Raw genomic sequence first — 55,693 nt, 5'->3', positions numbered from 1 at the left:
GGCGTGGGCATGTACCGCATCGACCTGCACCCCTCGACCGGCGGCGACAACTACATCGACGTCGCCTGCTCCCCGTTCGAGATCCCTCTCGGAGCGCTGGTCCCGCAGCGGATGACCAACCTGCTGCCCGCCTCCAAGAACATCGGCACCACCCACATCACCAACGGCGCCTACCGTCTGCATCCGGTGGAGTGGAACGTCGGCGAGGCGGCCGGCGCGCTCGCCGCCTTCTGCCTGGACCAGGCCACCACGCCGCACGCCGTGCGCGCGGACGGGCGGCTCCTGGCCGACTACCAGCACCGGCTCGCCGGCGACGGCGTGGAGCTGCGCTGGCCCGACGTCACCGGTTACTGACGTACAAGGAGAATCCCCCATGAAAGCACCCGGGAAGCTGGCGGCCCTCACGCTGACCGCCCTCCTCACCCTCACCGCCTGCGGCGGCGGTGACGCCGCGCCGGCCGCGAAGGGCCCGCAGCCGCTGCGCATGTCGATCTGGACCTCCAACGAGGCCCACCTGAAGCTGTTCAAGGAGATCGCCGCCGAGTACCGCAAGTCCCACCCGCAGGTCGGCGAGATCACTTTCGACCCGATTCCGTTCGAGAACTACACGACCACGCTGACCACGCAGATCGCCGGCGGCAACGCCCCCGACCTGGCGTGGATCCTGGAGAACTCCGCGCCGGACTTCGTCGGCTCCGGCGCCCTCGTCCCGCTCAAGAGCAAGATCGAGAAGGTGGACGAGCTGGTCCCCGCCGCCACCCGGCTGTGGGAGAACGGCGGCGAGCTGTACGCCTACCCGTTCTCCACCTCGCCGTTCGGCATCTTCGTCAACACCGACCTGGTCAAGTCCGCGGGCCAGAAGTCGCCGCGTGAGCTGATCAAGGCGGGCCAGTGGGACTGGGAGCACGCCAACGAGATCAACAAGGCCGTCGCGGCGAAGGGCAAGAACGGTCTGACCATCCTCAACTTCGACTACAAGGCCTGGGACAACCTCGCCACCATCTGGCAGGGCTGGGGCGCCAAGGCGTGGAGCGACGACGGCGCCACCTGCCAGTTCAACTCGCCCGAGATGGTGGAGGCCATGACGTTCGTCCACAAGGCGATCTTCACCGACAAGTCCATGCCGGGGCCGGGCACCGCCGTCGACTTCTTCTCCGGCGACACCACGATGGCCGTGGCCCAGATCTCCCGCGCCGCCATGCTGAAGGACGCGACGTTCAAGTGGGACCTGGTGCCGCTGCCCGCCGGGCCGAAGGGCAAGTACGCGGTCATGGGCCAGGCCGGGATCGGCGTGCTGAAGAAGTCGCCGAGGGCCGAGCAGGCCGCCGACTTCCTCGCCTACTTCACCAACGCCGCCAACTCCGCCAAGCTCGCCGCGTACTTCCCGCCCGCGCGTAGCTCCCTGCTGACCGCCGACACCATGGCCAAGACCAGTCCCATGCTGAACAGCGACCAGCTCCAGGAAGTGGTGATCGACGGCATCGAGAAGGGCGTGGTCAAGCCCAGCCACAAGGGGCAGGCCGAGCTCGCCCAGACCGCCAGGGCCGCGCTCGACCCGCTGTGGAAGCCGGACGCCGACGTCAAGGCGGTGCTGGACGGCGTGTGCGCGAAGATCCAACCGTTGCTGGGCGGATGACGTGACGGTGACGGATCTGGGCAACCGGGTGGCCGAGCGCGCCGCCACCCGGCGCCGCCCCTTCTGGACGATCCCCCGGCGCGACGCCCTGGTCGGTTACCTGCTGATCTCGCCGCAGCTCGTGGGAAGCGCGCTGTTCGTCCTGCTGCCGCTCGGCCTGGTCGTCTACTACAGCCTCCAGGAGTGGAACGTCCTGGCGGGCACGTTCGAGTTCGTCGGCGGCGACAACTACGCCAAGCTGCTCGCCGACCCGAACATGGGGCAGGTGCTGACCAGCACCGCGCTCTTCTCGGTCGGCCTGGTCGTGCTCAACCTCGCCCTCGCCCTGCTCCTGGCCATCCTGCTCGACCAACGGCTGCGCGGCACCACGTTCTTCCGGACGCTGTTCTTCTCGCCGGTGCTGGTGTCGCTGGTCGCCTGGACCATCGTCTGGCAGTTCCTGCTCCAGCAGGACGGCGGCGTCAACGGCGTGCTCGGTCTGGTGGGCGTGGACGGTCCCAACTGGCTGCGCGGCGAGACCACCTCCCTGCTGTCGGTCATCGTCGTCCAGGTCGTCAAGAACGTGGGCCTCAACATGGTCCTGTTCCTGGCCGCGCTCCAAGGCGTGCCGCGCCAGCTGTACGAGGCGGCACAGCTCGACGGCGCCGGCGCCTGGACCCGGTTCGTGCGCATCACGGTGCCCCTGATCAGCCCGACGATCCTGCTCACCTCGATCGTCACCGTGGTCGGCTCGCTGCAGGTGTTCGCCCAGATCGCCGTGCTCACCCAGGGTGGGCCAGGCATGTCCACCACCGTCCTCGTCTACTACCTGTACCAGCAGGCCTTCCAGTTCCGGCACCTCGGCTACGGAGCCGCCCTGTCGGTCCTGCTGTTCCTGATCGTCGCGGCGCTGACGTTGCTGCAGTGGCGGCTGCGCCGGAGGTGGGTCTTCCATGAGTCGTAGGATCAAGCTCGCGTTGTACGCGCTGCTGTGCGTGCTGTGCGTGCCGTTCGTCTTCCCGACCTGGTGGATGGTCACCTCGTCGGTGAAGCCGATCAGCGACATCTTCGCCTTCCCGCCCGCGCTGGTGCCCTCCAGGTTTGACTTCTCCACCTATGGCCGGGTCTTCGAGCTGCAGCCGTTCGGGCAGCAGTACTTCAACAGCCTCTACATCGCCGCGGTGGTGACCGTCGGCACGATGGCGGTGGCCGCGATGGCCGGCTACGCCTTCGCCCGCGTCCGCTTTCCCGGCCAGAACGTGCTCTTCCTGGTCGTGCTCGTCGGCCTGCTGATCCCCAGCGAGGTGACGATCGTCCCGCTGTTCCAGATGTTCCACACCCTGGGGATGACCGACACGCACTGGCCGCTGATCCTGGTGCCGATCCTGGGCGCGCCCAGCGTGCTGGCGACGTTCATCATGCGGCAGTTCTTCATCACGCTGCCCGGCGAGCTGGAGGAGGCCGCCAGGGTCGACGGGCTCGGCCGCTTCGGCACCTTCTACCGGGTGGCGTTGCCGCTGGCCAGGCCGGCGCTCGGTGCGGTCGCCATCTTCACGTTCCTGCACTCGTGGAACCTCTACCTCGAACCGATCGTGTTCCTGTCGACCCCGTCGAAGTTCACCCTGCCGCAGGCGCTCACCCAGTTCGTCGACGCCTACGGCTCGCCCCTGTGGAACGTACAGCTGTCCGCCGCCACGATGACCGCCCTCCCCATCCTGGTCGTCTTCGTGCTGGCCCAGCGGCAGTTCATCGAAGGGCTCGCGCACACCGGTCTGAAAGGCTGATCATGCTCTCTCGCCGCACCCTCCTCCGCGCCACCGCCTTGCTCCCGGTGGCCGCCACCCCCCTGCTCGTGCCCGGCACCGCGTTCGCGGCGGTCCCCGACCTGCCGCCGCTGTCCACCCTGAATCGCGCGTCGTTCTCCCCCCAGGAGCAGCGCTTCGCGCCGTACCTGGCCACCCTCGCGCCCATGGTCAACGACATGGACGACAGCGGCTTCTTCGCCGGCGGCTGGTGGCGCTCGCCGGCGGCGTCGTACAACGCCCGTGTGCAGGAGCACGTCTTCACGCTGGCTTGGTTCTACGCCAACGCCCGCCCGTGGAACCCGTACGCGGGGAACGCGAACCTGCTGGCCGCGCTCGACGCGGCGCTCGGCCACTACCTGTCACTCCAGCACCCCGACGGCTCCTTCCCCGAGTACAGCCGCAACGAGCACGGCCTGGCCCCCACCGGGTTCGGCATCGGCTACCTGGCCAAGACCCTGCGGATCCTGCGTGCGGCCAAGGTGCTGCCCGCACGGCAGACCCAGCTCACCGCCGCGTTGCACACGGCCATGACCTGGTTCCTGGACCCCGCGAACCACAGCGTCTGGCAGGAACCCCTCAGCTACGCCAACCAGACCACCTCGGGCCTGGCCGGGGCCGCGCTCGCGCTCAAGCTCGACCCCGACCCCGCGCTGTCCAGGAGCCTGACCGAGGCGTTCCCCCGGCTCGCCGCGACCGGCTTGAGCACCGCCGGCTTCTTCCACGAGAAGGGCGGCCACGACATGAACTACAACTTCGAGGTCATGCTCCCCGAGATGGCCGACGCCTACCAGCAGACCTCAGACCTGAACCTGGTGAACATGGCCCGCGCCTTCACCGGCTTCCTGTCCTACAACCTGCTGCGCGAGCCCGACGGCGCCGGGTACATGGTCAACGTCGCCCCCTCCACCCGCACCAGCGCCCGCTGGTACGACGAGGTCCGGCCCGACCCCGACAGGACCGCGCTCAACTGGACGTTCATCCGCCAGGTGCCGCTGCTGTCGGCCTTCCTGACCGCCCGCGAGGACCTCGCCGAGGCCCGCGCCGCCTGGGCCGCCTCCACCGAACCGGTGACGCCGCTCGCCAAGCAGGACACCTCACCGCGCATCCTCACCCACGGCCTCTACGGCGAGGGATTCCCCACCAGACGGCAGCGGGCCGCCGCCATCGCGGACCTGCCCTACCTGCGCTCCGACAACTTCGTGGAACTGCGCAAGGACCGCGGCCAGGACTTCCTGTACGTCCGCAAGCCCGGCCTGTACCTGGGCGGCTACTTCGGCGACCGCGCCTCCCTCGCCCGCACCGGCCTGACCTTCCTGTGGCATCCCGAAGCCGGCACGATCATCTGCGGGCTCAACGACAACAACTACGCCTGCTGGGCCACCGTCTTCCCCGGCCAGGCGCCCGACTCCAACGGCCCGCTGCCCGCCACCTACTTCCACGGCGCCCCCGGTGGCAAGGAGTGGACCGGCGGCCCGCCCCCCGCCGCCCTGGGCATCCGCTACGGCAACGCGAACGTCACCACGGACGTCCTGGTCACCCGCCGGACGATCCGGCGCACGGTCAAGGCGAACGCCGCCGCCACCGAGCAGATCCCCCTCGTCCTCCGTCCCACGGACGTCCTCACCTTCACCAACGGCACACAGGCCGCGTTCGGCGGTTCGACCACGGCCACCGCCGACGGCTTCGACATCCGCCGGGGCCGCACCACGATCCGTTTCCGCTGGGGCACCCCGATGGAGGCGACCGTCGCGGCCGGTTCCGTGCGCTACTTCCGCGACGGCGCCCGCCGCTTCCACGCCCTCCGCATCCCGCACCAGGGCACGTTCGACCTCACGGTCATCGTGGGCTGACGCTGGATAGGTGATTGAATCGGGGGCCGGAGCCGGATGGAGGACATGTGATTCGAGCCGCGACAGCCGAGGACATGCCCGCCGTACGGAAGGTCGCCAAGAGGTTCGGCCTGCTGGCCGGATGGTCTGGGACACCCGATTTCCTCGACGCCGAGCGCTCTTTCGGCACGCTCCTCTTCGCCGCGGACGAGGCCGGTGGAGGGCTCGGCTTCGGTGGCACACTCCGACGTGGCCCCCTCACCCACCTGGGCGATCTGTTCGTACTGCCCGAGCATCAGTCCTCAGGGGTGGGCCGGACCATGCTCACGGAGTTGCTCTCCGAAAACGGGCCGAAAGTGACTTTCGCCTCGTCCGATCCGCGCGCCATGGCCCTGTATATCCGGCACGGACTGCGTCCCTGGGTCCCGCTGCTCTACCTGACCGGGCCGACGGCGGGACTGCCCACGCCACCGGTGCGGCGAACGGATGCGGACGACATCGCGGAGCTGGACGCCCGCGCCTCCGGAGGGCTACGGCGGGCCACCCTTGCCTGGTACGCCGCCCTGCCGGACGTCACTGTGTACGCGACGGACCGAGGTTACGCCGCTGCCCGCCGGACCGGCCACGATGTCGTCATCGGCCCGGGCGGCGGGACCTCCCCACAAGCCTGCGCGGACGCGGTGTTCGGCGCCCTCGCCGCCACCCGGGCGCGCACCGCCCAGATCGCGGTCCCGGGGACGCATCCCCTTGTGCCCACGCTGCTCGGCGCCGGCTGGCGCATCGCGGACATGGACACCTTGATGGCCGACGACGCCGGCCTCGACCTGATCCAACCGGACCGCTACGTCCCCCATCCGGACCTCGGCTGAATCGCAGGTTCAAGGACAGGCCCCGTGCGGGTTGGCGGCCGTACCCTCGGTGCTGAGCAGGACGACCACCGAGGTCGGACCGAGCCCGAGCGTCACACGACGCTCGTCGGCGCCCTCCCCGGCGAGCACCGCGCGGACACCGGCGAGCGCGGCGGCCCCGCACGGGCCCGCTGAAACACCGAGTTCCACCAGGTCACCGGCCGCGCGAGCGGCCGCGGCGTCAGTGATGGCGACCGCGGCGTCCAGCCCGCCGTTCAGGTAGGGCCAGGCGATGCTGGACGGGGTGCCGCAGTTCAGCCCGGCCATGGCGGTTGGGCCGGTGGTGACGCTGACGGCTTCGCCACGGGTGAGGCTCTCGATGACGCAGGCCGCGGCTTCCGGCTCGACCGACAGCAAGGCCGGCGCCGGTACGGGCGGACGGCCGCGGTAGTGGGTGACCACGGCTTGGGCCAGGGAGCCGACGCCCACCGGGACGGCGACGAGCCCGGGCGCCGTGGCTCCCGCGGCGGCGAGCTGCTCGTCGATTTCCACGCAGAGCGTGGAGTAGCCCTCGACGATCCAGCCCGGGATCGTCTCGTAGCCGGGCCAGGCGGTGTCCTGGATCAGGATCGCGTCGGCGGCGGTGGTGGCCGCCTCGGCCGCCTGGTGTACGGCGTCGTCGTACGAGCCCGGAACCCGGGTGATCTCCGCCCCCTCGGCGGCTATGGCCGCCACGGCGTCCGGATGGACACCCCGGGGGACGAAGATGTGCGCGCGCCGGCCGAGCAGCCGCGCCGTCCTGGCCACGGCGCGGCCGTGGTTGCCGTCGGTGGCGCTGACCAGCGTGACGGGCTCCGCGGCGGTACGCTCCGCCAGGGCCCGGTGCACCGCCCAGGAAGCGCCCAGCACCTTGAAGGCCGGCAGCCCGAGGCGGGACGACTCGTCCTTGACGAACACCCGGCCGACCGCCAACTCGGTAGCCAGGGAGGGAAGTTCGGTCAGTGGGGTGGGTGCGTAGCCGGGCAAGGCGGCGTGGAAGTCCCGCACCCCGGCAGGGGCGGGCGCGCAGGTCCAGGACCGGGCGGCGGGCCGGGCGAACCACGGCAGGGTCGTCATGGAAGAAGCGTCATCTAGCACGTCCTCAGCCTGTGGCCCGCGTCAACCATCGGTCCAGCGAATGCGGAAATCGGACCTCTGTCGCAGACTGGAATCGGTCCTGTCCAGCCGTCCAATCTGCCGGGAGCATGGCTCATGTACTCCTTATGACTCCTGAGAGAGGACAGACCATCGTGGACAGCGCTTTGACGAGCCCGGACGCGTGCCACCTCGCTACCGCGTCGGGCGGTGAGCACTGATGCCGACGGCGGTTCTGCTCGCCCTGGCCGCCGCCGCCCTGTACGGCGCCTCGGATTTCCTCGGCGGGCTGCTGTCGCGTCGTACCCACTACGCGCTGGTCGGGCTCGTCGGGCAGTCCGCCGCCGCGATCGGTGGCCTGGCCGCCGCCCTTGCCGTCAGCGCCCAGCTCAGCATGGGCGCGATCGGATGGGGGATCGGCGCCGGGCTCGGTGGGGCGGTCGGGACACTGGCCCTCTACCGTGGCCTTTCCCGGGGACGGATGAACGTGGCCGGGCCGCTGTCGGCCGTCGGCGCGGCCGGTCTGCCCATTCCGGTCGATCTGCTGTCCGGCGGGGAGTTCACGGCGCTCGCGGTCCTCGGCGTCGCCTTGGCCATCCCCGGGATCTGGCTGGTCGCCGCGCAGCCGGGCAAGCGCGGCGGTGACAGCGCAGGTGGTGCTGGGGTGGCCGAAGGGCTGCTGGCCGGGCTCGGTTTCGCCGCCCTGTTCGTCTGCCTTGGCCGGGCCGGGGACGCAGCTGGCCTGTGGCCGGTGGCCGCGAGCCAACTGTCCGCCGTCGTGGTCCTGGCCGTCTACGCGCTGGCCAGCCGTCGAGGCCGGCAGGGGCGGGCGGCCCGCACCACCGGCGCGGCGCGGGTGCCATGGGCGGCGGTTTGGACTGGGGTCCTGGGGGTGGGCGCGACCGTTCTGTACTTCCTGTCCACCCGCGAGGCGACGCTCACCGTCTCCGCCGTCATCACCTCCCTCTACCCTGCTTTCACGGTCGCCCTGGCCGCCCTGGTGCTGCGGGAGCGGACCAGCCTGGCGCACGCCGCGGGGCTGCTGTTGTGCGCGGCCTCCGTCGGCGCCTTCGCCGCCGGTTGAGCCGCCACGTGTGGCGCTGGCGGCTGCCGTGCGTACCCTCCGCGAACGCCCCGCCGCACGTCAAAGGCCACTACCCATGATCGGGTAGTGGCCTTCGCCAGAACGCCTCAGCGACCGAGCATCAGGTCAGTCGCAGTGCTCGAAGCCGCTGGTGTACGTGCTGCTGCCGACCGAGCCGCCCCACTTGACGCACTTTCCGGAAGCGGCAAGCTTGACCGGTCCCGCGTAGTAGTCGAAGCTGCCCGAGTCGGTCTTCCTGCTCGCCCCTTGCGGCTCCAGGAACGCCGACACCGCCGACCCCTTGCCGAGGTTCGTCGTCTTCAGCGTCACGACGCAGTTGCTGCCGTTGCCCGAGTTGTACAGCAGGTACGCGCGGCCACCCGTCAGAGCGGCAGAGTCGATGACCGTGAACCCGGCGCCGCAGACGCTCTCGGGGGTGTTGGGGTTGCCGGGGTTGCCGCCACCGCCGCAACCGTTGGTGCTCTTGATGGCCTTCTTCTGGCCCAAGGACACGGTCACGCCCTCAACGGTCGGGCTGGTGTCCATCGCGCCGCTGGAGGTCCGCTGTTCGTAGTGCAGGTGCGGAGCGTTGGAGCCACCCGTCGAGCCGACGGTCCCGATCGTGGTGCCCTGGCCGACGCTCAGCGAGCCGCCGGCCGCCTTCACCATGGACGAGAGGTGGGCGTACCGGGTTCTGGTGCCGTCGCTGTGACGGATCTCCACCCACTTGCCGTAGCTGGTGTTTCCCTCGTCGTGGAAGGTCGCGGTGCCCGCGGCGGTGGCCCGTACGGTCTCACCGTTGATGGCGTCGCTTCCGTAGTTCTGCCAGTCGATGGAGCCCGACGGGTTGTGCGTGGGGGTCCAGTTGTTGGCGTAGAAGGTCTTCCCACAGTTGAACGGGCTCTTGTGGGACACGGCCAGGGCGCTGGTGCTCTGTGCCGAGGCGGCCTGGGGGATCAGCGCTGCCGCCGCGAAAGTGACTGACACGGCAAGGACGGCAAGTTTCAGCGTCTTCGGCCAGGTCGGCCTGCCGATTGCGAGCATGCTCACTTCTCTCTGAACAGGTGCGTATGGGGGGGATACGGTTAGGCGCCCAGTTGCCTGATGCCAAGAGCCCTGTGGGGACAGCGCTACGTTGGCGGCATGGTGATCCCGTTCTATCGGAAGGGAGGGCCGCCTTTAGGGCGAACCCGAAGCAAGAAGGTAATCGAGGGCCCGCATATCACTCGCATATGCCCCGCATAGCGATTACGAGGTGGGTTGCCGAGCGGCGGTGTCGGGTCGCCGCGCCCGGAACCTGCCCTGGGTGACGGCGAGGACCGCGCCGACGAGGAGCACGGCCGCTCCTGTGGCCTGCACCGTATCGAAGGACTCACCCAGGAACACGGCCGAGCACGCGGTCCCGACGACGGGCACGACGAACATCATGATGGACGCCGACGCGGGACCCACGGCGTGAATGCCCCGGTAGTAGAGCAGGTTCGCCACGGCGGTCGGGCCGAGCGCCACGAAGACGACGTTCAGCCAGACGTAGGCGGGCACATCCTGCCAGGCGACCTCCGTGGCCGCCGGCGCGCTGTAGATCGCCAGCAGCACCGCCCCGCTCAGCGTCGCGTACGTCGTCGCCTTGAGCGGCTCGATGCCGGCCAGAACGCGGCGACCGGACAGCGTGAACGCCGCCCAGCAGCCGGCGCTGAGCAGGAACAGCAGATCACCGATGAGCCGGGCCTGGCCCGCGCCCGCGGCTCCGGCCGAACCCGCGAAGAAGATCAGCGCGCCGACCGCTCCGGTCGCCAACCCGGCCACCCGCGCCACTGACGCGTTCTCCTGCCGGGTGATCAGCAGAAAGGCGGTGGTCAGCACGGGACTCATGACCGGGACGATGCTGCTTCCGTCGATCGACGGCGCGAGTGACAGCCCCCAGAAGAAGAACAGGTTGTAGGCGAAAACCCCGATCACGCCCGCCCCGGCGGCCCGTGCCCAGTCCCGTGGCGACGACCGCCGGCGGGCACCACCGAGTTGCCGGGACAACCGCAGGGCGACCAGGAGTGCCAGAGCTCCACCGCCGAAACGCAACGTCGCGACCACGGAGTGAGGCAGGTGATCCACGATCACCTTGGAGCTGCTGAAGCCGCTTCCCCACAACAGCATCGTCGTGGCCAGCAGTAGGTAGGGCTGGGTTCGGCCCGCGCCACTCGTTTCCGTGTCTGCCATGGGGAACCTCCGCAACGCGTCTTTCCGCGCCCGAGGATCGAGGAGGCGGGCGCGACAGCAGCGACCATCCTGTGCTTCAGGCGATGGGCCGGTCTTGTACGCTCGTGCGCCGCGAGTCGTACGCACATGGAACGAGGTGATGACGAGATGACCGGCAGGGGCCACCCGGCCCGGGAATGGACCAGCTATTGGCGCTCGGCCGAGATGCCGCTGGAGGCCATGTACGCGCGCTTCCTCAGCCACCGCTATCACCGCCACAGCCACGAGACCTACTCCTTCGGTGTCACCGAGCAGGGCGCGCAGACCTTCACCTGCCGCGGCGCCGGGCATACGAGCGCGGCCGGGATGGTCATGGTGTTCAACCCCGACGAGGTCCACGACGGGCATGCGGCCCACGAGCTGGGGTTCACCTATCGGATCGTGCACATCGGCCAGGAGCTGATCACCGGCGTCCTCACCGACGTGACGCAGCGCCCCGCCGGATTGCCGCTGTTCGCCAGCCCGGTCCTCAACTCTCCCGCCCTGGCGACGCGGCTACGCGACCTGCACACCGCGCTGCTGGGCGGCGCCGACCCGCTCGAGCGCGACGAACTGCTCTCCGGCACGATCGCCGCCCTTGTCCGCCTCGCCGCGCGCAGACCCCCCGAACCACCCGCCACCCTCCGCGCGGCCACTGCCGCGTATCTCGCCGCGAAGGCCCGCGAGCTGATCGACGACTGCTACACCGAGCCGATCAACGCCGACGACCTCGCGGCCTGGACCGGCTCCAGCCGGTACGCCGTCTATCGGGCCTTCCGCACGACGTACGGGCTGGCGCCCAGCGACTACCAGCGCCAACTGCGCCTGCGGGCCGCTCGCCGCCTGCTCGCCCGGGGGCGGCGCGCGGCCCGGGTCGCGAGCGAGGTCGGATTCACCGACCAGGCCCATCTGACTCGTTGGTTCACTCGCTCATACGGCGTCACGCCCGCCCAATACCGCCTGGCGAGAGCCTGAGGTTCTGTCGACGCCGAATTGGTGGCTCCGCCTGCGTAGATCTACTTTCCGGTGGCGTTCTGGCTCAGCCAGTCGCGGTAGCGGATTCGGCCGAGGCTGGCGCCGTCGGCGGGGACCAGCGTCCGCTCGCCCGGCTCGGTGCCGAAGTAACGCGCGTGCGGGTCGGTGACCACCGTACGCGGGTCGCCCCAAGCGGCCAGGGCGTCGCGGAAGAACTCATCCATCCGCGACTGCTCCGGCCCGGCGATCTCCATCCGGCGGTTCAGCGGTGAGCCCACCGCGACGCGGCCGATCGCCTCGGCGACGTCTTCGCCCGCCATGGGCTGGAACAGCACGGGCGCGATCCGTACCTGGTCGCCGTCCGTGGCCTCGTCGGCGATGCCGCGGACGAACTCGAAGAACTGCGTCGCGTGCACGATCGAGAACGGAATCCCCGACTTCTCGATCAGCTGCTCCTGGGCGATCTTCGCGGCGAAGTAGCCGTTGTCCGGCATCCGCTCGGTGCCCACGACCGACAGCGCGACGTGGTGGTCGACACCGGCCGCCGCCTCTGCGGCGAGCAGGTTGCGGGTGGAGGTCTCGAAGAACTCCATCACCGCGGCCCGCTCGAACGACGGCGAGTTCGACACGTCGACCACCACGGCCGCGTCGGTCAGCACCTCGTCCAGACCTTCGCCGGTGAGCGTGTTGACGCCGGTGTTCGGCGAGGCCGCCACCGCCTCGTGGCCGTGTTCTCTCAGCTTCGTCACGAGCTTCGACCCGATCAGGCCGGTCCCGCCGATTACCACGATCTTCATGAAGAGCCTTCCTGCCCGCCGGGGCGTCCATGTGCCAGCCGGTCCGCGAGCTAAGACAGGGCACCCTCTCGGCCTGTGACAGCCCCGGCGAAATCTTTCCCAGAGCCCTCCTTCCCCTCGCCGTCTCTTCTCGCCCACGCCGACCGGCAAAGGACGCCATTACCGTGGGGTGGTTCCGCAGGCCAGGTGGATCGCAGAGTACGGTCGGTGGAAACACATCCCGGTGCGAAAGGTCTCGGCGGGGGCGATGGGAGTGGCGGACACCGAATCGGGCGATCCGGAGGATCTTGAGCAGGCCGCGGTGGTCTTCGCCGGCGTGCGGCCGCGCCTGTTCGGGATCGCGTACCGGATGCTGGGGAGCGCCACCGAAGCCGAGGACCTGGTGCAGGACGTCTGGCTGCGCTGGCAGGCGTACGACCGCGCCACGGTGGACAATCCGGCCGCGTTCCTGGCGACGACGATCACCCGGCTGGCCCTCAACGCCGCCCAGTCCGCGCGCGCCCGCCGGGAGACCTACGTCGGCCCGTGGCTGCCCGAACCCGTCGACACCAGCGCCGATCCGCACCTCGGCGCCGAGCGCGGTGAGGCCCTGGAGTTCGCGGTGCTGCTGCTCCTGGAGCGGCTCACTCCCACCGAACGGGCGGCGTACGTGCTGCGGGAGGCCTTCGACTATCCGTACCGGCAGATCGCCGACATCATCCGGCTCAACGAGCCGGCCGTACGGCAGCTGGTCAGCAGGGCGCGCAAGCATGTGCTCGTCGAACGACGTACTCCCGTGGCCAAAGCCGAACAACGCAAACTGCTGACGGCCTTCGTCGCCGCCGCCCGCGCCGGCGACATGACGGCGCTGGAAGAGCTTTTCGCCCTGGACGTGATCAGCTACTCCGATGGCGGCGGAGCCGTGCGCGCCTCCCGCTTTCCCGTGGTGGGGGCGTCGCGGGTGGCGAAGTACCTCAGGGCGTTCGCGAGCCACTTCTGGATCGGGGTCGACGTGGCGTACGCGAGCGCGAACGGGCAGAGCGCCGCGCTGCTGAGCCGCGACGGGGAGGTGTTCGCCGTCCTCACGGTCAACGCCTCGGAGCAGGGCATCGACCAGGTGCTGTGGATGATGAACCCGGCCAAGATCACCGCCGTGTCCGCTCCGTCGTAAGGGGACCGGTTCGCCCAGGCGGCGAACCGGTCGGCCGCTCAAGGACGGTTTCGGTCAGGGGATGATCACGTGGAAGCCGGTGTCGCGGGCGCCGGACGCGCTACCGGTGCCGACGAAGATGTCGCGCGAGTCCCCGCAGACGATGTTGCCGTCGGGACGGACGAAGATGCTGGAGTCCCAGGGCGAGCCCGTCCACTGGGTGGTGGCGACCGGGACGGTGCTGGCGGCGTTGATGTCGGCGTCGAGCCGGATGCAGTACTGGCCGGTGGCGATCTTGCGGACCCCGGTGACGCCCTTGGAGCGGACGACGAAGCCGTTGGCGTTGACGATGGCGGCGGCGCGGACACCCGGGCCGGAGGCGCCGCCGAGGTCGGCCAGCGCCGGGACGGCGAAGGCGCCGAGCGCGCCGACGCAGGAGGTCAGGGTCACGGCAACGGCCATAGCGGTCTTCTTGATGCGCGGCATGCTGGTTCTCTTTTCGAGAAAGGGACTGACTGTACGGGAACAGGGCTTCTCATCAGGCCAGATGACGATCTTCCAGCCGGTCCAGAGCCAGCACTCACTGTAGTTTTTCGACACGTAGAGTGACGTTGCGACACGGTAAAGATGATCTCCTGGCCGACGAGCTCAGCCGGGCGCGAGTGCCGCGCGTTGCGCCGGGCTCAGGCGGTCCGATCTGGTGGTGACGGTGTACGTGCCGGGCTCCGTGCGCAGCAGCGCGAGCGGGTCGGCGATGACCGAGTGCTCTTCGATCGCGGCCAGGGCGTCGGCGACCCGGCTCACAGGCAGTCCCAACGCCCTGACCAGTTCGTCCACGGTGAGCGGCCGAGCGGCGTACACCAGCGCGGCGAGCACCGTCAGCGCATCGCCCATGACGATGTCGGCCAGGCGGCTGCCGCTCATCTCGCCACTGAGCCAGTCGAAGAACTGGCCCATCTGGCCCAGCCGGGTCCCGGCGGGCGAGTCGGCGCCGAAGAGGGCGACTCCGCGCTGCGCGGCCCGCGCGATTTCGGCGTGCGCCCCGGTGTCGGTCCGCCACGCCCGGAGCCAGGTGTCGTCGTCGACGACGTAGCGCTCGCGCCGCCCGCCGGGATCCGGTTCGCGCCCGACCAGGTCCATGGCCTCCAGGTAGCCGATGGCCTTGGACACCGACGCCGGGCTGACCTGGAGCAGGCGTACGAGATCGGCGGCCGTCAGGCTCCCACCGTCAGAGGTGAGCAGGCAGACGAACACCCGGGCGGCCATCCGCGGCAGGCCGGTCGCGGCCAGCAGGGCCGCGAACCGGTCCACGAAGCCGCGCGCCGCCTCGGTCGGCTGCTCCTCGGGCGGCTCCCCCGCCTGAGGTGGCCTGGCTCGGCGGGCGCGCCGTGCGGCGACCTGCTGGGCGCGGTCCGGCAGGTAGTCGCCGGACGTGCCGTTGCGCGCCACCTCGCGGCTGATCGTGGAGGTCGGCCTGCCGAGCCGCCTGGCAATCTCGGCGTAGCCCAGCCCTTCGGCCAGCCAGCTCGCGATCCGCCGGCGATCCTGATGGGTCAGCCTGCCTCCGGGCATCGGCGCCTCTCCTGTCGTGAACGGTCCGCGGGGTCCAGTGTGCTTTCATCGACAGGACATTGCAACGACGAGACCGGTCGATATTGCATTTCCCCACAAGGCTGTTGCAACGATTATCACCCATATATGCAGGTCAATGCGATTATTAGCTTCGCCAAGCGTTGACTGAAAATCGAATGCAACGTAGCCTTTGTTCATTCGGAAACATTCGGGAGAGGACACGAGCATGCATGTGATGGCGGTTTCCACGATCTCCGACGGGGACAGGTTCTGGGGCTCGCTGAAGAAGGCGCACGGCAGGCTGCCCAAGGGGGCGAAGTGGACCCTGGCGGTGTCGAGCACCGACGGGACCAAGGCGGTGAACGTCATCGTGCACGACTCGATCGACGGCGTTAAGGGCTTCTTCGAGGAGTACGCCGGCTCCTTCGCCACCACCGAATACTTCGAGGCCGACGCCGCCAACGCGGTCGGCCTCCCGAAGTAGGCCCCATGGCGAAAGGGCTGGACATCACGCGGATCAAGGCTCGAACGGCCGAGCTCCTCGCCGAATACCAGGTCCCGAGCGTCGCGATCGGCATTCTCCAAGACGGGGAGATCACCGACTTCGCCTTGGGCGTCAAGGAGCTGTCGACGCGAGAACCCGCGACGACCGACACCATTTACCAGTGCGGTTCCCTGTCCAAGACATGGACCGCTCTCGCTTTCATGCAGCTCGTCGATGAGGGAAAAGTCGGCCTGGACGAGCCGGTGCGGACTTATCTTCGCGATTTCCGGGTCGCCGACCCGGAGGTGAGCGCCGAAGTCACGCCCCGCCACCTCCTGAACCACACGAACGGCATCGAGGAGGACTACGGCGACCCGGGCGAAGACGACGACGTATATGAACGCATGATCGCGAACATCACCGGCGCCCCCCAGGTTCACCCCCTCGGACATACCCATGGTTACAGCGCGGCCCTGGGTTACGCGATCCTCGCCCGCGTCATGGAGGTGATCGACGGGAAGAAGTGGGACGACATCATGCGGGATCGTCTCTTCGGCCCTCTGGGATTGACCTCCACGACCAGTTGGCACGAGCAGGTGGCCCCAAACCGGGCCGCGACGGGCCACATCATCCGGTCCGTTGACGAGGGCCCCATCGTTTCACCGGTGGAGCATCTGCCGCGTTCCTTCGGCCCCGGCGGCAACGTGAACTCGACGGCGCGGGAAGTGCTCACGATGGCACACGTCTTCCTCAACGAGGGAAAGGCACCGAACGGCACCCGTATCGCCGCGCCCGAGATCATCCGCGAGATGATGGAATCTCGCGTCCCCATTCCCGACCCCTATATGTACGGCCCGGAGTGGGCTCTCGGGCTCATCGTGTGCGACTGGCACGGCGAGACCGTCTACGCCCACGACGGCAGCACCATCGGCCAGAACGCTCGGCTGCGCATTCTCCCGGACTCGAATGTCGCGATCTCGATGCTGGCCAACGCGGGACCGCGAGACAGCTTCTACAAGAAGGTGTTCAACGTCATCCTGGCCGAGCTCGGCGCGGTCACGATCCCGGAGCTGCCGAAACCCGACCCTTCGCGGAACCTCGACCTGTCCAGGTACGAGGGCACGTACGGGCGGCTCGGCACCCACTACGAGGTGACGGCCGAGGACGGAAAGCTCTCGCTCACCTTCGCCCTGAACCCCATGGAGGCGAGCTTTCTCGGCAAACCAGAACGCGTCACGTACGAGCTGCTGCCGGTAAGTGACACGCACTTCTTGATGCCTTCCGACGATCCCCTGGAAGACACCCAGACCGTCGCGATCTACGACTTCAAGAATGGCGTGGCCCAGTATCTCCACACCAATTGCCGGGTGAATCCACGAGCCCGGCAATAGCGTCACATCTGCGCGGCCGCCTCGTCGAGGCGGATGAAGGTGGCGCCCGCGGCGGCGGCGCGGGCACCGAGAACGTGCCCGTCGCACATCCTCGTCTCCGTCCCGGCCCGGTCGATCACCTTCCACGTCCTCGGCTCCCGGCATGGCTGGCCGAGCAGGTCGCCGGTCCAGGAGCGACGGCAGACCCGGCACGTGGAGACGCCCCCGCTGGCGGACAGGGTGTTGCCGTGCTCGGGGCAGACGCCCCACGGCAGGCCGCACGGCTGGTCCTGGAGTCTGGCCAGGTCCGCGGCCGCCTGCTGGAGATCCTCGGCGCCTCGGGCCAGCCAGTCCGCGGCCTGCCATGCGCCGGCGAGGTGCTCGCGTTCCGGTGATCCGTTCAGGGCGGTGCCGCAGAGCGCGCGTACCTCCGCGGTGAGCGCCTCGGCGCGACTCGCGAGGGCGCGCAGCTGCGCCGGAGTGACGGTCATGAAGGCTCCCATCTCCGCCAGGACCGACGCGGTCGGCCGTGAAGTGGCTGCTGTCCTGGACCCTACGTCGCGCCAGCTTCCGACGGGTCAGTCAGGCTCGGGCGGTGTCAGGAAGTCTTGGAGTTCGCGGTGCCGGAATTGGTAGGTGGCGCCACTGACGCGCAGCAGCCGTGCCTCGCAGGCCCAGTCGAGGAAGGTCCACAGCCGCAACGGGAGCACCCCGCGCGCGGCCGCGATGATCAAGCCGATCATGGTACGGGACCAGGCGACCGCGCCGAAGGCGAGGCCGAAGGTCACCCCACCGATGAGCGCGCAAACCAGCGACTGGACGACGCCCTGGTTCATGACGAATACGAGGAAGGCCGCGACACCCCCGGTGAGCCCGAAGGCCACTCCGATCATCGGGTTGCGGTGAAGCGCCTCTCGCGGGTGGGCCAGCTCCGCGTCCTCGCTCCATCCGCCAGTGGTGATCTTGAAGAGGACCCCGAGCGCGAAGGCCAGGACGAAGGCCCCGATGATCTCCGCGGTCAGTGCCACCGGACCGGCGCCGGCCAGGCGCAGCGGCGGCAATCCGGTCAGCGCGCCGCACAGTCCGAAGCCCAGCAGGGTGACCGGCTCGGCGCGGACCGCCTCGGATATGGTCATGCGCTCGCCCTGCCGGGCGGCGGCGGTCAATCCGATGACCGCGCCGAACACCGCGCCCCCGGCCGCCCCCGCCGCGATGGCGAACACGGGACCGAAGACCATGCCTTCGGTCAGCACGAGCCCGGTCAGGCCGCAGAGCGCACCGACCGGGCCGCCCGCCAGGGCGCCGAACAGGCCGCCGATCACGCGTCGCCGCCGAGGGACGTTGGCCCGCCCACCGGCGGCGGTCGGCCACTGCGACATCGACAGGCCGGTGGCGATGACCACCCAGCCCGCCATGAGCGACAAGGTGAGCCCCTCTCCGAGCCAGTCGCGCGGGTCACCGGTCCGGTCGACCGCCGACCCCGCCCAGAACGCCAGCATGGCGACGACGGCGAAGATCACACAGCACAGGCAGTGCACCGCCCGTACCCGGCGCTCGCCGCCGATCGGCCACAGCAGGTGCGGCACGATGTCGATCGGCGTCATGCCGGGCGGCGGCCGATCCGTCTCGGCGGTACGGGCGGCCTGCCACCGCAGGTGGGCGGCCAGGTTCTCCAGCCAGGACCGCACCTGTTCAGGACGGTACGGAGTGCCGTGGGCGGCGCGTGGCGCCAGTGCGGTCGCCGCCGGGACATACGCGCCGAGCAGCCTGCGGGCGATCCGCGCCGCCGCCGAACGCGTGTCGGGGTCCTGGTCGACGCGGAGCAGTTCGTCCGGATCGGCGCCGGACTCCACCGCGGTCACGGTCAGCAACAGGCGCCACGGCGTGGCCAGGGCGGCGTGCACGGCCCTCCCGGTGGGTCCGGACAGCGCGGCGTGCAGGCCGTCGCGGTGGATGTCGCAGGGATGGCCGTCCGGCCAGCGGGTGCGCAGGTAGGCGTTGATCTGCTCGATGGTCAGGTCGTACAGATGGATCCTGGTGGCGTTGTCGAGCCCGGCGCGGACCAGGGACAGCTCGGCGTGGCGGGCGGCCCGGCAGGTCACGACGACCGCCCCCGGCCGCCGGCCGGAAAGGTCGCTGTACCGGTTGAGCTCGGTCAGCAGGCCGATCGCCCGGCGCGGCGGGCCCACGGACGGCTCGGGGTCCAGCTCGTCGAGCCCGTCCAGCACCGGCAGAACCCGGCGGTCCCGTACCAGCCGCTCCGCGTCCTTGGCCGTGAGCCCGAAGTCGTGCGCCAGCTGTTCGGCCAGCCATGGCTCGAACGGGCTGCCCAAGGTCCATCGGGCGGCGTCCAGGCGTACCGGGACCATCTGTGGGTGGCCGGGGCGTTCGCCGCCGGTCAGGAAAGGCTCCAGCAGTTGCAGCACCAGCTCTATGGCGAGCACCGTCTTGCCCGCTCCCGACTCGCCCACGATCAGCAGGCGCCGCGGGTGCAGGGCGGTGAAGAAGCGGCCGATCGACCGCGGGCCGTCCTTCATCTCGCCGCCGGCGTCGTCCAGGTGGATCGGGTCCTCGTACGGGCCGAAGGAGACCGGTGCGATGGTGTAGCCGCCGAGCAGCCCCTTTCGTGCTCTGTCCTCCTCCCGGGCCACTCGCCGCGCCAGGAGCTCGGCGGCGTGGTCGCGCCCGGGACGGTCGGTGGTCTCCGCGTCGGTCGCCGCGATCTGGACCGCGCCGCCCACCGAGACCGCCGCGACCGCCTCCGCCGCGACCATCGCGAACGCCTCGGCCGCCATCGCCTCCGCCGCGACCGCCGCGGACACCTCCGCCGCCATCACCTCTGCCGGGTCCACCGCCTGCGGCTCGATCGTCGGCGACGTCCGCCGCTCCATATCCGAGGCGGGCGGTGTACGGGGGACCGGCCCGGCCAAGGCGGTCCTGGCCACCCGCCAGCGTTCGAGCTCGCCGGGGATCAGCTCGGCCGGATAATCGCAGTAACGGAAGCAGGCGGTGACGAACGCCTTCACGAAGTCCCACCGCGGCAGCCTGTCGGTCTGCCGGAGAACATGCGAGGTCGTGCTCTTGGGCAGCGCGTCGATCGTGGCTCCGTCCGAGGTCACCGTCTGGCCGCCGAGAGAGCGCAGCCTGCTCAGCGACGGCTCGCCCGCCCACCGTTTGAGCCGGACCAGCGACCGGACGAAGTCCGGGGCGCTGCCGGCCTCGGTGGGATCGGGTGGACGGGGGTGGTCCGCGGCCATCAGTGCTTCGTCCTCACCAGCGACCACTCGAACCTCGTGCTGCCGCGCCGGGGCCATCGGCCGTCCAGGTAGGTGCCCGCCAGTGTCTGGACATGACGTGACTCCATCAGGAAGTCGCGCGCCTCGTCGGACTCCACCAGCTCCCGGCCGACCGCGATGGGCACGAACCCGTGCCGGGGGATGTAGACCCATCGGCCGCGGTCCCAGTCATAGGGATCGAACCAGTGATGGCGGACCGTGCCCGACATCCGCACCTCCAGCCCGGCCCGGGTCAGGACGAACGAGCCCTGCGAGCGCAGCAGGCTCATCCGGCTGACGTAGAAGAGCTCCGTGCCGATGAACGCGTTGATCCGGGCGTCCCAGTAATCGTGCAGCCAGGTCGACGCGCCGTCGCGCAACACTTTCGCCTCTCGTACGAGCTGCCGCTCGAACCGGTTCTGGTTCTTGCGCTCGGCCTTCTTGATCACTTTGAACGAGCGCAGCCAGCGCAGGGACATCGTCCTGGACGCACCGGCGCCGTCCATGAAGTGTTCCAGGAAGTCGGACGCCATCGGGTGGAAGTCCCGGCCTTCTGCGACGATCGAGCGGAACAACGCGGCCAGTTCCGGGACGGGCTTACCCGTCCGTCGCCGGAAGCCTCGCAGGAACATGCTCGCTCTCTCTCCGTGGTGGATTCCAGTGGGATTCCCTGGGTCATGGACACGTCTGCCGGTAGGCCTCCCCCCGTACGTAGCTCGCCCATTCGTCGCGGGTGAGGGTGCGGCCCGCGTTGGCGCACGCCGCGGCCACCGGGTCGGCGGGCAGGCGGACGTTCCACAGCCGCGCGGTCCCGTCACCGGCCACCGTGGCGATGGTCGTCCCGTCCCGGCTGTAGGTGATCGCGGTCACGGCGCGGGTGTGGCCGGTCAACGGGGTGCTCAGCTGCCGGTGGCTCCGCACGTCCCACAGCCGCACCACGTCGGCGGAGCCGGTGGCGAGGATCTGTCCGTCCGGGCTGAAGGCGAAGGTGTTGATCGCGCCGTCCTCGGCGATCAGGGCGATGCCGAGCGTGCGGTGCCGCACCACGTCCCAGAACCGCACGCTGGAGTCGGCGGCCGTGAGTGCCAGCGCCTGCCCGTCGGGGCTGAACGCCAGATCGTTGACGAACCCGCCGGCGGCCGGGGGCGGCGAGCCCGCGATCTGGCGGCGGGTGGCCACGTCGAAGAGCCGAACCTGGTCGTCGTAGCCCGAGGTCGCCAGGGTCGAGCCGTCGGGGCTGATCGCCATCGCCGTGATCACGTCGGTGTGGTCGGGGACGCTGATGCGCGGCCCGGTCTCCCGGCGGCTCGCGAGGTCCCAGAACGCGATGGCTTTGTCCGCCTGGACGGCGACGTACCTGCCGTCCGGGCTGAGCCTGGCCAGGCCCTTGAGCGTCGCCTCATGGGCGATCTCGCGGCGGCTCGCGACGTCCCAGAGCCGCAGGCCGTCCGAGCTTGACGTCAGGAGCGTCCGCCCGTCGCGGGTGAATTCGATCGTGTACACGGAACGGCGCGCGCCCCGGGGACGCAGCGGCGGGCCGAGGCGACGCTGGGTGGCCACGTCCCACAGCTGGATCGCGGGGTCCATCTGGTCGGCCACGCCGGCGGCCAGGATCCGTCCGTCCGGGCTGAGCGCGACGGCGGCCTGTGCGGGCATCGAGGTCCCGACCTGCAAGTGGATCTGGGGGTCGGCCAGCCGTACGACGCCGTCGTCGCTGGCGGCGGCGAGCAGCTTCCCGTCCGGGCTGAACGCCACGCGCTCGACACCCATGCCATTGTCGGCGAGCGCGGTCAGCTGCTGGCGGCTGGCCGTGTCCCACAGGACGGTGCGGCCGGTGTCTCCGGCGGTGGCGAGCCGGGTGCCGTCCGGGCTGAAGGCGATCGCGTTGAAAGCGGTACGGCGGTCGCTGAGCACACCTGTCTGCTTCCGCGTGGCCACCTTCCACAGCCGGGCGGTGTGGTCCCAGCTCACGGTCGCGAGGGCCGTGCTGTCGGGGCTGAAGGCGAGATTGGTGATGGTGTCGGTGTGCCCGGCGAGCGGGGCGCCGAGCCGGCGGGAGGTGGCGATGTCCCAAAGCTGTGCGCTCTTCTTTTTCGCGACGGCCAGCGTCTTTCCGTCCGGGCTGAACGCCACCGCCCTGATGATGGACGAGAGGTCCTGTCCGTAGTCGGCGCGGCCAAGGGGAGTCCCGTGCGGACGGTGCGTGGTCGCGTCCCACTGCCGGACGACGCCTCTGAAGTCGCCGGTCACGAGGGTCTTCCCGTCCGGGTTGTACGCGAGCGCCGACACGACCTCCTCGTGATCCAGCGGGGCGCCCAGGTCGCGACGGGTGGCCACGTCGTAGAACCGGACGGTGTCGAGACACGCCGTGGCCAGCGTACGCCCGTCGGGGCTCAGTGCCAGCTTGACGGCTGAGCACTCGTACTTCGGGCGGGTGATCGGGGCGCCGAGCTGCCGCCGACTCGCCACGTCCCAGAACCGCGCGGTGCCGTCGTCGCTTCCGGTCACGATGAACGAACCGTCGGGGCTGAACGCCAGGTCCGTGACGCCTCTCGTGTGCCCGGTGAGAGTCCCCCGGCCGGTACGCGTCGCCGCGACCAGCACGCGGTTGCGCGCCTCGTCGGTGTCGGCGATCCGCCACGCCGCCACGGCCAGCAGCGAGGACAGGGGGACGTCGCCGGTGATCTCGCTCTGCGCCGCTACCTGGCGGGAGAGCGCCACCCCGCGTTGCACATCGGCCTCGTTCGCGGCGTTGACGGCGGCGCCGGCCGCGATGAGAGCGAGGATCGACAGCGCCGCGAGACCGGCCATGACCAGCCGGCGACGGCGGCCGGTACGTCGTGCCGCCCGCGTCGATGCCGCGACGAAGCCCTCGGCGGCCGGGCCGGGGGGTGGAAAGCTGTCAGGGTCGCGGTCCCAGCGGTGCCGGCTGTCCTGAACCGCCAGCAGCCGGGCGCCCCGGTAGAGGAAGGCGGGGTCGCGGTGGTGCTCGCGCCATTGGGCGGCGTCGTCGATGAGGCTGTCGTACACCGTCTGCGCGGTGAAGTCGGGTTCGAGCCATTGGCGCAGGGTCGGCCAGGCGATCAGGAGCGCGTCATGGGCGATCTCGACGGTGTCTTCGTACAGGGTGAGCAGGCGCTGATCGGCGAACGCGGACAGCAGCGCCGTCACCTGCCCGCGCCGATCCGCCGACAGTGCCGACGCGGCGGCGTGGATCTCGGTCAGCGTCGCTCTGCGCCGGGCCACCCGCCCGCCCGCGGTGATCAGTGTCATGCGCCGGAAGAGTCTGAGGGCGGTCTTGCGGTCCTCCGCCGACAGCCGGTCGAGGATCTCGTCGGCCGTGCGCTGTACGGAGTCGCGGACCCGGCCGGACTCCTCGTACCCCCGGACGGTCAGCCGGCCGTGCTCACGTCTCTCCCAGGTGTTGCGCAGCGCCTGCGAGAGCAGGGGCAGGGCGCCGGCCTCGTAGCCGTCCCCGGCGGCCTGGTCGACGCGTAACTCGCCGAGGATGGTCTCCACCAGACCGGGCTCGATCTCCAGGCCCACGGCGGCCGCGGGACCGGTGATGGCCAGCCGGAGGTCCGACTCCGACATCGGCTCGACGATGACCTGACCGTCCTGGATGGCCTCGGCCAACTGCGGATAGGCCGCGCAGCGGTCCCAGTAGTCCGCGCGTACGCCGACGATCACTCCGGCGCCCCGCGGGCCTTCGGCCAGGGCGTGCAGCGCCCTGACGAACACCTGGCGCTCCTGCTCGTCGCTCACCAGGGTGAACAGTTCCTCGAACTGGTCGACCACCAGGATGAGACGGCCGCCCGCCGGGAGAGGCGCCATCCGTCCTGGATCGTCGCGCAGCTGCTCGTACACCGTTTCGACGTGCTCGCCGAACGACTTCGCCCATTCTTCGGCGAGTGCCCGCAGCGGCGTCGAGGTCGGCGTGATGAGCAGGCGCGGCCAATGCCGCGAGCCGGCGACCGGCAGCATCTCCTGGGCCAGCGCCGGCAGCAGCCCCGCCCGCAACAGCGACGACTTGCCCACACCCGAGGCACCCGAGACCAGCAGGACGGTCCCGTGCCCGTCCAGGCGCGCGCCCAGGCGGTCGACGAGGCTGCGCGTGGCCCGCGCGCGGCCGAAGAAGAACTCGGTCTTCTCCCTCTCGAACGGCACAAGTCCTTGGTAGGGGCATACCTCGCCCCCGTCGTCGGACGGTGACAGCACCTGGGCTTGGCGGTTGCCGCCCTCGTCCCCGTCGCTCATGGCCTTCATTCTGGCTAATTGCCGCGATGCTCATCAATTCTATTCAAACCGCGAAGGTATCGATCGCGGCCGAGCCCTGGAGATAACCGCAGGTCGCGATCGTCTCATCCGTCTCAAGGCCGTCCGATTCCGTTCGCTTTCGTCCAACAGTGGCGGGAACAGCTGGAAAGCGCTTTCGATGTACATGGGGATCTCGCCGACCAGGGGCGGCGAGAGAAAACGGGGCGGCTCCCTGGATAGGAGCACAAATCGATGAACGACAATCACGTTCGGTTGACCACTTCCCTACCGACGGAAGTCATACGGTGTCCCGAGGCCGAGTTGTCTTTGGGGGCGCTGCTGCGCCGATGGCGGGGGCGGGCGTTGCTGACCCAGGAGCAGCTGGCCCAACGTACCGGCCTCAACGTTCGGACCGTCCGCCGGTTGGAGCACAACGTGCTTCAGCAGCCGCGCATCACCTCGATCCTGCTGCTGGCGGAGGCGCTGGAGCTGGACAGCGAGGAGCGCGCGATGCTGGCCGTCGTCGCTCGCGGCCCGTCGGCTTCCCCTGAACGCGGTGAACCGGAAGAGACCTGCCCAGCGCCGGCAGCGGTGACCATTCCGCGAGAGCTACCGGCCGATGTTGCGGCGTTTGTTGGCCGAAAGCATGAACTGACGGCTTTGTCGGATTATCAGAATGCGAACACGGCGACGGTCATCGCCATTGACGGCATGGCCGGAGTCGGAAAGACGGCGCTGGCCGTTCATGCCGCCCACCTGCTCAGCTCTCGGTTTCCCGACGGTCAGCTGTTCGTGAACCTCCACGGACATACCCGGGAAACGACCCCCGTCGATCCACGTGACGCGCTCGCCCGCATGCTCCACGCACTTGGCATCCCTGATGACCGCATACCCGGGCATATCGATGACCGCGCGGCGCTGTATCGCAGTGTCGTGGCCGACCGCGAAGTCCTGATCGTGCTGGACAACGCCGCCGACGAGGACCAGGTCCGCCCGCTGCTGCCCGCCGGACCGGGCTGCCTGCTGATCGTCACCAGCCGCCGCCGGCTGATCGGCCTGGACGACACGCGAACCTTGTCGTTGGACGTCCTGCCGCTGGAGGAGGCGGTCGCCCTGTTCACCCGCATGGTCGGGCGGGAGCATGTCGCGGACGCGCCGGCGGGCGTGCTGACGGAGACCGCGGAGCGGTGTGGGCGGCTCCCGCTCGCCATCCACATCGCCGCCGTCCGGCTGCGGGCACGTCCGACGTGGGGCGTGCGGCATCTGCTCGACCGGTTGAACGACGATCGGCTGTCCGAGCTGACGACCGGGCGGCACAGCGTCACCGCCGCCCTGGATCTGTCCTATCAGCGGCTTTCGGAGGATCAGCGACGCGTGTACCGGGTGCTGGGGTCACAGGCCGGTACCGAGTTCGGGGTCGACGAGGCCGCGGCCATGCAGCACACGACAGTGGTGCGGGCGAGGCGGCAGCTGGACCAGCTGCTGGACGTCCACCTCTTGCAGGAGCCCGCACCCTGCCGGTACCGCTTCCATGATCTGGTGCGCGACCACGTCTCGGCCCTGCTTCGCCGAACGCCGTGTGAGGCCGCGCGGGCCAATTCCGCTTGACTACTCGACGGCGCCCGAGCGGGTGAGGAGGTCCTGGTACCAGGTGTCGTACGGGTGGTTGGACGCCGGATAGTTGGCCAGTGGGTCGGTGGCGTCGTCTTCGGAGTCGAAGTCCCAGCCGCGTACGAGCCGTCCCGCCTGCCGGGCCGCGGTGATGAACGAGGACTCGCCGGCCGACGCCGCGTAGAACAGCGCGCCCTGCTGGAGCTCCGCGCTGTCGCCCTTCTGGAACTCGTCGAAGGCGGTCTGCTGGTAGCGGATGCGCTCGCCGGCGACCCTGTCGGTGTCCAGGCGCAGGGTCTGGGCCGGGGTCGGGCCGTCGGCGCCGGTCCACACGTGCACGCGCGACGAGCCGCTGGTCGAGGTGGTCGCGTCGTAGCGGGCGTCGGAGGTCTTGGCGTTGCCGCTCCAGGAGACCGTCGCCGCGGCGGCGTCGAGCACGCCGTCCCAGTCCCAGTTCTGGCTGTTGCTCTGACTGCGGTGGATCTCGCGTAGCTGGGTGCCCGCCGCGTCGGTGAACCTGACCGTCGGCAGGACGCCGTTGTCATACTGGTGGCTGGCCGACCAGGTGATCTCGCCGCCGGCGTCGAGGCGGCCGACGCGGTACCAGAGGGTGGTCGCGGTCTGGGACTGGTGGACCTCGACCAGGTCGCCGTTGTCGTTCAGCGCGACGGACGGGGTGACGCCGTTGTCGTACTTGCCGTGGCGTAACCAGGTCACGCGGCCGTCGGCGCCGTACGTGCCGCTCCAGTACCAGAGCGCGCCCGCGCCCGAGTCGTGCACCTCGACGACCTGACCGCGGCCGTTGATCGCGACGGCCGGGTGGTAGCCGACGTCGCGTTTGTACTGGGCGCGGGTCGTGCCGTCGCCGGAGATCACGGGGAGCACCCGGCCGCGCAACGTGTCCACCGACGGCGGGCTCGCCGGGTAGTCCTTGGCCCAGAACAGCCGCGAGCCGAAGACGGAGGTGAGCTCCTGGTTGAGCGCGGCCAGGTTGCCGGCGGCGTACGAGGTGTTGTCGGTCAGGTCGTCCTTGATGTCGAGCGCGACGACGATCGGTGCGGCGGTGGGATGCTGCGCGGACCAGGTGTTGATCACGCCGAGCCAGTCGCGCAGGAGGTTCGAGGCGGGGTTTCCGTTGTGGTCGACCTGGTTGCCGGGAGAGTCGTGGCCGACGGAGTAGTCGTGCGAGGTGGCGTAACCGTTGTCGTGGATGTCGAGTTCGAGGAAGCGAATGCCGTGGTCGAGTTGGTAGGCGATCGAGTTCTTGGCGCCGCTGACGTTGCCCGAGTAGCTGTTGTGCGTGGCGCGGAAGATCGCCGAGGGTAACGGCACATCCGCGGCCGCCTCGGCGTTTCCGCTGATCAGTAATGCGGAAGTAGCGACGGCGAGCGCGGAGAGAACGGCTTTTGAAGGGGCCATTCCCCGATCTTCACACCGCCGATGATCCCCGACAATACGCTCGCGGACCCTCGCTGGCCTCATTCACCGGCTCTTAATCCGATATATCCGCTCTTGTCGGGGTAGCTGGACGAATGTCGCAGGAGAGGACAGGAGTCGCAAATGAGCACATTGGTGGGAAACTGGAAGATGGCGATCACTGACGGGTGCGTTCGGGGCGACCGGCTCTGCCTGTTCAATGTCAGCCCCAAGAACGCCCACGTGGAGCTCACGTTCTGCGCGACGGGCGAGGAACCGCTCGGCCCCTACCGCGCGACGGTGCCCGCGCAGCGCACCAGCGACCTGAGCCTGGACGACCTGGCGGTTTCCGATGCCCTGTCCCCCGGCACCCCCTACGCGGTCGCGGTCGTCTCGGACATGCCGGTGATCGTGCAACTCACCCATGCGCACCCAGATGTACGCCGATCGGCCGCCTGACCTCCCATGGCGGTTCAGTCCTTGACGTCCCCGGCGCCGGAGAAGATCTGCCGGTAATGTTCGGCCGCCTGGGTCATGTCATTGCTGAGGACCTGGAAGAACCGGCTTGCCATCAGGAGCCGGGAGCCGGCCGGGGTCTGGACGCCGAGAACGTCGACGCCCTCCTGGACGGTGTCGGCCCACAGCGTCATCGATCGGATGCCCACCAACCAGGCCCGATACCAGACGTCGACGTCGATGCTGTACCGGTCACGCCGATTGTCACGCTCGCGTTTGACCAGCCCCACCTCCTCAAGCCAGCCGATCCCCTTGGAGATCGACGCGGGGCTGACCCGGAGCCGCTCGACCAGGTCGACAACGGTCATGTCGCCGCTGTCGCTGGTGAACAGGCAGACCATCACCTTGGCCGCCATCGGCGGGATCCCTGACATCGCCCCGGCGAGTTTCCGCTCGAATTCCTGTACGGCCCGGGGGTCACGCCCGCCGATATCCGCGGTGGCCGGTGTATTCAGCGGCGAGTGCGGCCGGCGGTGGGCCCGCCGTCCGGTCGCCTGCTGGGCCCGAGCCGCACGGTAGCCGTGCGGGCCTCCGTTGCGGGCGATCTCGCGGCCGATGGTCGACCTCGGTCGTCCCAGGCGACGGGCGATCTCCGCGTAGGTGAGTCCTTCCACCAGCCCCTCAGCGATCTTGCGACGGTCCTCGTACGTGAGGTGGCCTCCTGGCATGCGCCCTCCCGCTTGTCGCGCCCGCCCAAGTATGCGGCCGGGCCCGCTTGATTGCGACACGCAGCACGGAGTTGTTGCATTTGCCAGCACCGTCGTTTCGCCAATTGCGCCCTTTTGACCTGGGAAAACGAGATTCTTAACTTGCCGAATCCGCGAACGCATCCGTAGCTTTCCTCATATGTGAACGACGACCGTTCACGTGGAGGGGACCGACAATGGCTGCCAAGATATGCCTCGTAACCGGCGCCTCATCCGGCATCGGCCACGCCACCGCACTCGAACTCCTGCGCGGCGGCCACGTCGTGTACGGCGGGGCGCGCCGGGCGCACCAGATGGAGGCGATCCGCGAAGCGGGCGGTCACGCCTTGCCGATGGACGTGACCAAGGAAGAGGACCTCCAGCGGGTCGTCCGTACCGTCCTGGACGCGCACGAGCGGATCGACGTCCTGGTCAACAACGCGGGAGCCGTCGTCCACGGCGCGGTCGAGGACACGCCGATGGCGATGGCGCGAGACGAGTTCGAGGTCAACCTGTTCGGGCCGGCCCGGCTGACCCAGCTCGTCCTCCCGCACATGCGGGCGCGGGGCTCGGGCACGATCGTCAACGTCTCCTCGATCGGCGGCGAGATCGCCCTTCCGCTCGGCGCCTGGTACTACGCCTCCAAGCACGCCCTGGAGGCCTTCTCCGACACTCTGCGCATGGAGGTCGGACAGTTCGGCATCGACGTCGTGGTCGTCCAGCCGGGCATCATCAAGACCGACTTCGAGGCCGGGACCGCGCGGCAACTGCGGGAGATCTCCGGGAGCGGCGCCTACCGGCGGATGGCCGAGGCCATGGCACGGGCGGCCGAGCCGCAGGCAGGCGTGGACAGCCCCGCCTCGGACCCCGGGGTGGTCGCGACGACGATCCGGCAGGCCGTCGAGTCGGCCCGGCCGGAAACCCGCTACGTCGTGGGCTGGCAGGCCGAAGCTTTCCTGGAGCTCAACAGATCCCTCCCGGACCGCGAATTCGACGCGCGCGTCACCGGCTCGCTCAAGTAATCGGGCCGTCAGCTCAACGAGACCCGCAATTCGGAGAAACTCATGACCCCTGCTATCGCCATTTCCGGGCTCGTCAAGGCGTACGGGCCGACACGGGCCCTGGACGGGCTCGATCTCACCGTGGGCACCGGAGAGGTGCATGGCTTTCTCGGCCCGAACGGGGCGGGAAAGAGCACCACCATCCGCGTCCTGCTGGGCCTGATCCGAGCCACCTCCGGCAGCGCCAGGCTGCTGGGCGGCGACCCCTGGGCCGACGCTGTCGCGTTACACCGGCGGCTGGCGTACGTGCCGGGCGATGTGGAGCTGTGGCCCAACCTCACCGGAGGCGAGGCCATCGACGTGCTCGGCCGGCTGCGTGGCGGGCTCGACAACGAGCGGCGGAACGGGTTGATCGAGCGGTTCGAGCTCGATCCGAAGAAGAAGACCCGGACCTACTCCAAGGGCAACCGCCAAAAGGTCGCCCTCGTCGCCGCCCTCGCCGCCGACGTGGAGCTGCTGATCCTCGACGAGCCCACGAGCGGGCTGGACCCGCTGATGGAGGCGGTCTTCCAGCAGGTCGTCGCCGAGGCCAAAGCCGCCGGCCGGACCATCCTGCTGTCCAGTCACATCCTCGCCCAGGTCGAAACCCTCGCCGACCGGATCACCATCATCCGCGACGGAAAGGCGGTGGAGTCGGGGACGCTGGCGCAGATGCGGCATCTGACCCGGACCACGATCGTGGCCGAGACCGCCACCCCGGTAACCGGCCTCAACCAGGTGCCCGGCATCCACAACGCGAAGGTCGAGGGCGGAAGCCTACGGTTCAGCGTGGACTCCGAACACCTCGACGCCGCCGTCCAGCACCTCACCAAGTTCGGCATCCGCTCGCTGGTCAGCCACCCGCCGACGCTCGAGGAGCTCATGCTCCGGCACTACGCGCACAAGGAGGCGGCATGACCACCACGGTTACGCGGGCGCGCGGCCGTACCGGATCGAGCGCGGCGAGCAGCCACCTGACCGGCACCGGCGCGATGGTACGGCTGGCGCTGCGCCGCGACCGGATCAAGCTCACCATCTGGCTGGTCGCCATCACGGCCCTCGTCCCACGCTTCTACTACGCCGCCGTCAGCGCGGTCGTCCCGACGCCCGAGGCCCTGGCCGAAGCGTCGCAGATGATCCGCGTCTCCTTCATGAGGGTGCTCGGCGGGCCTCTGTTCGGCGAGGTCACCACGCAGAGCTACTTCCTCTCCGCCTACTGGGTCGAGTTCCTGCTGGCCGCCGCGATCATGAACATGATGCTCATGACCCGGCACACCCGGGCGGAGGAGCAGACGGGCCGGGCCGAGCTCATCCGCGCGGCCGTGGTGGGCCGGCACGCCCAGCTCACCGGGGCGCTGGTCGTCGCCGTGATCAGCAATGTCGCACTCGCGGCCCTCACCACCGCCGCGACGATCGGCATCGGGTTCCCCGCCGGCAGCGCCCTGCTGTTCGGCGGCTCCCTCGCCGCGATCGGGCTGCTGTTCGCCGGGGTCACCGCGGTGACCGCCCAGGTCACCGAGCATCCCCGAGGCGCCAACGGGCTGGCGGGCATCGTGCTCTTCACCGCGTGGCTGCTGCGCGGCGCGGGGGCGCTGCAGAGCCCGGAGGGCGGCCCGCTGTTCTGGCTGTCGCCGATCGGCTGGTCACAGCAGACCCGGGTGCTGGCCGACGAGCGCTGGTGGCCGCTCGGCCTCTCGGTTCTGCTCGCCGGGCTGCTGGTCGCGGGCGCCTACTCGCTGGCGAGCCGCAGAGATCTCGGCGCCTCCTTGATGGCCCCGCGTCCCGGCCGGGCGTCGGCGCCTTCGTGGCTGCGCTCGCCGTTCACGCTCGCGCTGCGGCTCCAGCAGGCGGCCATCCTCGCGTGGGGAGCCGCGTTCCTCGCCGTCGGCCTCGTCCTGGGCGCCATGACCGGGGGAATGGCGGAAACCGATCTCCCCATCTTCTCCGGTGCGGACTTCGGGCGGGCCTGGATCAGCCTCATGGTGTTCACCGGGTCCCTCTACACCGGCGTGTTCGTGGTCCTGTCGGTCCTCCGGCTCCGGTCGGAGGAGGTGCGCGGGCGGATCGCTCCCGTGCTGGCCGGGCCGACCGGCAGATCGACGTGGTACTGGTCGTCCCTGCTGGTCACCGCGCTCGCCGCGGTCGTCCTGCCGGTGGTGTACGGCGCCGCGCTCGGCATCGGCGCCGCCCTGTCGACCGGCGAGCCCGGCCTCGTGGGAGAGGTCACCTGGGCGAGCCTCATACGCGCCCCCGAGGTGCTGGTGCTGCTCGCCGTGCCCGCCGCGCTGCTCGGGCTCGCCCCACGGGCCGTGAACGCGGCCTGGGCGGTGCTCGTCTACAGCGGGTTCATGCAGGTACTGGGGTCCTACATGAACCTGCCGGGGTGGCTGGTGAACACGTCGGTGCTGTCCCACCTTCCCTGGCACCCGCTGGGGTCCTTCGCCCCGGTGGCTACGGTGGTGCTGACCGTGCTCGCCGCGGCGCTGACGATCCTCGGTCTGTACGGTCTGCGCCGCCGCGATCTCGCCTCGGGCTAAAGGTGCCAGCGGTGACGGCCCGGTGGAGTGCGTTCCACCGGGCCGCCGGTCGTGGTCGAGGTCGAGGTCGTGCCGGGGTCAGCCGCCGTTGGTGAGGGTGAAGCCCTGCTCGGTGCCGAAGGCGGAGATGCGGTCCTGCCAGGTCTTCAGTGCGGCGGACAGGTCACCGCCGCTGTCGATGGCCTGGCCCACGGTGTCCTTGAAGATGCTGTTGGCGTACACCTGGAACGGGAGGTACTGCCAGTCGGGGCGGACGGCGGCCGAGGCGTCGCTCAGGACCTGGTTGATCTTCTGGCCGCCGAAGAACTCCTGCGGCGCGTCACGGAAGGTGGGGTCGTCGAGCAGCACCTTCGTGGCGGGGAACAGCCCGGCCTCGGTGTTGAGCGACTTGACGGCCTCCGGGTCGGAGTTGAGCCACTGCGCGAAGGCGACGGCGGCCGGGATGTTCTTGCTCTGCGGGATGACCGCCACCGAGGAGCCGCCGTTCTCGGCGTTCATCGGCTTGGCCGCGTCGTACTGCGGCATCGGGGCGACCGCCCACTTGCCCTTCGTCTTGGGGATGGAGTTGATGATGCCGTTCGGCGCCCAGGCGCCGGTCAGCCAGACGGCGTACTTGCCCGAGCCCATGCCCTTCCACCACTCGTCGGTCCAGCCGGGCTGCGGGTCGACCAGCTTCTCGCCGAGCAGCGTGCTCATCGTGCCGACCCACTGCTTGACGCCCGGGTCGGAGTCGAGCTTGACGCTGACCGAGGTCTCGCCCGAGGTCTTGAACGGCGCGCCGCCCGCCTGCCAGATCAGGCTGTCCACCCCGCCGGCGTCACCGGGGTCGATGGAGGTGATGAACGAGCCGGAGTCGGCGGCCTTGATCTTCTTGGCCGCGTCGACGAACTCCGCCCACGTGGCCGGCGGCTTGATCTTCAACTTGTCGAAGATGTCCTTGCGGTAGAACATCGCCATGGGGCCGGTATCCTGCGGGACGCCGTAGACGCCGCCGTTGATCGCCACCTGGCCCCACGCCGAGTCGGCGAACTTGTCCTTCAGCGAGGCGGCGCCATAGTCGGCCAGGTTGACGACCTGCTTGGCGAGGGCGAACTGCGGCAGGGCGAAGTATTCGATCTGCGCCACGTCGGGCGCGCCGGAGCCGGCCTTGATCGCGGTCTGCAGCTTGGTGTACTGGTCGGCGGACTGACCCGCGTTCACCACGTTGACCTTGATGTTCGGATATTTCGTGGTGAAGCGGGCGACGGTCTTCTCGATCCCCGTGACCCACGTCCAGAACGTCAGCTCGGCGGGCTTGGACAGCGCGTCCTGCACAGCCGCCGTAGCACTGGGGGCGGCGGCGGACGGGGCGGCGGCACTCCCACCGGAGCCGCCGCCGCACGCGGCGAGGGCCAGAGACAGGGCCGCGGCGATCCCGGCGGGGATGACACCGCGCCGTGATGGAAGGGTTTTCATAGCGTTTCCTTATCCACGGGGGGTTTGTCGGGATTCACTGCTTGACGCTTCCGGTAGCGAGGCCCGACTGCCAGAACCGCTGGAGCCCCAGGAAAGCGATGATCAACGGCACGATCGACAGCAGGCTGCCGGTCAGGATGAGCGTGTAGGTGGCGTCACCGGCACCGGAGGTGCCGCTGTTGGCCTGGGCGTTCCACTGGTTGAGGCCGACCGTGAGCGGGAACCAGTCCGGCGAGTTCAGCACGATCAGCGGCAGGAAGTAGTTGTTCCACGTCGCGACCAGCGCGAAGAGCAGGACCGTGACGAAGCCCGGAGCGAGCAGCCGCAGCGCGATGGTGCGGAAGATCCTGAACTCGCCCGCGCCGTCGATACGGGCCGACTCCAGGATCGAGTCGGGCACCGCGTCGGCCGCGTAGACCCGCATCAGGTAGAGGCCGAACGGGCTGCACAGCGCCGGGATGAGCACCGCCCACGGGGTGTCGACGATCCCGACCCGGCTGAACAGCAGGTACGTCGGCACCGCGAGGGCCGTGCCCGGAATGGAGATGCCGCCCAGCACCACCGCGAACAGCAGCTTGCGGCCCGGGAACTCGTATTTCGCCAGCGCGTAACCGCCGAGGGTGGCCAGCAGGGCGGCACCGCCCGCGCCCACCACGGAGTAGAGCACGGTGTTGCCGAACCAGCGCACGAAGATGCCGTTGTTGTAGCTCAGGGTCTCGCCGATGTTGGCGAACAGGTGGAAGTCCCCGCCGAACCAGAGCCCGAAGGTCGAGAACAGGTCCCCGCCGTTCTTGCTGGCGTTGGCCAGCAGCCAGAACAGCGGCAGCACCGCGTATCCGAACATCACCAGCATGATCACCGTGAGGGCGGGACTCTTCCCCCGGCGCCGCGCCTTGGTGGAGCGGTGCGCGGCCTGCCCGCCCGTGGTGCGGTTCGCCTCGGCGACGGCCGTCACAGCGTCTTCTCCCTTCTCGCCGTGATGATCTGCACCGCGTACGCCACGACGATGGTGACGACGCCGAGCAGCACGGCGACGGTGGCCGAGTAGTTGATCTGCTGGCCGTTGAAGGCGAGGTTGTAGGCGTACATGTTGGGCGTGTAGCTCGTCCCGATCACCGCGGGCGAGAGCTTCTGGAGGATGTTCGGCTCGTTGAAGAGCTGGAAGCTGCCGATGATCGAGAAGATCGTCGCCACGAGCAGCGCGGGACGCAGGGCGGGCAGCTTGATGCTCCAGGCGATGCGGATGGCGCCCGCTCCGTCCATCTCGGCCGCCTCATAGAGCTCGGTCGGCACGGACCGCAGCGCGGCGTACAGGATGATCATGTTGTAGCCGACGAACTCCCAGGTCACCATGTTGCCGATGGAGGAGAGCATCCATGAGCGCGAGAGCAGGTCGGGGACCGCGACGTCGAGGGCCTTGCCGATCTGGCCGACCAGGCCGAACTGGTCTCCGTACATGTAGCCCCACATGAGGGCCGACACCACGGCCGGCACCGCGTACGGCATGAAGATCGTGATGCGGAACAACGACGGCCAGCGCAGCCGACCGCTGTCGATGGCCAGCGCGCAGCCCAGGGCGATGAGCAGCATGACGGGCACCTGCACGACCAGGAAGAGCGCGACGCGGAGCAGGCCGGCGCCGAACAGCGCGTCGCCGATGGCGCGGGTGTAGTTGGCCACGCCGGCGAAGACCGTGCCGCCGATCATGCGCTCCTGGAAGAAGCTGAGATAGATCGCGTACGCCAGCGGCGCGACCACCGCGACCAGGAAGACCACGAAGAACGGCAGGAAGAAGGCGTAGCCGGCGACGCGCAGGCGCAGGACCGGCCGGGCGAGACCGCCGGGCGCGGTCACCGGCCCGGCTGGACCGCCGGGCGCGGTCACCGGCCCGGCTGGACCGCCGGGCGCGGTCACCGGCCCGGCTGGACCGGCGGGCGCGGTCATCCCGTACTCCTGCCGTGGGATGTTCGCGCTGCCACGAAGACTGGCACTGAACTCTCCTTGTCGGGGCATGGCGATCCATGGACCGCCCCATTACCTGCGCCACCGTGGAGCGCTCGGTGCTGTGATCGCGAGACTCCGTGTTTACGTGAACATGGCGAAGATGTCCCGTAGTCTCCATTCGCCGCCAGAACATGTCAATAGGTAACCCAAAGTTAACACAAATGCCTGATTTATCACCGTTTGTGACTACATGTCGGCTAGAGCAGCAGCCTATTGACGGATGGGTCATGTTCACGTAAACATCGTGCGAGAGTTTGCACGACAGCAAGCCCATCGGATGACCAGAGGTGCCAGTGGACGGGGCGACCCAGAAAAGCGTGGCGGCACGGCGCTCGCCCAGGCGGCCGTCCATGGCCGACGTCGCCGCGATGGCAGGAGTCTCCAGTCAGACAGTCTCCCGGGTGGTCAACAACCGCAGCAACGTGGAGGAAGAGACCCGCCAGCGCGTCCTGTCGGCCATGCGCGTCCTCGGATACCGGCCCAACACCGCCGCCCGCGCCCTGGTCACCGGCCAGTTCCGCACCCTGGGCCTGATCAGCTTCGGGCTCGGCAGCTTCGGCAACGCCCGTACGGTCGACGCCGTCACCAAAGCGGCGCAGCGCGCCGGCTACACCGTGAACATGATCGCCGTCGAGTCGCAGACCGAGCGGGCCGTGCACGAGGCGTTCGACCAGCTGACGGTGCAGGCCGTCGACGGCATCGTGGTCATCGAGGCGCAGATCCTCGACACCCCGGCGCTGCGCCTGCCGCCGGACGTACCGGTCGTGATGGCCGACGGCGACGTCAGCCTCCGCCACCCGATGGTCGACACCGACCAGGCCCTCGGCGCCCGGCTCGTCACCCGTCACCTGCTCGGCCTCGGTCACGAGACGGTCTGGCACGTCGCCGGGCCCGAGGACTCCTATGCCGCGCGACGCCGAGCGGAGTCCTGGCACGCGACGCTCAAGGAAGCGGACGCGGCGGTGCCCCAGATGCTGTTCGGCGACTGGAGCGCGGCCAGCGGCTACGAGGCCGGCCGCGTCCTGGCCCGGCGGCCCGGCGTGACGGCCGTCTTCGCCGCCAACGACCAGATGGCCCTCGGCGTGATGCGCGCGATGATCCAGGCGGGACGTCGCATCCCTGAGGATGTGAGCATCGTCGGTTTCGACGACATCGAGGAGTCGGCCTACCTGTCCCCCTCGCTCACCACTGTCCGGCAGGACTTCGACGTGGTGGCCGAGCGGATCGTGTCGCTCATGATCGACCAGATCGAGACCGGTACGGCTCCCGCCGCCACCGCCTTCGTCGCCCCTCAGCTGATCGTCAGGGAGAGCACCGGCGCACCGCCGCCGACCGGCTGATCCGACCAACCCCAGCACGCCCCACACCGACGAAAGTCCCACCAACCGCAGCACGCCCACAGCGAAGAAACGTCCCCGCCGAAGAACGTCCCACCCGCCGCAGCACGCCCCGCCGAAGAAGGGAGGAGCGGCGGTCCTCGCCCGCCGAGGCCGCCGCGCCGACGATGAACGCCGTACCTCACGATGTCAGGCCGGGCTCCGGGACCACCGGCGCCCCGTCCCCGGGCGACCGGTTCTGGCGCCGGCTCGGCGGCGTGGCCTTCGGCGGCGACTACAACCCCGAGCAGTGGCCGGCCGAGACCAGGGCGGAGGACCTGCGCCTCATGGCCGAGGCCCGGGTCAACCTCGTCACCGTCGGGGTGTTCGGCTGGGCGCGTGTGGAGCCAGCGCGCGGCGCGTACGACTTCTCCCTGTTCGACCAGGTCCTGGATGATCTGCACGCGCACGGGATCACCGCCGACCTCGCCACGATGACGGCGTCCCCGCCGCCCTGGCTCGTCCACGAGCACCCGGAGATCCTGCCGGTCACCGCGGACGGGACCGTGCTGGGCCCCGGCGGGCGGCAGCACTTCTGTCCGTCCAGCCCGGTCTACCGGGAACGGGCGGCGCTCCTGGTGGAGCGGCTGGCCACGCACTACCGCGACCATCCGGCTCTCGGGCTGTGGCACGTCGGCAACGAGTACGGCTGCCACATCGCCGCCTGCTACTGCGAGGTGTCGGCGGCCGATTTCCGCCGCTGGCTGCGCGAGCGCTACGGCGACGACCTGGAGGCGCTGAACGACGCCTGGTCGACGGACTTCTGGTCGCAGCGGTACGCCTCCTTCGACCACGTCCAGCCACCCCGCGCGGCTCCGACGTACCCCAATCCGGCACAGCAGCTCGACTACACGCGCTTCGCCAACGAGGCGCTGCGCGACTGCTTCGACCTGGAGGCGGGCATCCTGCGGCGGGTCACTCCCGAGGTGCCGGTCACCACGAACTTCCTGGGCGGCCTGAAGGCCGTGGACGTCTTCGACTGGGCGCCGCGGCTGGACGTCGTGGCGGTCGACTCCTATCCCGACCCCCACGACGAGCGGCCGCATCTGGCTCCTGGCCTGGTGTACGACACGATGCGCGGCGCCGGGGGCGGACAGCCGTGGATCCTGATGGAGCAGGCGCCGAGCGCGGTCAACTGGCGGGGCAGGAACGCGATCAAGCAGCCCGGCCAGATGCGGCTGTGGAGCTGGCAGGCCGTCGCGCAGGGCGCCGACGCGATCCTGTACTTCCAGTGGCGGCAGTCACGCGGCGGCGCCGAGAAGTTCCACTCGGGCATGGTGCCGCACGCGGGGGCCGACAGCAGGGTCTTCCGCGAGATCGCGGCGCTCGGCCGGGAACTGGCCTCGGTGCCCGACCTGCCCGGCACGCGGGTCCGCAACCAGGTGGCGATCCTGCTCGACTGGAACAGCTGGTGGGCGCTCGAACTCGACTCCCACCCCTCCGACGGTGTGCGGCAGGAGGAGCGCCTGCTGGACCATTACGGCCCGCTGTTCGACCTCGGGGTCGGCGTGGACGTGGTGCCGCCCTCGGCCGAGCTGACCGGTTACGCGCTCGTCGTCGTGCCGAACCTGTACCTCCTGTCGAGCGCGGACGCACAACGCGTCTCGGCGTACGTGTCCGGCGGCGGCGCGCTGGCCGTCTCCTTCTTCAGCGGGATCGTGGACGAGCATGACCGGGTCCACCTGGGCGGCTACCCCGCGCCGCTGCGCGAGGTCCTCGGGGTCCGGGTCGAGGAGTTCTGCCCGGCGGCCGAGCACGAGCGGTTTCCCGTACGCGGTCACGGAGTGCTTTCGCACCTCGAAGGGGTCGCCGACCTGTGGCGGGAGGACCTGCATCTGGCCGGGGCCGAGCCCGAGCTCGTCTTCGACTCCGCCGACTGGGCCGGGCGCCCGGCCGTGACCAGGCACGAGTTCGGCGCGGGGATCGCCCGCTACCTCTCGACCCGGCTCGACGCGGTCACTATGCGGGCGGTCCTCGGCCGGGCGCTCGCCGAAGCGGGAGTGACGCCCGTCGTCCAGGGGCTGCCTGCCGGGGTCCAGGCGAGCGTCCGCGCCGGAGCCGGGCGCCGCTTCCTGATCCTGCTGAACCACACCGGCGACAAGCACGACATCGCCCTCGACGGCGAGTGGACCGACGCCCTGGACCCGTCAGACGAGGGCGTCGCCACCGTCACCCTGCCGCCTTCGGGCGTCGCCGTACTCCGTGCGGTGGATTAGGGCGGCATCCCTTCAGCGGATGATGCGGGCCCGCGCCCGGAGCAGTGCCGCCACGATCGCCTCCTCGCGGTCGGGGTCGAGGCGGACGAGGGGGATGGAGCAGCTGAGCGCCTCGCTCGGCACGGGTCCGAAGTCCAGGGTGACGGCGAAGCAACGCAGCCCGAGAGTCGATTCCTGCTCGTCGACGGCGTGGCCACGGCGCCGGATCTCCTCGAGTTCGGCGCGCAGTGCCACCCGGTCGGTGAAGGTGTGGACGGTGCGCGGCTCCAGGGTCTCCGGCAGGAGTTCGTCGACCTCCGCCCAGGGACGCCCGGCGAGGATCGCCTTGCCGAGGCCGGTGGCCCAGCACGGCAGGCGCCGGCCGGGACGGGTGACGACGGCCAGGGAGTGGCGGGAGATGTTGGTGGCCAGATACACGATCTCCATGCCGTCGAGGCGGGCCAGGTGGACGGTCTCGCCGAGCTCGTCGTTGAGCTCGTTCATCACCGGACGGGCCCGCTGGACGACGTCGTCCCGCTCGACGTACGACATCCCGGCCCGCAGCGCGCGGATGCCGAGCCGGTAGCGACCGGCGCCGTCGGTCTCCACCCAGCCCGTGCTCACCAGCGTGGTGAGCAGCGCGTAGCCGCTGGCCCGCGGCAGGCCCAGCGCGGTGGTCAGCTCGCGCAGTGAGCACGTCTTCGGGGCGGAGCTGAGGTGTTCGAGCACCGCGATGGTCCGCTCGGCCGATTTGACGCTGCGGACACCTCCCCCGGTCTCGGCGGATTGAGGTAACGAGTCCGGGGCGTATTGCGTCATCGACCACCTCTTGACGTTTGGTGAAACACCCACTTAATGTCTCGGCTACAAATATAGATGCTGTCTCCATATGTAGACAAGAGGTTGCTGTTGATGTCCCCCGCAGTCACGCGAGTCGCCGCTTCCCTCTCAGGTTTGCTCGCCTTCCCCGTCACACCGTTCACGGAGTCGGGGGACGTGGATCTGTCCGGGCTCAAGGCTCATCTCACGGACGTGCTCGCCGCGCGGCCCAGCGCGATCTTCGTCGCCTGCGGGACCGGGGAGATGGCGTCGTTGACGGCCACGGAGCACCAGGCGGTGGTCAAGGCCGCCGTGGAGCACGTCGCGGGAACGGTCCCGGTGCTCGCCGGGGTCGGCGGCGGCACGCGGACGGCCGCCGAGTTCGCCCGCGCCGCGCAGGCCGCCGGGGCCGACGCCTTGCTGGCGCTGCCGCCGTACCTGCAGGTCGGCCCGCCGACCGGGCTCGTGGCGCACTACCGGGAGGTGGCCGCCGCCACGGATCTGGACGTGATCCTCTACCAGCGCGGTACGGCGCTGTTCTCCCCCGAGGCGGTGGCCGAGCTCGCCGAGGTGGACAACATCGTCGCGCTGAAGGACGGGCACGGCGACATGGAACTGCTCCAGCTCATCCAGACCGCCACCGGCGGACGGCTGCCCCTGCTGAACGGCATGCCGACGGCCGAGATCTTCGCCCGCTCCTACGTCGGCCTCGGCGCCCGCGCCTACTCCTCGGCGGTGCTGGCCTTCCTCCCGGAGGTCGCCGTCGCGTTCTTCCAGGCCTTCGAGAAGGGCGACGACGCGACTCAGGACCTCCTGCTGCGCGAGTTCTACGCCCCTCTCGCCGCACTGCGCAACACGACGCCCGGCTACGCCGTCTCTCTCGTCAAGGCCGGCCTGGACATCCGCGGCCGCTCCGCCGGGCCCGTCCGCTCGCCACTGGCGCAGGTCACCCCGGAGCACCGCGAGCAGCTCGCCCGCATCATCGACCGCGGCCTTTCCGCCCTCAGCGCGGCATCTGTCGCATAGCACGTGGCCTGCCCCGGCACCAGGAGCAGGCGATTTCGGAGGAATTATGATCAACCCCCCAAGCCGCCGCCAGGCGGCCTCTGCCCTCTTGGCGCTGGGCACCCTGCTGTCAGCCGGCGCCTGCTCGGTCGCGAACAGCGGCCCGGAGCCGTCGGCCGGCGGCGGCGCGGCGGCGAGCACCGTCCGCATCGTGCTGCCCGAGGAGCCGCCCACGCTGGAGCCGTGCGACGCCTCCCTCACCGCGACCGGGCGCGTCACCCGGGCCAACATCACCGAGGCGCTGACGGAGCGTGACCCGAGCTCCGGTCAGCTCCAGCCGGCGCTGTCCACGGAGTGGAAGCAGGACTCGCCCACCGAGTGGACCTTCACCCTGCGCAAGGGCGTGAAGTTCCACGACGGCACCCCGTTCGACGCCAAGGCGGCCGCCTTCTCCATCGAGCGCACGCTCGGCTCCAAGGTCGACTGCAACGTCAACGGGTACGTCTTCGGCGGCATCAAGCTCACGGCGACGGCCGCGGACGACGTGACCCTCAAGGTGAAGACGGCCAAGCCGGACCCGATCCTCCCGCTGCGGTTGTCCTTCGTCGAGATCGTGCCGACCACCACGAACGCCACCGGCAAGGTCCGGGAGCCCGTCGGCACCGGCCCGTACAAGATCGCCAAGTGGGACGCCGGCCGCAGCCTGCGCCTGGAGCGGTTCGCCGGATACTGGGGCAAGGCGCCGGCCTTCGCCGCGGCCGAGTACGTCTGGCGTGGTGAGGGCAGCATCCGCGCGGCCATGATCAAGAGCGATGAGGCGGACATCGCCGTCGGGCTCGCCCCCGAGGACGGCGCCGGCGACTCGGCCGTGCAGTTCCCCAACAACGAGACCTCCTACCTGCGCATCGACGCCGCCAAGCCGCCGCTCAACGACCTTCGCGTGCGCCAGGCGATCAACTACGCCATCGACAAGGACGGGCTCGTCGCCTCGGTCTTCGCCGGGCTCGGCAAGCCGGCGGGCCAGCTCGTCCCCGAAGGCGTGACCGGTCACAGCTCGGCCATCCAGCCCTGGCCGTACGACATGGCCCAGGCCAAGAAGCTGATCGCGGAAGCCAAGGCGGCCGGGGTCGCCACGGACACCCCCATCACGATCATCGGCCGGAACGGGATCTACCCCAAGGCCGCCGAGGCGATGGAGGTCGTGCAGAACTCGCTCACCGAGGCCGGGCTCTCGGTGAAGATCCAGATGCTCGACGTGAACGCCTGGCTGGAGTACCTGCTGCGCCCCTTCCCCAAGGACGCCGGCCCCACCCTGCTGCAGGCCCAGCACGGCAACCAGGCCGGTGACGCGGCCTTCACCATGGGCCAGATCTACGGCAGCAAGGGCGCGCAGAGCAGCTTCGGCACCCCCGAACTGGACGACCTGATCAGCGCCGGCGAGCAGGCCTCGGGCGAGGAGCGCCAGACGGCGTTCGCCAAGGCATTGGAGTTCCAGAACAAGGACGTCGTACGCGACGCCGTCCTGGCGCACATGACCGGCATCCTCGCCCTGTCGAAGAAGGTCACCTACAAGCCCAACGCCGCCACGAACGACGAGATGCGCCTCGCCGAGCTGCACCCGGCCGGCTGAAAGGAGCAGGTGTGCTGACCTTCCTGCGGCGTCGCGTCACCTCCAGTGCGATACCGCTGGTCGTGGTGGTTCTCGGCGTGTTCTACCTGGCCCGTCTGACCGGCGACCCGGCGAACCTCTACCTGCCGCTCAGCGCCACCGCTGAGATGCGGGCGGAGTTCGCCGCCCGGCACGGGTTCGACCAGCCGTTGCTCGTCCAGTTCGGTGACTACCTGGCTCAGGTGGTCCGGCTGGACTTCGGCGAGTCGCTGCGGACCGCCGAACCCGCCGCCAACGCGGTGCTGCGGGCGTTCCCCGCGACGCTGCAGCTGGCGGGCGCCACGATGATCCTGGCGATCCTCGGCGCGGTCGTCGTCGGGAGCTGGGCGGCCTACCGCCCGAACTCCCTGGCCGACCGGGTCGCCAGCTTCACCTCGACGACCGCGGCCAGCATGCCGGATTTCTGGTTCGCCATCATGGGCGTCCTGGTCTTCTCCGTGGCGCTCGGCTGGCTGCCCACCTCGGGCACCGAGGGCGCGGCGGCGTGGGTGCTGCCGGTGCTCACCCTGCTGATCCGGCCGTTCGGCGTGCTGGTGCAGGTGGTGCGCGGGGCGATGGTCACGGCGCTGTCGGCGCCGTACATCAAGGTGGCCCGGAGCAAGGGCGCGAGCGAGCTGCGGGTGGTCTTCGGCCACGCACTGCGCAACGCCGCGCCGCCCGCGCTCACCGTGGCCGGTGACCTGGCGGTCGGGCTGGTCAACGGGGCCGTGGTCGTCGAGACCATCTTCGGCTGGCCGGGCATCGGCAAGCTGATGATCACCTCGATCCTGCAGCGCGACTTCGCGGTGCTGCAGGCCGCGGTCCTGGTGACCGCGATCACCATCTTCGCGCTGAACATCGTCATCGACGCCTGTTACGCGCTCCTGGACTCCCGAGTCCGTCAGGGGGTGACGGCATGACCAGCCTCGTGGAGGCTCCTCCCGCCGCTCGGCGGATCACCTGGTGGCGGCTGCTGCTGCGGGACCGGTTCGCCTGCCTGGCGGTGGTGATCCTGGTGATCGTGATCGTCGGCGCCGTCGTGGGGCCGATCCTGCTCGGCGACCTGGCCGTGAAGCAGAACCTGCGGGCGGTCAACCGGCCGCCGTTCAGCCTCGACGACGGCTTCGCGTTCGTGCTCGGCAGCGACTCGCTCGGCCGCAGCCTGCTCGCCCGGCTCATCGTGGCCAGCCGCACGACGCTCTCCGTCGCCATCCCGGCCGTGGCGATCTCCCTGGTCGTCGGGTCGGTCTGGGGCATGTGGGCGGGCTACCACCGAGGCTGGCGGGAGAACGTCTCCATGCGCGTGGCCGACGTCATCCTCAGCTTCCCCTCGCTGCTGCTGGCCGTGGTCGTGCTGTACGTCTTCTCCCCCAGCGCCGGGAACATCGTCCTGGTCCTGGCCATCGCCCGCATCCCGGTCTACCTGCGGGCCGCGCGGGCGGAGTCGGCCGAGCTGCAGAGCCGGTTGTTCGTGGACGCGGCGCGGACGTTCGGCACCAAGAGCTGGGCGATCATCGGCAGGCACGTGGCACCGACCGTGCTGCCCACCCTGTTCACCGTCGCGACTCTGGACTTCTGTTTCGTGATGCTGACCGAATCGTCGCTGAGCTTCCTGGGCATCGGCATCCAGCCGCCGGACATGAGCTGGGGCCTGATGGTCGCCCAAGGGCGGCAGGTACTGCAGAGCGCCTGGTGGATCGCCGTCTTCCCCGGAGTCGCCATCGTGGTGACGACCGTCTCGGCGACCGTCCTCGCGTCCTGGGCGCGCCTGGCCATGGACCCCGGCCAGCGGTGGCGGCTCACCCTGCCCCGCTCTCGCCGCAAGAACTCCCGCCCCGAGAACTCCCGCCCCGAGAACAAGGAGGTGCGCGCGTGAGCGAGTCGAACAGCACGGAGGCCGGGCGCCCGGTGCTGGAGGTGGATCGGCTGGCGGTCGACATCCGCACCCCTTCCGGGACGGTACGCGCCGTACGCGAGGTCAGCTTCTCCGTCCGCTCCGGTGAGACACTGGCGCTCCTGGGCGAGTCGGGCTGCGGCAAGAGCATGACGGCGCAGGCCATCGTCGGCCTGCTCGACCCGGTGGCGCACGTGGCGGGCGGCGCCGTACGCCTCGACGGCACCGACATCCTCACCCTGCCGCCGGCGCAGCGCAGGCGGCTGGCCGGGCCCGGCCTGTCCATCGTGTTCCAGGACGCGCTCACCGCGCTGAACCCCGTACAGACGGTCGGCGCCCAGCTGGCCGAGCCGTTCAGGATCCACGAGCGCGTTTCGCGCCGCGCGGCGCGCGAGCGGGCCGTCGAGCTGATGGAACGGGTCGGCATCCCCGAGGCCCGCTCCCGGGTGAGCGCCTACCCGCACCAGTTCTCCGGCGGCATGCGTCAGCGGCTGCTCATCGCGCTGGCGATGGCCCTGCACCCCAAGGTGCTGCTCGCCGACGAACCCACCACCGCCCTCGACGTCACCGTGCAGGCCCAGATCATGGAGCTGCTGCGCGAGCTGCGCACCGAGCAGCAGACGGCGCTGATCCTGATCACCCACGACCTCGCGGTGGTGGCCGAGCAGGCCGACCACGTGGCCGTCATGTACGCGGGAAACATCGTCGAGACCGGACGGGTGGCGGACGTGTTCGCCCGGCCGCGCCACCCGTACACGCGCGGGCTGCTCGACTCGGTGCCCGCCGAGGTGGCGCGCGGCGTCACCCTGAAGTCCATTCCGGGCAGCCCGCCCGACCTGCACTCGGTGCCCTCGGGCTGCGCCTTCCGCGCGCGCTGCCCGATGGCGAGCGACGTGTGCGCGGCGGAGCGTCCCGTCCTCGTCGAGGCCGGACCCGGTCGCCTGTCCGCGTGTCATCACTGGAAGGAGCTGACCGATGACTGACACATCCGCTATGGAGGCGCCCCTGCTGGACGTGGCAGGGGTGAGCAAGACCTTCCACGTGGCCCGCGGTGCCTCGGGCAGCAACCGGCTGCGCGCGCTGGACGGGGTCGACCTGCGGCTGGCCCGCGGCGAGACGCTGGGCCTGGTCGGGGAGTCCGGCTGCGGCAAGTCGACGCTCGCCCGGGTGCTGCTCATGCTGGAGCGCCCGGACCAGGGCCACGTCAGGTTCGAGGGTACGGACCCGTTCGCGCTGCGCGGCAAGGAGCTGCTGAAGTGGCGGCGCCGGGTGCAGATGGTGTTCCAGGACCCGTTCGCGTCACTGAACGCCCGGCTGTGCGCCGAGGACATCGTCGGCGAGCCATGGCGGACGCACCGTGACCTGGTGCCGGTGAAGGAGCGCGGGAAGCGGGTGGCCGAACTCCTGGAGATGGTCGGGCTGCGGGCGAGCGACGCCCGCCGCTACCCGCAGGAGTTCTCCGGCGGTCAGCGTCAGCGCCTGGGGATCGCCCGCGCGCTCGCCCTCGAACCGGACGTCATCGTGTGCGACGAACCGGTGTCGGCGCTCGACCTGTCGGTCCAGGCGCAGGTGCTCAACCTGCTCACCGACCTGCAGGCCCGGCTGGGCGTGTCGTACGTGTTCATCTCCCATGACCTGTCCGTCGTCCGCCATGTCGCCGACCGGGTCTCGGTCATGTACCTCGGCAAGATCGTCGAGACGGGGCCGACGAAGCAGGTGTTCGACCAGCCGCGCCATCCGTACACCGCCGCGCTCATGTCGGCGGCGCCGGTCCTCGACGTCACCGTGGGGGCTCGGCGGGAGCGGATCCTGCTGCAGGGCGAGGTGCCCTCTCCGCTCGACCCACCGTCGGGCTGCCGGTTCCGTACGCGCTGCTGGAAGGCTGAGGACGTCTGCGCCCAGGTGGTGCCGCCGCTGGAGCCGTACGGTGACGACCCGCCGCACTGGGCCGCGTGTCACCTCCCGCTCCAGGAGGTCGCGGAACCCGGTTGATGAGACCGTAGCTGGGGTGAGACTCTCAGGCGCTCGGTCACCTGACGATCGCTCCTGTCCACCCAGCTAACGGCGACACAGCCGGAGGTATCGATGGCGAGATTGACCCTCATCCATCCTGATGACGCGACCGGGGACGCGGCCAAAGTACTCGCGGCCCTACCGGTCAAGCTCAACATCTTCCGCATGCTGGCGCATGCGGAGTCGTGTGTGCTCCCGCAGGTGCGGCTGGGCACGGCCATCCTCAGCAGCCTCGACCTCGGGCATCGGCGGCGCGAACTGCTGATCCTGCTCGTCGCGCGGATCGAGGGCGGCGCCTACGAATGGCGGCAACATGTGCCGATCGCCCTGGGAGTCGGCGTTCCGCAAGCGCAGATCGACGCCATCGAACACGCGAATCTCGACGACGAGGTCTTCGACGACGCGGAGCGGGCGCTGCTCGCGTTTGGGAAGCAGGTGATCGAGGCCGTCCGGGTCGAGGACAGCGTGTTCACGGAGGTTCGACGACACTTCTCGGAGCGGGAGATCGTCGAGGCTATCCTGGTGATCGGCTTCTACATGACCATGGCACGGTTGACCGAGGTGACGGAGACCGATCTCGACCCGGCCTCGGGAATGACCGTGTTCGACTCCTTCCAGCCCCGGGACACGTCCGCATGAGCCTCGTCGGCGCCTTCGGATCGCTGATGGCCGAGGCGCCGACAGGTACTCGCCGCCGCGGGGAGCACTCGCAGGACATATTCTTGACCCGTCAACAAAATTCGCAACGCGGCGGACCGTAGACATCTCCGCGTCCCCGCTCTGGAGACGAACATGACCGATCGTGCCGACCAGATCATCGACGCGCTGCGCAGCGGCCACGATCATCTGGCCACGCTTGTCCGCGGCCTCGCGGCCGACGACCTCACCCGGCCGTCCGGCGCGTCGGAGTGGGACGTGTCGCAGGTGCTCAGCCACCTGGGCAGCGGCGCCGAGATCAACCTGGCCGGCCTGGAGGCCACGCTCAGCGGCACCGCCGGCCCGGACGGAGACTTCAACAAGTCGGTCTGGGCCCGCTGGGACGCGATGTCCCCGGCCGAGCGGGCCGAGGGCTTCCTGACCGCCAACGAGGCGCTGGTCAGCCGCTACGAGAGCCTCGACGCGCAGACGCGCGAGGAGCTGCGGATCAACCTCGGCTTCCTGCCGGTCCCCGTGGACGTCGCGACCGCGGCGGGGCTGCGGCTCAGCGAGTTCGCTCATCACTCGTGGGACGTCGAGGTCGCCTTCGACCCGGCGGCGACCCTGGCCCCCGCCGCGGCCGGGCTGCTGCTCGACCAGGTGGGCATGCTCATCCACTTCATCGCCAAGGCCGACGCCCTCGCCGGACGCCAGGTCGGCGTGGCCATCCGGACCACCTCGCCCGAGCGCTCCTTCGGGCTCGTCGTGGGTGACGCGGTCAGCCTCACCGACGAGCCGGCTCAGCCCGACGCCGTACTCAACGCGCCGGCCGAGTGGTGGCTGCGTCTCACCACCGGCCGCCACTCTCCCGAGCACACACCGAGCGTGGTGACCCTCACGAGCGACAGCCTCACCTTGGACGACCTGCGCCGGATCTTCCCCGGCTTCTGACCCGCCAACTGATTCGATTTTTGACAGGCACGGCCGTCGCCCGATAGACCCGCGTACGTTCCGTTACCATAGGCCGACACACAGTGTCGGACGGAGCAGATGCGCAATCCCCCACGCGAGCTCGCCCTCGTGATCGGCGCGGTGGCCGTGCTCAGCGCGGTCTTCACCGTGCTGGCCGGCATCTACGTCAACTTCGCCACCGACGGCCAGCCCCAGCTCAACCCGGCGCACATCCTGCCCGCGATCGTCTTCGCCTGCCTGGCCGCCGCGCTCCCGCCGCTGGGCGGCCTCCTGCAGTCGCGCTGGGCCAACCGCTCGGCGACCGCGACCGATCCGTTCACCGCGCACGACCTGCCCACGTACAAGCGGCTGCTCAAGGACCTGCGCTGGGAGGCGCGCGCGCCCAAGCTCGCCGAGCTCCAGGCGCGGGCCGCCCGGCGGGAGCTCGCCTTCGACCGGACAGACCTGGAGAAGGTCACCAAGCAGCGCACCGGCTGGCTCAACGACGTCAAGAGCGCCGAGCCGGTCATCCGGGCCTTCCTCCTGGTGCACGACGTGCCGGACGCCACGGTGGACAAGTGGCTGCGGTCCTACCGCAGGCTGGCCGATCCCCAGCCGTCCCGGCCCGCCCGCCGCAAGAGGCTGGTCATCAGCACGGTGGCGTCGGTGGTGTTCGCGACCGCGGCCTTCCTGGCCTATGTGGTGTACGTCGACACCTACATCCCCGACTCGCTCAAGCGCTCGAACGTGCTGATCCTCTCCCTGTACGCACCCGGCAAGCCCCTGGTCGTCAACACCTCCACGACCGCTCCCCCGCACGCCAGACTGGGCGGCTCGGCCATCAACACGGTCCCCACCGAGGCCCAGCGCTGGGACCTCGAACCGGCCAAGCGCGACGGCGCGTTCTTCCACCGGATCCGCAACCGCGTGAGCGAACGCTGCCTGACCCCGGAGGCCCGGCGCGTCACCGAAGGGATCTTTCTCACCGAGGCGGACTGCGACGGCTCCGACGACCAGCTCTGGCGGCTGACCGGCGACCATGCGATCACTATCGCCTCCCCCAGGGGAAACCTGTGCGCCGAGCCCAACCAGAGCATCGCCGACCCAGGCACCCCGTTGATCCTGCTGGCCTGCGCGGCCGACCGGCCCGGCCAGCGCTGGCTGGTCACCACCCGCCCGCCTGATCTCGGCAGCTCGCTGGCCAGCTCGGAGAACGGCGTGTGCCTGGACGCCACGGGCGCCGCGGACCTGATCACGTGGACCTGCCACGGCGGCGTCAACCAGGCGTTCAGCTACCGGCCGAGCGCCCAGGGGACGTACGCGATCACGATCATGGGCGGCTGCCTGACCGCCACCGGCCCACCGGACCGGCGGCGCCCGTCCCGCGAGCCCTGCTCGGACTCCGCCAGCCAGCACTGGCGCTTCAACTACCGCTCGGCGTACAAGCGGTGGCATTACTGGGAGGTCCAGCACGTCGCCAGCGGCCTGTGCCTGCAACTCGAGCCCGACGGGGCCTCGCTGTCGCTGCGCCCGTGCACCCGCGCGAACGTCCAGCAGTGGCGCACCCCCGACTGGCTGAACCCACCCAACACGCCCACCCACCCCGCCGTCCCGTAACCGCCCAACGAGCCTGCTCGCCCCGCCGTGCCGCACCCGCCCACCACGTCGTCCTGTAGCTGTGCTCAGCGCGCCTCCCGCCGCAGGCCGCACGGGCGGCCGACCATGAGGGGATGTCGGCCACCAACCGCCTGCCCATCCTGAGCCTGGCGCTGGCCTCGGGCTCCATGGACGCCTTCACCTTCCTCGCCCTGGGCCAGGTCTTCACCTCGAACATGACCGGCAACCTGGTCCTGCTCGGCGTGTCGGCCGGCCGTGGCCGCCTCTCCGAGGCCCTGGGCTCGCTGGTGGCGCTGATCGCCTTTACCTGCGGCCTGGTGGCCGCGTTCCGGTTCACCGGCGAGGCCACCGGCTGGGCCGTCCGGATCAGGCTGGCCGTCGCCGCCGAGCTGGGCCTGCTGATCGCGCTGGCCATCGCCTGGGCCCTGTCCGGCCCGCACCTCCCGCTGATCGCGACCGCCGCCCTCGCCATGGGCGTCCAGAGCGCGGTGACTCATCGTCTGCGGACCTTCATCGGCTCGACGACGTTCATCACCGGCGCGCTGACCAGCTCGTTCTCTCGCCTCCTCACTCCCGAGGACGGGCAGCCGCACGTTCCCGAGCTGGTGGCCGTGCTCTTCGCCCTGGCGCTCGGCGCGGCCGCCGCCACGGTGAGCCTGCACCTGCTCCCCGCGGCGGCTCCGGTGATCGCGCTGCTGGCCGTGGCCCTCGCTCTGATCACCGGTACGAGCTGACGCCGCCCGATCAGCCCTCGGACAGGACCGCCCGCAGCCGGGTGACGAAGGACTTCGGGTCGTCGGCGAAGCCGACGTGGCCGCCGGGGAACATCGTCGGCTCGATGCCGAGTGCCGCGGCGAGCGCGATCGAGGTGCGGTCGCAGAGCTGGCCGGCCGAGTCCTCGCCGATGCCGATCACGACGCGGGTACTCGCGGCGCGCAGAGCCGCGAAATCGGGCTGCCAGTGGACGGTGGCCCGCATCTCGTGGGCGAACCAGCGGCGTTCGTCCGCGACCTGCCGCGGGTCGCGGTCCCCGCCGAACATCATCCCGATCGCGTCGTCCGGGATGGGGATGTTGGCCTGAGCCATGAACTTCCGCCAGGCCCCTATGACATCACCCGCGAGGTAGGTGGCGATCTGGTCGTCGGCCCCGGCGTAGAGCTGCTCGCGGTCCTCGAGCGGGTCGACCACCGGGGCCTCATGGGCGATGACGGTGTGGGCCTGTTCGGGGTGGGCCTCGGCGAACGCCAGCGCGGTGACGGCGCCGCCGCTGGAGCCGAAGATCGCGGCCGGGCCGGCGTCTAGGTGGGTCAGGAGCCGGGACAGGTCGTCGGCGCGCAACTGCGGGGTCGAGTCCTGGTCGGGGTCGTGGAGAGGGCTGCGGTTGATGCCGCGTGGGTCGGTGGTGAGCACGGTGTGGTCGGTGGCCAGCAGCTCGGCCGCCGGGGCGAAGGAGTCGGCGTTCATCGGGGCGCCGACGAGCACCACCAAGGGGCCCTCGCCCCGTACCTCGTAGTACAGGCGGGCGTCAGGGACCTCAAGGGTGTTGTGCATCGGAGTTCTCCTGGTCTGGAGGTTGGTGGTCGGTCCAAGAGGTGACTCCGGTGATGGGGCAGAATCGTCGCTTGTGAGCGAAGTCTTTTCCGCCACGTCGGCGGAGGATGCCGAAGACCTGGTCCGGGCGCGTACCGGGGACGATGCCGCGTTCAACCGGCTCGTGGAGCCGCTGCGCCGGGAGCTGCACGCCCACTGCTACCGCATGCTCGGCTCCACCCACGACGCCGACGACGCCCTCCAGGACGCCCTGCTGCGGGCGTGGCGGGGGCTCGCCCGTTTCGAGGGCCGCAGCTCGCTGCGCTCGTGGCTGTACACCGTGGCCACCCACACCTGCCTGGATACCATCGAATCCAGGGGTAGGCGAGCCCTGCCGATGGACCTCGGCCCGTCCAGTGATCGCGCCGTGCTCGGCGACGCCCCGCTGGCCGACGTCGCCTGGCTGGGCCCCTACCCAGACGCGGGCCTCGGCGCGGGCGGGCCGGCCGCGCGCTACGAGCAGCGCGAGGCCGTCGAACTCGCCTTCGTCGCCGCCCTGCAGCACCTCCCGGGCAACCAGCGCGCTGCGCTGCTGCTCTTCGAGGTCCTCGGGTTCTCCGCCGCCGAGATCGCCACCACGATGAACACCTCCACCACGTCGGTGAACTCCGCCCTGGCCCGAGCCCGCAAGATCGTCGCGGAGAAGGTGCCCGCTCCGACCCAGCAGCGGACGTTGCGCCAGATCGACGACGCCAGGGTGCGGGAGATCGTCGCCGGTTACTCCACCGCGCTCGAACGCGGCGACGCCGACGCCCTGGTCGCGCTCCTGACCGAGGACGTCACCTGGTCGATGCCGCCGCTGCCGCACTGGTATCACGGCCTGGCGGCCGTCGCCGACTTCGCCACGCGGGTCCCGCTGACCGCCTGCGGCAGCTGGCGGCACCTGCCGGTCACCGCGAACGGCCAGCCCGCCGTGGCCTGCTACCTCCGGAACGACGGCTCCGGCGCGCACCTCGCCTGGTCGATCAACGTGCTGACCCTGCGCGGCGAGCGCATCCGCGAGGTCACCTCGTTCATCGGCGCCGAGCACTTCACGCCCTTCGGGCTGCCCGCCGCACTGCCCTGAGATGCTCAGGGGCGCCGATGGCGGTAGTGGTGGACGGCCAGGGCGACGGCGCACGCGATGGTGGCGAGCCCGAATCCGATGCCGACGAAGACGTTGGGGCCGATGTTCGAGGTCACTATGTTGAGGACGGCGCTGATCGCGAGCAGGAGCCACAGCACGGGACGGAACATCCCGCGCCGAGCGTCGGCGGACTGTGCCGGACGGGCTGCCTCGGAGACGTTCAGGATGTCGGACATTAAGGATTCGGACATGAGGTGCTCCTCACTCGATGGGCTGTCACACATCGAAGCTACGGACGATCACCGCTGACGACGATCCCACCAACGGGACAAGCCGGGTACAGCAGGCTGTACTCCTCGGCCGATGATCTGCCGACCGCCCAAGTGATGCCCTATTGTCCTGGGCTGAGGAGGCGCCGCCCGGGCGATCTCCTGGGCCAGGGAGGTGCCGCATGCCGACCGACGACCCCACGACCGGCCGGCGGGCGGCCCGCTGGGACGCGTTCGCCCTCGCCCGTGCCCGAGTCGTCCTGGACGCGCTCGAACGCCTCGTCGGCGGGTTCGGCACCTCGTTCCTGGCGTTGATCGCCTTCGCGCTGGTGATCGCCACTGCGGTGACCAGCCTCGTCGGTGTGGGCCTGCTGCTGGCGCCCGTCACGCTGCGCGTGGTGCGGGTCGTCGCCGACCGGGAACGCGGGCGGCTCTCCCGCTGGGGTCCGGAGGTCGTCGGCCCGGAGCCGATACCGCATGGGCTGCGCGCCGCCCTCGCGGACTCGGCCGTACGCGGGGAAGTGGGCTGGGTGGCGACGCATGCCGTCTTCGGGCTGCTTGTCGGAGCGATCGGTCTCTCGCTGCCCCTCTACGCGGTGCGCGACATCCCCTTCCCGTTGTACTGGCGGCTGCTGCCACCGGACGTGGCGGCCACGTCGGCCAGTGGGCTCTGGACCGTGCAGGGCTGGCCCAGCGCCCTCGCCGTCTCCCTGCTGGGCATCGGCTGGATCGTCATCACCGCCACGATCATCCCAGGGATGGCGCGGCTGCAGGCCTGGCCCGGCCGGCGACTGCTGGCGCCCGTCTCCGGAACCGACCTCGCGCTGCGGGTCGTACAGCTCACCGCGACCCGCGCCGCCGCGCTCGACGCGCACTCCGCCGAACTGCGGCGCATCGAGCGGTCGCTGCACGACGGGACGCAGAACCGGATCGTCGCCGTCAACGTTCTGCTCGGCGCGGCCCGCCGGGCTCTGACACGCGACCCGGCCAGTGCCGAGGCCATTCTCGAACGTGCGCAGGACGCCGCCGAGCAGGCACTCGCCGAGCTCCGCGGGGTCGTCCGCAGCATCCTGCCGCCGGTGCTGACCGACCGGAGCCTTTCGGACGCGCTCACCGGTCTGGCCACGGCCTGCCCGGTGCCCTGCCGGATCGACGCCGACCTGCCCGTCCGGTGCGCCTCCTCGGTCGAGGCGACGGCCTACTTCGTGGTGGCCGAGACGCTCACGAACATCGCCAAGCACAGCCGTGCCGGGCGCGCCGACGTCCTGGCCCACCTCCAGGACGACCGGCTCCACCTGCGGATCACCGACGACGGCCAGGGCGGCGCGGACGAACGCAACGGGTCCGGGTTCGTCGGCATCCGCCAACGTACCGAAGCACACGATGGGACATTCATGCTGACCAGCCCACCCGGTGGGCCCACCACCGTGACCGTGAGCCTGCCATGCGGATCGTGATCGCCGAGGACGACCCGCTCCTGCGCGAAGGGCTCGCGCTGCTGCTCCGCGCCGAGGGGATCGACGTCGTGGCCACCGCCGGTGACCCCAGCGGCTTCCTGGACGCCGTCGGGGCCCACAAGCCGGACGTCGCGATCGTCGACGTACGGATGCCGCCGACCCACACCGACGAGGGGATCGTCGCGGCCGTCGAGGCCCGGCGCCGCCAGCCGGACCTGGCCGTGCTCGTGCTGTCCGCCTATGTCGAGCAGGCGTTCGCCACCGAGTTGCTCTCCCATGGCAGCTCCCGCCTCGGGTACCTGCTGAAGGAGCGGGTCGGGCGAGTGGACGAGTTCCTGGCCGCGCTGCATCGGGTGGCGGACGGGGGTACGGCCATCGATCCGGATGTCGTCGCGCAGCTGCTCGTACGCACCCGGCCCGACACTCGGCTGGAGCGCCTCAGCCCGCGCGAACGCGACGTGCTGGCCCTGATGGCCGAAGGTCTGGGCAACGCCGCCATCGCCGAGCGGCTCTTCGTCACTGATGGCGCCGTGCACAAGCACATCCGCAGCATCTTCGCCAAGCTCGACCTGGCGCCCACCGACCGGGCGGACCGGCGCGTCACCGCCGTCCTGCACTACCTGGAGGACGCCAACCGCCGGGTGTGACCCGGATGTCACTTGCTGGGCTGGGGTGTCTCACAGTCGATCTTCGGGTTCATGCCGACATAGTTGAGAGGGCCGGCCACGATCGTCACGGCGATGGTGGCCAACTTGTTGCAGTTGTCGACCGGTCCTGAGTAGTAGTCACGCTGGCCCGCCGCGAAGGCGCCGACGATCAGCCAAAGGATCACCACTACTGACGCTAAGCGCATCGGTTCTACCTCCATCATTCGGCCTTGGTCACCAGTCTCTCCCCCTGGCGAGGCCGAGGAAACGGACAGTTTTCCCACCGTCCGTCACTGAAGCGGGACCTTCGGCGACTTTCTGAGCGGAGGCCCGCCAGTCGTCAGGTCCTTGACCTGGCCGGTGGTGCTGGTGGCCGCCAGAGCGACGGCGAACAGGATGAGCTGGTTGAGCAGCTTGAGAAACACCAGCATCCCCACCGCTCCCGCGACCACCTGGTAGGCGGGGTTGGCCGCGGTGAGGTTGAGGTAGACCTGCCCGAGGGTCTTGAGGATCTCCAGGCCGAACGTGATGACGAGGGCCGGGCCGATCACCCTGCGCAGCGGCAGGTGCAGCCGGGGCGGGGCGGTCAGCAACGCCATGGCCAGCAGGGTGTTGATGCCGAGACCGATGACGAACGCGGCCGCGGACAGCACCCACTGGGCCCAGTCGGCGTCCGTGCCCACCGTGTGGACGGCCAGCCAGCTCAGCAGCCACTCGGCGGCGAAGGCGAGGGCGATCGACAGGAAGAGCAGCACACCGAGCCCGGCCACCACGCCCAGGTCGATGAGCTGGCGCAGGATGAACCTCCCCGGATACTCCTCGATCCGCCAGATCGCCCT

Annotated in this window: 51 protein-coding genes (2 of these 51 running past the window's edge); 31 read left to right on the top strand and 20 right to left on the bottom strand. The window is 70.1% G+C overall.

Going from position 1 to position 55,693, the window contains the following annotated elements; all coding sequences use genetic code 11:
• The 6 genes in view from ACGFJ2_RS22670 to ACGFJ2_RS22645 are tightly spaced (at most 47 nt apart) and all read left to right on the top strand, a layout consistent with a single transcriptional unit that may run on beyond the window.
• Nucleotides 1–354, top strand: the end of a protein-coding gene (locus tag ACGFJ2_RS22670; RefSeq protein ID WP_393471180.1) for an FAD-dependent oxidoreductase. The gene continues 1,251 nt to the left of window position 1, outside the view; only the last 354 of its 1,605 coding nucleotides appear in the window; the start codon falls outside the window, past its left edge; its stop codon occupies nt 352–354.
• A gap of 19 nt (nt 355–373) precedes the next feature.
• Nucleotides 374–1,636 carry an ABC transporter substrate-binding protein gene (locus tag ACGFJ2_RS22665; RefSeq protein ID WP_393471177.1) on the top strand — a complete coding sequence of 421 codons (1,263 nt, stop codon included), beginning with the start codon at nt 374–376 and terminating at the stop codon, nt 1,634–1,636.
• A gap of 1 nt (nt 1,637) precedes the next feature.
• Nucleotides 1,638–2,579: a carbohydrate ABC transporter permease gene (locus ACGFJ2_RS22660; protein ID WP_393471174.1), complete on the top strand. Its 942-nt coding sequence runs from the start codon at nt 1,638–1,640 to the stop codon at nt 2,577–2,579.
• On the top strand, nt 2,569–3,399 hold the full coding sequence (locus tag ACGFJ2_RS22655) for a carbohydrate ABC transporter permease (protein WP_393471171.1): 831 nt from the start codon (nt 2,569–2,571) through the stop codon (nt 3,397–3,399). Before ACGFJ2_RS22660 ends, ACGFJ2_RS22655 begins: the two co-directional genes overlap by 11 nt.
• A gap of 2 nt (nt 3,400–3,401) precedes the next feature.
• Entirely contained in the window at nt 3,402–5,270 is a 1,869-nt protein-coding gene (locus ACGFJ2_RS22650) for a hypothetical protein (RefSeq protein WP_393471168.1), read from the top strand.
• A 47-nt stretch (nt 5,271–5,317) separates the two neighbouring features.
• On the top strand, nt 5,318–6,118 hold the full coding sequence (locus ACGFJ2_RS22645) for a GNAT family N-acetyltransferase (protein ID WP_393471165.1): 801 nt from the start codon (nt 5,318–5,320) through the stop codon (nt 6,116–6,118).
• Between the two features lie 9 nt (nt 6,119–6,127).
• Here ACGFJ2_RS22645 and ACGFJ2_RS22640 read toward each other — a convergent pair whose 3' ends face one another.
• On the bottom strand, nt 6,128–7,213 hold the full coding sequence (locus ACGFJ2_RS22640; RefSeq protein ID WP_393471162.1) for a diaminopropionate ammonia-lyase: 1,086 nt from the start codon (nt 7,211–7,213) through the stop codon (nt 6,128–6,130).
• A gap of 238 nt (nt 7,214–7,451) precedes the next feature.
• Between ACGFJ2_RS22640 and ACGFJ2_RS22635 the strand changes: the two genes are divergently transcribed.
• Complete coding sequence (locus ACGFJ2_RS22635) at nt 7,452–8,315, top strand: EamA family transporter (RefSeq protein WP_393471159.1); 864 nt, start codon at nt 7,452–7,454, stop codon at nt 8,313–8,315.
• 126 nt (nt 8,316–8,441) lie between these two features.
• Here ACGFJ2_RS22635 and ACGFJ2_RS22630 read toward each other — a convergent pair whose 3' ends face one another.
• Entirely contained in the window at nt 8,442–9,302 is an 861-nt protein-coding gene (locus ACGFJ2_RS22630; RefSeq protein WP_357939463.1) for a M23 family metallopeptidase, read from the bottom strand.
• A gap of 261 nt (nt 9,303–9,563) precedes the next feature.
• Nucleotides 9,564–10,529: a DMT family transporter gene (locus tag ACGFJ2_RS22625; RefSeq protein WP_393471155.1), complete on the bottom strand. Its 966-nt coding sequence runs from the start codon at nt 10,527–10,529 to the stop codon at nt 9,564–9,566.
• A 126-nt stretch (nt 10,530–10,655) separates the two neighbouring features.
• Here ACGFJ2_RS22625 and ACGFJ2_RS22620 point away from each other — a divergent pair, with 126 nt between their 5' ends.
• Nucleotides 10,656–11,522: an AraC family transcriptional regulator gene (locus ACGFJ2_RS22620; protein ID WP_393471152.1), complete on the top strand. Its 867-nt coding sequence runs from the start codon at nt 10,656–10,658 to the stop codon at nt 11,520–11,522.
• Nucleotides 11,523–11,563: 41 nt separating this feature from the next.
• Here ACGFJ2_RS22620 and ACGFJ2_RS22615 read toward each other — a convergent pair whose 3' ends face one another.
• Entirely contained in the window at nt 11,564–12,319 is a 756-nt protein-coding gene (locus ACGFJ2_RS22615) for an SDR family oxidoreductase (protein ID WP_393471149.1), read from the bottom strand.
• A 223-nt stretch (nt 12,320–12,542) separates the two neighbouring features.
• Between ACGFJ2_RS22615 and ACGFJ2_RS22610 the strand changes: the two genes are divergently transcribed.
• Nucleotides 12,543–13,469 (top strand): RNA polymerase sigma-70 factor, encoded by a 927-nt coding sequence (locus ACGFJ2_RS22610; RefSeq protein WP_393471146.1) that lies wholly within the window; start codon nt 12,543–12,545, stop codon nt 13,467–13,469.
• A gap of 54 nt (nt 13,470–13,523) precedes the next feature.
• Here the strand turns inward: ACGFJ2_RS22610 and ACGFJ2_RS22605 are convergent, their stop codons facing one another.
• Both ACGFJ2_RS22605 and ACGFJ2_RS22600 read right to left on the bottom strand, forming a co-directional pair.
• Nucleotides 13,524–13,934 (bottom strand): hypothetical protein, encoded by a 411-nt coding sequence (locus tag ACGFJ2_RS22605; protein ID WP_393471143.1) that lies wholly within the window; start codon nt 13,932–13,934, stop codon nt 13,524–13,526.
• Nucleotides 13,935–14,096: 162 nt separating this feature from the next.
• Nucleotides 14,097–15,020 (bottom strand): MarR family transcriptional regulator, encoded by a 924-nt coding sequence (locus tag ACGFJ2_RS22600; RefSeq protein ID WP_393471140.1) that lies wholly within the window; start codon nt 15,018–15,020, stop codon nt 14,097–14,099.
• 235 nt (nt 15,021–15,255) lie between these two features.
• Between ACGFJ2_RS22600 and ACGFJ2_RS22595 the strand changes: the two genes are divergently transcribed.
• Nucleotides 15,256–15,504, top strand: coding sequence for a hypothetical protein (locus tag ACGFJ2_RS22595; protein ID WP_357939449.1), 249 nt, complete (start codon nt 15,256–15,258; stop codon nt 15,502–15,504).
• 5 nt (nt 15,505–15,509) lie between these two features.
• Nucleotides 15,510–16,895, top strand: coding sequence for a serine hydrolase domain-containing protein (locus tag ACGFJ2_RS22590; RefSeq protein ID WP_393471137.1), 1,386 nt, complete (start codon nt 15,510–15,512; stop codon nt 16,893–16,895).
• 2 nt (nt 16,896–16,897) lie between these two features.
• Here ACGFJ2_RS22590 and ACGFJ2_RS22585 read toward each other — a convergent pair whose 3' ends face one another.
• The 4 genes from ACGFJ2_RS22585 to ACGFJ2_RS22570 form a co-directional block, all read right to left on the bottom strand.
• Nucleotides 16,898–17,365, bottom strand: coding sequence for a hypothetical protein (locus ACGFJ2_RS22585; protein WP_357939446.1), 468 nt, complete (start codon nt 17,363–17,365; stop codon nt 16,898–16,900).
• A gap of 87 nt (nt 17,366–17,452) precedes the next feature.
• Nucleotides 17,453–20,131: an NACHT domain-containing protein gene (locus ACGFJ2_RS22580; protein WP_393471134.1), complete on the bottom strand. Its 2,679-nt coding sequence runs from the start codon at nt 20,129–20,131 to the stop codon at nt 17,453–17,455.
• Nucleotides 20,131–20,781 (bottom strand): hypothetical protein, encoded by a 651-nt coding sequence (locus tag ACGFJ2_RS22575; RefSeq protein WP_393471131.1) that lies wholly within the window; start codon nt 20,779–20,781, stop codon nt 20,131–20,133. The genes ACGFJ2_RS22580 and ACGFJ2_RS22575 overlap by 1 nt, the downstream gene beginning before the upstream one ends.
• Before the next feature lie 43 nt (nt 20,782–20,824).
• Nucleotides 20,825–24,406 (bottom strand): hypothetical protein, encoded by a 3,582-nt coding sequence (locus ACGFJ2_RS22570; protein WP_393471128.1) that lies wholly within the window; start codon nt 24,404–24,406, stop codon nt 20,825–20,827.
• A 252-nt stretch (nt 24,407–24,658) separates the two neighbouring features.
• On the opposite strand from ACGFJ2_RS22570, the gene ACGFJ2_RS22565 reads away from it, so the two are divergent.
• The gene (locus ACGFJ2_RS22565) at nt 24,659–26,014 is read left to right on the top strand and encodes an ATP-binding protein (RefSeq protein WP_393471125.1); all 1,356 of its coding nucleotides are present in this window, start codon (nt 24,659–24,661) and stop codon (nt 26,012–26,014) included.
• Here ACGFJ2_RS22565 and ACGFJ2_RS22560 read toward each other — a convergent pair whose 3' ends face one another.
• Complete coding sequence (locus tag ACGFJ2_RS22560; RefSeq protein WP_393471122.1) at nt 26,015–27,436, bottom strand: hypothetical protein; 1,422 nt, start codon at nt 27,434–27,436, stop codon at nt 26,015–26,017.
• Between the two features lie 141 nt (nt 27,437–27,577).
• On the opposite strand from ACGFJ2_RS22560, the gene ACGFJ2_RS22555 reads away from it, so the two are divergent.
• Nucleotides 27,578–27,892: a sensory rhodopsin transducer gene (locus ACGFJ2_RS22555; RefSeq protein ID WP_357939434.1), complete on the top strand. Its 315-nt coding sequence runs from the start codon at nt 27,578–27,580 to the stop codon at nt 27,890–27,892.
• Between the two features lie 14 nt (nt 27,893–27,906).
• Here ACGFJ2_RS22555 and ACGFJ2_RS22550 read toward each other — a convergent pair whose 3' ends face one another.
• Entirely contained in the window at nt 27,907–28,617 is a 711-nt protein-coding gene (locus ACGFJ2_RS22550; RefSeq protein ID WP_393471119.1) for a helix-turn-helix domain-containing protein, read from the bottom strand.
• A 215-nt stretch (nt 28,618–28,832) separates the two neighbouring features.
• Here ACGFJ2_RS22550 and ACGFJ2_RS22545 point away from each other — a divergent pair, with 215 nt between their 5' ends.
• The 3 genes from ACGFJ2_RS22545 to ACGFJ2_RS22535 are packed head-to-tail and all read left to right on the top strand — an operon-like array spanning nt 28,833 to nt 32,212.
• Nucleotides 28,833–29,657, top strand: coding sequence for an oxidoreductase (locus ACGFJ2_RS22545; RefSeq protein WP_393471116.1), 825 nt, complete (start codon nt 28,833–28,835; stop codon nt 29,655–29,657).
• A gap of 42 nt (nt 29,658–29,699) precedes the next feature.
• Nucleotides 29,700–30,593 carry an ATP-binding cassette domain-containing protein gene (locus ACGFJ2_RS22540; RefSeq protein WP_393471113.1) on the top strand — a complete coding sequence of 298 codons (894 nt, stop codon included), beginning with the start codon at nt 29,700–29,702 and terminating at the stop codon, nt 30,591–30,593.
• Complete coding sequence (locus ACGFJ2_RS22535; protein WP_393471110.1) at nt 30,590–32,212, top strand: ABC transporter permease; 1,623 nt, start codon at nt 30,590–30,592, stop codon at nt 32,210–32,212. The genes ACGFJ2_RS22540 and ACGFJ2_RS22535 overlap by 4 nt, the downstream gene beginning before the upstream one ends.
• Nucleotides 32,213–32,290: 78 nt before the next feature.
• On the opposite strand, the gene ACGFJ2_RS22530 is transcribed toward ACGFJ2_RS22535, so the two are convergent.
• The 3 genes from ACGFJ2_RS22530 to ACGFJ2_RS22520 are packed head-to-tail and all read right to left on the bottom strand — an operon-like array spanning nt 32,291 to nt 35,611.
• Nucleotides 32,291–33,667 (bottom strand): ABC transporter substrate-binding protein, encoded by a 1,377-nt coding sequence (locus ACGFJ2_RS22530; protein ID WP_393471107.1) that lies wholly within the window; start codon nt 33,665–33,667, stop codon nt 32,291–32,293.
• Nucleotides 33,668–33,701: 34 nt separating this feature from the next.
• On the bottom strand, nt 33,702–34,622 hold the full coding sequence (locus ACGFJ2_RS22525) for a carbohydrate ABC transporter permease (protein WP_393471105.1): 921 nt from the start codon (nt 34,620–34,622) through the stop codon (nt 33,702–33,704).
• Nucleotides 34,619–35,611, bottom strand: a complete 993-nt coding sequence (locus ACGFJ2_RS22520; protein WP_393471102.1) for a carbohydrate ABC transporter permease — start codon at nt 35,609–35,611, stop codon at nt 34,619–34,621. Before ACGFJ2_RS22520 ends, ACGFJ2_RS22525 begins: the two co-directional genes overlap by 4 nt.
• A gap of 410 nt (nt 35,612–36,021) precedes the next feature.
• Here ACGFJ2_RS22520 and ACGFJ2_RS22515 point away from each other — a divergent pair, with 410 nt between their 5' ends.
• Nucleotides 36,022–37,011 carry a LacI family DNA-binding transcriptional regulator gene (locus ACGFJ2_RS22515; RefSeq protein WP_357939418.1) on the top strand — a complete coding sequence of 330 codons (990 nt, stop codon included), beginning with the start codon at nt 36,022–36,024 and terminating at the stop codon, nt 37,009–37,011.
• A gap of 164 nt (nt 37,012–37,175) precedes the next feature.
• Nucleotides 37,176–39,263 carry a beta-galactosidase gene (locus ACGFJ2_RS22510; RefSeq protein ID WP_393471099.1) on the top strand — a complete coding sequence of 696 codons (2,088 nt, stop codon included), beginning with the start codon at nt 37,176–37,178 and terminating at the stop codon, nt 39,261–39,263.
• A gap of 12 nt (nt 39,264–39,275) precedes the next feature.
• Here ACGFJ2_RS22510 and ACGFJ2_RS22505 read toward each other — a convergent pair whose 3' ends face one another.
• The gene (locus ACGFJ2_RS22505; RefSeq protein ID WP_393471096.1) at nt 39,276–40,061 is read right to left on the bottom strand and encodes an IclR family transcriptional regulator; all 786 of its coding nucleotides are present in this window, start codon (nt 40,059–40,061) and stop codon (nt 39,276–39,278) included.
• 93 nt (nt 40,062–40,154) lie between these two features.
• Here ACGFJ2_RS22505 and ACGFJ2_RS22500 point away from each other — a divergent pair, with 93 nt between their 5' ends.
• From ACGFJ2_RS22500 to ACGFJ2_RS22455, 10 genes are all read left to right on the top strand, one after another.
• Nucleotides 40,155–41,087, top strand: coding sequence for a 5-dehydro-4-deoxyglucarate dehydratase (locus ACGFJ2_RS22500; protein ID WP_393471093.1), 933 nt, complete (start codon nt 40,155–40,157; stop codon nt 41,085–41,087).
• 46 nt (nt 41,088–41,133) lie between these two features.
• Complete coding sequence (locus ACGFJ2_RS22495) at nt 41,134–42,696, top strand: ABC transporter substrate-binding protein (RefSeq protein WP_393471090.1); 1,563 nt, start codon at nt 41,134–41,136, stop codon at nt 42,694–42,696.
• A gap of 11 nt (nt 42,697–42,707) precedes the next feature.
• Nucleotides 42,708–43,634, top strand: a complete 927-nt coding sequence (locus ACGFJ2_RS22490; RefSeq protein WP_358193345.1) for an ABC transporter permease — start codon at nt 42,708–42,710, stop codon at nt 43,632–43,634.
• The gene (locus ACGFJ2_RS22485) at nt 43,631–44,590 is read left to right on the top strand and encodes an ABC transporter permease (RefSeq protein ID WP_393471087.1); all 960 of its coding nucleotides are present in this window, start codon (nt 43,631–43,633) and stop codon (nt 44,588–44,590) included. The genes ACGFJ2_RS22490 and ACGFJ2_RS22485 overlap by 4 nt, the downstream gene beginning before the upstream one ends.
• Nucleotides 44,587–45,591: an ABC transporter ATP-binding protein gene (locus ACGFJ2_RS22480; RefSeq protein WP_393471084.1), complete on the top strand. Its 1,005-nt coding sequence runs from the start codon at nt 44,587–44,589 to the stop codon at nt 45,589–45,591. The genes ACGFJ2_RS22485 and ACGFJ2_RS22480 overlap by 4 nt, the downstream gene beginning before the upstream one ends.
• Nucleotides 45,584–46,600 (top strand): ABC transporter ATP-binding protein, encoded by a 1,017-nt coding sequence (locus ACGFJ2_RS22475; RefSeq protein ID WP_393471081.1) that lies wholly within the window; start codon nt 45,584–45,586, stop codon nt 46,598–46,600. Before ACGFJ2_RS22480 ends, ACGFJ2_RS22475 begins: the two co-directional genes overlap by 8 nt.
• 93 nt (nt 46,601–46,693) lie before the next feature.
• Entirely contained in the window at nt 46,694–47,260 is a 567-nt protein-coding gene (locus ACGFJ2_RS22470) for a carboxymuconolactone decarboxylase family protein (protein WP_358193394.1), read from the top strand.
• A gap of 153 nt (nt 47,261–47,413) precedes the next feature.
• Entirely contained in the window at nt 47,414–48,208 is a 795-nt protein-coding gene (locus tag ACGFJ2_RS22465; protein WP_357939398.1) for a maleylpyruvate isomerase family mycothiol-dependent enzyme, read from the top strand.
• Between the two features lie 99 nt (nt 48,209–48,307).
• Nucleotides 48,308–49,825 (top strand): RICIN domain-containing protein, encoded by a 1,518-nt coding sequence (locus tag ACGFJ2_RS22460; protein WP_393471077.1) that lies wholly within the window; start codon nt 48,308–48,310, stop codon nt 49,823–49,825.
• 113 nt (nt 49,826–49,938) lie between these two features.
• Entirely contained in the window at nt 49,939–50,559 is a 621-nt protein-coding gene (locus ACGFJ2_RS22455) for a YoaK family protein (protein WP_358193422.1), read from the top strand.
• A 10-nt stretch (nt 50,560–50,569) separates the two neighbouring features.
• Here ACGFJ2_RS22455 and ACGFJ2_RS22450 read toward each other — a convergent pair whose 3' ends face one another.
• Entirely contained in the window at nt 50,570–51,376 is an 807-nt protein-coding gene (locus tag ACGFJ2_RS22450) for an alpha/beta fold hydrolase (protein WP_393471074.1), read from the bottom strand.
• A gap of 73 nt (nt 51,377–51,449) precedes the next feature.
• Between ACGFJ2_RS22450 and ACGFJ2_RS22445 the strand changes: the two genes are divergently transcribed.
• Nucleotides 51,450–52,481, top strand: a complete 1,032-nt coding sequence (locus ACGFJ2_RS22445; protein WP_393471071.1) for a sigma-70 family RNA polymerase sigma factor — start codon at nt 51,450–51,452, stop codon at nt 52,479–52,481.
• Nucleotides 52,482–52,486: 5 nt separating this feature from the next.
• Here ACGFJ2_RS22445 and ACGFJ2_RS22440 read toward each other — a convergent pair whose 3' ends face one another.
• On the bottom strand, nt 52,487–52,732 hold the full coding sequence (locus ACGFJ2_RS22440) for a hypothetical protein (protein ID WP_358193458.1): 246 nt from the start codon (nt 52,730–52,732) through the stop codon (nt 52,487–52,489).
• A gap of 200 nt (nt 52,733–52,932) precedes the next feature.
• On the opposite strand from ACGFJ2_RS22440, the gene ACGFJ2_RS22435 reads away from it, so the two are divergent.
• Both ACGFJ2_RS22435 and ACGFJ2_RS22430 read left to right on the top strand, forming a co-directional pair.
• Nucleotides 52,933–54,207, top strand: coding sequence for a sensor domain-containing protein (locus ACGFJ2_RS22435; protein WP_358193465.1), 1,275 nt, complete (start codon nt 52,933–52,935; stop codon nt 54,205–54,207).
• Entirely contained in the window at nt 54,195–54,854 is a 660-nt protein-coding gene (locus ACGFJ2_RS22430; protein WP_357939384.1) for a response regulator transcription factor, read from the top strand. The genes ACGFJ2_RS22435 and ACGFJ2_RS22430 overlap by 13 nt, the downstream gene beginning before the upstream one ends.
• Before the next feature lie 8 nt (nt 54,855–54,862).
• Here the strand turns inward: ACGFJ2_RS22430 and ACGFJ2_RS22425 are convergent, their stop codons facing one another.
• Nucleotides 54,863–55,039 (bottom strand): hypothetical protein, encoded by a 177-nt coding sequence (locus tag ACGFJ2_RS22425; protein ID WP_357939382.1) that lies wholly within the window; start codon nt 55,037–55,039, stop codon nt 54,863–54,865.
• Nucleotides 55,040–55,144: 105 nt separating this feature from the next.
• Nucleotides 55,145–55,693: the 3' portion of a YihY/virulence factor BrkB family protein gene (locus tag ACGFJ2_RS22420; protein WP_393471067.1), read on the bottom strand. It continues 363 nt past the right edge of the window; only the last 549 of its 912 coding nucleotides appear in the window; the start codon falls outside the window, past its right edge; it ends in the stop codon at nt 55,145–55,147.

The sequence above is a fragment of the Nonomuraea sp. NPDC049028 genome, assembly GCF_043197735.1.
GTDB lineage: Bacteria > Actinomycetota > Actinomycetes > Streptosporangiales > Streptosporangiaceae > Nonomuraea.
Note: the sequence above shows the minus strand (reverse complement) of the source record. Positions and strands in the feature narration are given on the sequence as shown.

What these genes read in the sequence shown, in the direction of transcription:
- ACGFJ2_RS22665 (WP_393471177.1), top strand. Translation starts at nt 374, where the DNA reads ATGAAAGCACCCGGGAAGCTGGCGGCCCTCACGCTGACCGCCCTCCTC.
- ACGFJ2_RS22655 (WP_393471171.1), top strand. Translation starts at nt 2,569, where the DNA reads ATGAGTCGTAGGATCAAGCTCGCGTTGTACGCGCTGCTGTGCGTGCTG.
- ACGFJ2_RS22650 (WP_393471168.1), top strand. Translation starts at nt 3,402, where the DNA reads ATGCTCTCTCGCCGCACCCTCCTCCGCGCCACCGCCTTGCTCCCGGTG.
- ACGFJ2_RS22640 (WP_393471162.1), bottom strand. Translation starts at nt 7,213, where the DNA reads ATGACGACCCTGCCGTGGTTCGCCCGGCCCGCCGCCCGGTCCTGGACC.
- ACGFJ2_RS22635 (WP_393471159.1), top strand. Translation starts at nt 7,452, where the DNA reads ATGCCGACGGCGGTTCTGCTCGCCCTGGCCGCCGCCGCCCTGTACGGC.
- ACGFJ2_RS22625 (WP_393471155.1), bottom strand. Translation starts at nt 10,529, where the DNA reads ATGGCAGACACGGAAACGAGTGGCGCGGGCCGAACCCAGCCCTACCTA.
- ACGFJ2_RS22620 (WP_393471152.1), top strand. Translation starts at nt 10,656, where the DNA reads ATGGAACGAGGTGATGACGAGATGACCGGCAGGGGCCACCCGGCCCGG.
- ACGFJ2_RS22615 (WP_393471149.1), bottom strand. Translation starts at nt 12,319, where the DNA reads ATGAAGATCGTGGTAATCGGCGGGACCGGCCTGATCGGGTCGAAGCTC.
- ACGFJ2_RS22605 (WP_393471143.1), bottom strand. Translation starts at nt 13,934, where the DNA reads ATGCCGCGCATCAAGAAGACCGCTATGGCCGTTGCCGTGACCCTGACC.
- ACGFJ2_RS22600 (WP_393471140.1), bottom strand. Translation starts at nt 15,020, where the DNA reads ATGCCCGGAGGCAGGCTGACCCATCAGGATCGCCGGCGGATCGCGAGC.
- ACGFJ2_RS22595 (WP_357939449.1), top strand. Translation starts at nt 15,256, where the DNA reads ATGGCGGTTTCCACGATCTCCGACGGGGACAGGTTCTGGGGCTCGCTG.
- ACGFJ2_RS22590 (WP_393471137.1), top strand. Translation starts at nt 15,510, where the DNA reads ATGGCGAAAGGGCTGGACATCACGCGGATCAAGGCTCGAACGGCCGAG.
- ACGFJ2_RS22585 (WP_357939446.1), bottom strand. Translation starts at nt 17,365, where the DNA reads ATGACCGTCACTCCGGCGCAGCTGCGCGCCCTCGCGAGTCGCGCCGAG.
- ACGFJ2_RS22580 (WP_393471134.1), bottom strand. Translation starts at nt 20,131, where the DNA reads ATGGCCGCGGACCACCCCCGTCCACCCGATCCCACCGAGGCCGGCAGC.
- ACGFJ2_RS22575 (WP_393471131.1), bottom strand. Translation starts at nt 20,781, where the DNA reads ATGTTCCTGCGAGGCTTCCGGCGACGGACGGGTAAGCCCGTCCCGGAA.
- ACGFJ2_RS22570 (WP_393471128.1), bottom strand. Translation starts at nt 24,406, where the DNA reads ATGAGCGACGGGGACGAGGGCGGCAACCGCCAAGCCCAGGTGCTGTCA.
- ACGFJ2_RS22565 (WP_393471125.1), top strand. Translation starts at nt 24,659, where the DNA reads ATGAACGACAATCACGTTCGGTTGACCACTTCCCTACCGACGGAAGTC.
- ACGFJ2_RS22560 (WP_393471122.1), bottom strand. Translation starts at nt 27,436, where the DNA reads ATGGCCCCTTCAAAAGCCGTTCTCTCCGCGCTCGCCGTCGCTACTTCC.
- ACGFJ2_RS22555 (WP_357939434.1), top strand. Translation starts at nt 27,578, where the DNA reads ATGAGCACATTGGTGGGAAACTGGAAGATGGCGATCACTGACGGGTGC.
- ACGFJ2_RS22550 (WP_393471119.1), bottom strand. Translation starts at nt 28,617, where the DNA reads ATGCCAGGAGGCCACCTCACGTACGAGGACCGTCGCAAGATCGCTGAG.
- ACGFJ2_RS22545 (WP_393471116.1), top strand. Translation starts at nt 28,833, where the DNA reads ATGGCTGCCAAGATATGCCTCGTAACCGGCGCCTCATCCGGCATCGGC.
- ACGFJ2_RS22540 (WP_393471113.1), top strand. Translation starts at nt 29,700, where the DNA reads ATGACCCCTGCTATCGCCATTTCCGGGCTCGTCAAGGCGTACGGGCCG.
- ACGFJ2_RS22535 (WP_393471110.1), top strand. Translation starts at nt 30,590, where the DNA reads ATGACCACCACGGTTACGCGGGCGCGCGGCCGTACCGGATCGAGCGCG.
- ACGFJ2_RS22530 (WP_393471107.1), bottom strand. Translation starts at nt 33,667, where the DNA reads ATGAAAACCCTTCCATCACGGCGCGGTGTCATCCCCGCCGGGATCGCC.
- ACGFJ2_RS22520 (WP_393471102.1), bottom strand. Translation starts at nt 35,611, where the DNA reads ATGACCGCGCCCGCCGGTCCAGCCGGGCCGGTGACCGCGCCCGGCGGT.
- ACGFJ2_RS22515 (WP_357939418.1), top strand. Translation starts at nt 36,022, where the DNA reads ATGGCCGACGTCGCCGCGATGGCAGGAGTCTCCAGTCAGACAGTCTCC.
- ACGFJ2_RS22510 (WP_393471099.1), top strand. Translation starts at nt 37,176, where the DNA reads ATGAACGCCGTACCTCACGATGTCAGGCCGGGCTCCGGGACCACCGGC.
- ACGFJ2_RS22505 (WP_393471096.1), bottom strand. Translation starts at nt 40,061, where the DNA reads ATGACGCAATACGCCCCGGACTCGTTACCTCAATCCGCCGAGACCGGG.
- ACGFJ2_RS22500 (WP_393471093.1), top strand. Translation starts at nt 40,155, where the DNA reads ATGTCCCCCGCAGTCACGCGAGTCGCCGCTTCCCTCTCAGGTTTGCTC.
- ACGFJ2_RS22495 (WP_393471090.1), top strand. Translation starts at nt 41,134, where the DNA reads ATGATCAACCCCCCAAGCCGCCGCCAGGCGGCCTCTGCCCTCTTGGCG.
- ACGFJ2_RS22485 (WP_393471087.1), top strand. Translation starts at nt 43,631, where the DNA reads ATGACCAGCCTCGTGGAGGCTCCTCCCGCCGCTCGGCGGATCACCTGG.
- ACGFJ2_RS22475 (WP_393471081.1), top strand. Translation starts at nt 45,584, where the DNA reads ATGACTGACACATCCGCTATGGAGGCGCCCCTGCTGGACGTGGCAGGG.
- ACGFJ2_RS22470 (WP_358193394.1), top strand. Translation starts at nt 46,694, where the DNA reads ATGGCGAGATTGACCCTCATCCATCCTGATGACGCGACCGGGGACGCG.
- ACGFJ2_RS22465 (WP_357939398.1), top strand. Translation starts at nt 47,414, where the DNA reads ATGACCGATCGTGCCGACCAGATCATCGACGCGCTGCGCAGCGGCCAC.
- ACGFJ2_RS22460 (WP_393471077.1), top strand. Translation starts at nt 48,308, where the DNA reads ATGCGCAATCCCCCACGCGAGCTCGCCCTCGTGATCGGCGCGGTGGCC.
- ACGFJ2_RS22455 (WP_358193422.1), top strand. Translation starts at nt 49,939, where the DNA reads ATGTCGGCCACCAACCGCCTGCCCATCCTGAGCCTGGCGCTGGCCTCG.
- ACGFJ2_RS22450 (WP_393471074.1), bottom strand. Translation starts at nt 51,376, where the DNA reads ATGCACAACACCCTTGAGGTCCCTGACGCCCGCCTGTACTACGAGGTA.
- ACGFJ2_RS22440 (WP_358193458.1), bottom strand. Translation starts at nt 52,732, where the DNA reads ATGTCCGAATCCTTAATGTCCGACATCCTGAACGTCTCCGAGGCAGCC.
- ACGFJ2_RS22435 (WP_358193465.1), top strand. Translation starts at nt 52,933, where the DNA reads ATGCCGACCGACGACCCCACGACCGGCCGGCGGGCGGCCCGCTGGGAC.
- ACGFJ2_RS22430 (WP_357939384.1), top strand. Translation starts at nt 54,195, where the DNA reads ATGCGGATCGTGATCGCCGAGGACGACCCGCTCCTGCGCGAAGGGCTC.